Genomic DNA, 57318 nt, shown 5'->3' with positions numbered 1-57318 from the left:
CAGGCTGCACCGCCACGGGTTGCCTGGAGCACGCGGGACACGTCACGAAAGGAGTGGCATCCTTCGAGCCGGCTGCTGGCGGGGAGGCGCATCTCCTCGATGACGATGTCGGCCTGGAGGATGGCGCGTTTGCCCACCTTGCCGGTGATGACGGTGGGGGAGTACCCGGCGGGGTACCGGCCGTCGTCGTCCTTTTCAACAACGAAGGCGTTAACGTTTCCGTCCTCCGCGTTGCGGGCAAACAGGACGATGACGTCCGCCACATGCCCGTTGCCGATCCAGCGCTTGTGGCCGTTCAGGACCCAGTGGTCCCCGTCGCGCCGGGCCTGGGTCTCCAGGGCAACGGAGTCCGAGCCATGGTCGGGTTCTGTCAGCGCGAAGGCTCCCGTCTTGTTAATGCGTGCCAGGGCCGGAAGCCAGCGTTCTTTTTGCTCGTCGCTGCCGAGAATGTTCAGGGCGCCCATGCACAGATTGGAGTGGACGCCGAGGAAAGTGTTGAGGCTGCCGTCCGCCCGGGCCATCTCCCGGGCCACCATGCCGGCGGCCTTGCGGCTCATTCCCGGGCAGCCGTGGCCCTGGATCGTCGTTCCGATGATGCCCAGTTCCGCCAGCGGCGGCAGGAGTTCGGTGGGAAACTCGGCCTTCTCCCAGTAGTCGTTAATGACGGGCAAGACGCGCTGCTCGGCGAAGTAGCGCACCTTGTCCCGGATTGCGGCTTCTTCCAGGGTGAGGTCGTCGTCCAGCCGGAAGTAGTCGGAGGTTGATGTCTGACGGTCCACTGCGGTGGTCATGATTGAACTTTCCGTTCTTGAACTTGATTGAACTGCCGTGATGCTGTGGTGAGGGCTACTCCCGCGGTCGACCTATCTCGTCCACTTGGTCACGAGCTTTTGCAGGCCCGAAATGGAAACGTCAAGAACCATCGACAGCAAGCCCATTGCCAGCAGGATGGCAAAGGTCTCCGCGACCTGGAAGTTGTTGGTCACAACGACCAGTCGCTGTCCCAGGCCGGTGTAGGCACCGACCATTTCCGACACAACCGCACCGAGCACCGAGTAGACGGCGCCAAGCCGCAAACCACCAACAATGGACGGCAGTGCCGAGGGCAACTCAATCTTGAAAAAGCGCTGCTTCCGTGTCATGCCCAGCGACTTGGTCAACTGTTTTATGTCGTGGTCGATGCTCTGCAGGGCACCCATGGTGCTGGTCATCAGGACGAAGAACACGACGCTGAAGGCAACCAGGGCTTTCGGGCCGAACCCCAGGCCGAACCAGAGGATGAAGATCGGTGCCAACGCCGGACGCGGAAGGCTGTTCATCAGGGTCAGGAAAGGCCTGGCCGCGACGTGCAGAACCTCGACGCGGGCGAAGACGACGCCGGCCAGGATGCCCAGGACCGTACCGGCGATCAGACCGGCCATCGCGCCGCTGAACGTCGCGGTCACATCAACCCAGAACGTGTCATCCGCCAACTGCTTGATGAACGATGTCCCGACATCAAGGGGGGTGGATACCAGCGTCGGATCCATGATCCCCTGGCCGGTCACAAAGGCCCAGCTGAAGACGAAGGCGGCGAGCGCACCGATCCTCAGGGCCCAGACGCCCAGTTGCCGGTTGATCCGTGATCGGCGCCGTTCCGCGAGGATCGTGTTGTCGTTGTAGGCCGGCGCTGATGCGGAGGCAACCAGAGTGTCCGCCTTAGCGATCGTTTCCATGTCAAGCCTTTCCCTTGCGGTCTTCGGTGGTGCTGGACGAATCACGCATTGCGCGGTTCGCGGACGAGCTTTGCATCGAGCGGCGACGAGGTGTGCGGTCCGCCGGTGACCTGCAGGACCGTTCCGGTGATGAAGCTCGACGCGTCGGAGCACAGGTACAGGCACGCGTCGGCCACTTCCTCCGGCAAGCCCACACGCCCGAGGGCCAGGAACTCGCCGAACGTCTTCTCGGTCTCCGGTGAGGCAAAGCGGGAAGCCGGCGTCAGGGTGGCGCCGGGTTCGACGCAGTTCACGCGGACGCCGCGGTCGGCCCATTCCCACGACATTGTCTTGGTCAGGGAGGCGAGTCCCGCCTTGGCGGCTGCATACGCGCCGCGCATCGGGTGGGCGTGGTTCGCCGAACCGGACCCGACGTTGATGATGCTTCCGCCGCCCTGCATCTCGAACACCGGAAGGCAGGCGACGGCTGTGTGGAACGCGCCGCTGAGGTTGGTGCCGATTGTCGCATTCCAGGCATTGACAGAAAGGTCCTCCAAGCGCGAGGCGAAGTTGCCCCCGGCATTGTTGATCAGGATGTCGATCCGGCCGAACTGCTCGACGGCGGCCCGGACAAGGGCATCGGCGGTCTCGGGTTCCCGGATGTTTCCGGTGACCACGATCGCCTTGCGTCCGAGTTCCTGGATTTGCTCGGCCTTGGCCTGGAGGGTTTCGGCCTTGCGTCCGTGCAGGATCAAATCCGCGCCAGCTGCGGCGAACTTGTCGGCAAGCGCCGAACCAATGCCGCCGGAAGCGCCCGTTACGATGACCACCTGGCCAGTGAAATCGAAGCTGGTCTGACCCGACTTTTTGCTGCTGGTGGTGACTGTGTTCGTCATCTGACGTCCTCCTGATTGATGCGCCCGGTGGGTGCCGCTGATGCACGCACGGCGGGCTCTCATGGCGTTGGTGCGTTTGAGAAAGCCTCGTTCCAATCGGGGCCCGGGGCAATGATCGAATCGCTATCGAGGCGATAGCCATGGATCAGGCCTGTTTTTCTTGACTCTGTTGCCAAGGTGTTCAACGATTCATTGACCAGTGGGTGACGTGCACCACAGGATCTGCCTTCCGGTTTCCTTGTGTTCATTGCTGTCCAGCGTGATCATCCTTGGTGCCGGCTCAGCGATCGTCAGCCAAAGAAGACTGCCAAACGGGTCGGCCCCGCAAACAAACGACTGGAGCGACAATGCCCAATTCAACCCTCCGCTCAACCAGTGATAGAGAGATTCCTATGAATGGACTGGCTGAAACGACGGCGCAGCCCACCGCAGCCAAGGGGGTTTCTGTCGAGTTCGAGAACGTGAACCACAGCTTCCTCCACGGCAACCGGCCGGTGCGGGTGTTGGACAACTTCAACCTGCGCATCGAGCCTTCGGAGTTTGTCAGCATCGTGGGCCCGTCGGGCTGCGGCAAGACGACGGCCCTCGGGATGGTGGGCAACCTCTTGAAGCCACGCAGCGGCACGGTTCGCATTGACGGCGCCGAGGTGCGCCCCGGAAGCAATGATGCGGCCTTCCTCTTCGCCCGCGACGCGCTGCTGCCCTGGCGTCGGGTCCGCAGCAACGTCGAGCTTGGTATGGAGATCCGCGGTGTTCCCAGGGAAGAACGGCGCGAACGCGCCGAGGCCTGGCTGCGCCGGGTCCGTCTGCACGACTTTGCCGACTCCGATGTCCTCCACCTCTCACAAGGCATGCGCCAACGCGTAGCGATCGCACGGACCTTGGTGCAGAATCCCAAGGTTCTACTCATGGACGAGCCGTTCGCGGCCCTTGACGCACAGACCCGCGCGATCCAGCAGGAGGAGTTCACCCAACTCTGGGAAGCTGAGCGCCCCACGGTCATATTCGTAACCCACGACCTTGAGGAAGCCATCCTGCTCAGCGACCGCGTTATCCTGATGGCCAGCCGGCCCGGCCGCATGGTGGTCGACATGAAGATCGAGCTGGAGCGGCCGCGGCGCCAGGAGATGCGTCGGGACTCCGATCTGTTCAAATCCTATTTCCACGACATGTCCGATCGGCTTCGAAGCGAAGTCGAACTCGCCGAACAGCGCATCAGGGAGGAGAGCCAGAATGGCTGAGGCCCCGCAGAAGATTGCCGGCGCCGATGGCACCACTGTCGCCTATCGCCAGTATGGCGACGGCCCGCGGCTGATCACCTGCCTGCACTCATTGGCGTTGGACGGATCGTGGTACGCACCCTTGGCCGAGGCCCTTGGTGACGAGTATCGCCTGCTCGCACCGGACTTCCGCGGACATGGAGAAAGCGTGCGCGGAGAATCCGCCCCCACGCTGGGACTTGTTGCCCGGGACATCGCCGCCATCTGGGATGCCGAAGATATCAAGAGTTCCGTGGTGCTGGGCATCTCTCTGGGCGGCATGGTCGCCCAGGCTGTCACCGGCAGCTTCCCCGACCGCGTCGACGCACAGATCCTGATGGCGACCCGGGGCGGCTACGATGAAGCAGCCACCCGCGGAACCCTGGCACGCGCGGCCGAGGTCCGGGCCCCGAACGGGCTCGAACGGGCCGAGGAAATGACAATGCGCCGCTGGTTTGGGGACGGTTCCCGAAATACCGCGGACCCCTTGGTCCGGCAGGCTCGCGCACAGTTCCTCGGCGCCGGCGGCAACACGATCGCCGAGTATTTCGAAGCCATGACCCAGGTCGGCGACTTCCATACGGACTCACCGCCGCCAACCCTCGTCATCGGCGGCGATGACGACCAGAGCACCCCTCGTGCGGTGATCGAACAGCTTGCCGCCTCACTCGCCGGTGCCCAACTGCGCTTTGCGAAGGGCGGACATCTCGTCGCCTTCGAAAATCCATACGAGGTCGCCGCAACCGTGCGGCCCTTTCTCGACAGCCTGGATTGCTGGACCCAATAACGGCCCACCAGCACCTTGATCCATATGAACTGCTTAACGGAGACGACATGAATAAAACCCTAGATCGCGTGATGACAGAGATGAGCGAAGAAGCTCTTCGCGCGCATCTGGAATCCGCCCAGGTCCCCGCGCTCGTCATGCTGACGGCCCACGTCACCGGCGACGCCACCGTGCTGCGCGACGAATGGCGACCGAACCTCAAGACGCTTCCGCTAAGCGGCCTGGATCCGGCAACCGAGGCGGAGGCCCGGGCCCATTGTTTCGAACTGCTCGCGCCGTTCCTTCCCACCCAGAACGAATGGGCGGCGGTCCCCGACGAGTCGCTGCGGCAAAAACTTGCTACGTGGCTGATGGGCGGGGAGAACGAAGATGCCCAGGCCATGGCTGCGGTCGCGTTTACCCCCAACAACGTGGACCCGCGCAAGCCGGACTGGACGTTGGATTCGGTGGCCCCGGGCAGCGCTTTGAGCGCCGTGGTGATCGGTGCCGGGTTCTCCGGCCTGCTAGCCGGACTGAGGCTGAAGCAGGCGGGTGTTCCGTTTAGGATCATCGAGAAGAGCGTGGACGTGGGCGGCACCTGGTGGGAAAACACCTACCCCGACTGCCGCACCGACGTCCGCAGCCACATCTATACGTACTCCTTTGTGCAGCACGACTGGGAAACCCACTATGGCCGCCAGGAAAAGATCCACGGCTACCTGCACCAGTTCGCCGCCGACAACGGCCTGCTTGAGCACATGGTCTTCGGCACGGAGGTCACGGCCACCCGCTGGGACGGGGAAACCGGAACCTGGACCCTTGAAACCAAGACCGCCGCAGGCGTCGGTGGAACCATCGAATCCAACATTGTGGTCAGCGCCGTGGGCCAGCTCAACCGGCCCTCCATCCCCAACCTCCAGGGCCTGGATTCCTTCAACGGCCCGGTGGTGCACTCCGCGCAGTGGGACCACGGGATCGACTTCACCGGCAAGCGGGTGGTGGTCATCGGCACGGGTGCCAGCGCCCTGCAGTTCGCACCCGCCGTCGCGAAAGTTGCCGAGCAGGTCACCATCTTCCAGCGCAGCGCCCCTTGGCTGCGTCCCACCCCGGTGCTGCGCCAGGAGATCGAATACGGCGAACGCTGGCTGCTGAGCAACCTGAACCAGTACCGCGCCTACTACCGCTTCTCCATTTTCCTGCCCCGGCTCATCGGCAACCTGCCGGCCGCTACTGTGGACCCGGACTTCCCGCCGACCGAGGTCTCAGTCTCCGCTGCCAACGAGGCGCTTCGCCAGGAGCTGACCGCATACTTGGAGGAGCAGGCCGGGGACGACGAGGAGCTGCGCAAGCAGATCGTCCCCGACTACCCGCCGGCCGCCAAGCGGGTCATCTGCGACGACGGCACCTGGGTGAAGACGCTCAAGCGGGACAACGTCCGCTTGGTCAGTCAGGGCGTGAACCGCATCGACTCCGACGGCGTGTGGCTCGGCGACGAGCACGTCCCGGCCGACATCATCCTGCTCGGCACCGGCTTCAAGGCCTCCGACTTCCTGCTGCCCATGTCCGTGGCGGGCATCGGAGGCAAGGACCTGCACGAGACCTGGGGCATCGACGCGAGCGCCTACCTGGGCGTGACATTGCCTGGCTACCCGAACTTCTTCTGCATGTACGGGCCCAACACCAACACCGTTGTCCACGGGAACCTGGTGTTCTTCCTCGAATGCCAGGCCAACTACATGATCGATGCGGTGAAGACGCTGGCCGCCGGCGGCCACCGCGCCATGTCCCTGCGCCCTGATGTGTTTGCCGAGTACGACAAGGAAATCACCGAAGCCAGCGCCAAGCGAACCTGGGGCTGGTCCAAGACCCACAGCTGGTACATGAACGCCGAGGGCCGATCCACCATCATGTGGCCGCTGCCGGCCCGCGAATACTTCGAACGCACCAGCCATGTTCGCACCGAAGACTACAACCTCGGCTGACCCGTTCCGCCTATTTCTTCCACCATCCGAACCACAACACCGGAGGCTCAATTGCTCACCGAGACAACATTGATCACCGAGGAAACGCTTCTCGTCGCCAACCTCGAAACCCGCTACTTCGCCGGAGGCCCCGACGACGGCGTTCCCGTAGTTTTCCTTCATGACGGCGCCTGGGGCGGTGCCTCCGACGTGACATGGCGTCACGTCCTTCCGCTCGCCGCGGAGAAATTCCGCGTCATCGCCCCCGACTTCCTCGGCTACGGCGGATCGGCCAAGTCGATCCGCGTCGACGTCTCACCGTTCGCCTTCCGCATCCGCCACGTCTTCTCCCTGCTCGATTCCCTGGGCATCACCGAGCCGGTGCACCTGGTCGGAAACTCCTTCGGCGGATCGATCGGCCTCCGTGCGCTGGCCGATGAGAGCTACCGCGGACGGATCGCCTCGGTCACCACGATCAACGGCACGGGCGGTCCGTGGAAGGCTCCGGACATGACCAGGATCGGCGAGTTCGACGGCACCCGGGCCCGGCTGGAGGAGATCCTCGACATCCTCTGCGACGCTTCCGACGGCAAGGAAGCCCAGCTCGATGCCCGCTTTGGCTGGGCAACGGCGCCCGGGCACTTCACGGCCATGCGGGGACCGCACATGCCGGTACCCGAGGCATTGAAGGTTGTACGCCCGGCAGATCCCTACCCCGCACCGCTTCAGGGCATCCCAACCCCCGTCCTGCTCGTGGAGTGCACCGGGGACACGCTGCTGGAAAGCGGCTGGTCTAAGAACCTCCAGGCCGTGCTGCCCAACGCACAGGCCGAATTGTTGCCATATAAGCACTGCCCGAACATCACCCACCCCCAGGAGACCTGGAACCTGATCGCCGGGTTCCTCGAATCGACCATCGAAGGCAGCAAGTAATGGCGGAAAACGGCTCCTCTCCGGCCCTTGTCCTCAGCGGCGGATCCTCCGGCATCGGCGAGGCGTTGGCCGCGGACCTGCGGAACGATTGGGCGGTTACCTCCGTCTCCCGGTCCCTGCCCAGCAACCCCCTTGACGGGGTCAACTACGTCGCCGGCGATGTAGCCGGCGATGCCCCGCAGGCAGTGCGCGAGTCCCTGGCGGCGCAGGGCCGGACCAGCATCCATTCCCTCATCCACTGTGCGGGCGTCGGTGTGTTCGGCCCGTTCATGGACATGCCCAAGGCCGAGTGGGAGCGTGTGCTGCTGCTGAACCTGCACGGCACCCTCAACTTCATCCAGGGTGTCGCTGACCTGGTGGAGGACGGCGGCAGGATCGTGCTCTTCTCCTCTGGCACCGTGTTCAAGGCTCCCGCCGGCGCGGCGGCCTACGCGGCCTCCAAGGCCGGCATCATCGGTTTCTCCCGCAGCCTCGCCGCTGAGATGGGCGCACGGAACATCACCGTCAACGTGGTCGCCCCCGGGCTGGTCATGACCCCGTTGGCGACCAAGCTCGCCGGCGGCGAGGAAGCCAACATTAACACCCGGGCCATCAAGCGGGCCGCAGTGGTGGAGGACTTCGTGGGCCCCACCCGGTTCTTCCTCTCACCCGGTGCCTCGTTCGTGACAGGGCAGACGCTGGTTGTCGACGGCGGCTCGATCCGTCGCTGACCCGCGCAGCACCGCCGACCCGCGCAGCACCGCCGACCCGCGCAGCAATCCAGGCCGCCGGCCCACACCATTCACGGGCGTGGGGCCGGCGGTTTTGGCGTGTGATGAAAGCACTTTCCCATGCCTGCACACCATGCCCCCTTGGACATGGAAGGCACCCTCCCGGGTGGCGGACCGCCCGGCCCCGGAGTGAATGCTCTGCGCTCCTGCCTCCTTGCCTGGACGCCCAGGCACCGCGAAATCCCGGCACGGGCCCCCGTGGCCGGGGCGCGTGCCGGGATGCATGATCCAGGCGTTCATTGAATTGGACCCATGGGGGGCGGCTGCCAACAAGCCGTCCCCCCGGCGGGGCATTGGCCTGACTAGGACATGGGCGGGAAAAGCAGGGTCCCGGCCACCGCCACCACGAGGATCACCAGCGTTGCCAGTGCCGCGAGCACCAGCGATCGGCTGCCCGAGCTCATCAGTCCGCGGATGTGGACCCCGAGACCGAGCCCGAACATGGCTGCAGCAAGCAGGAAGGTCTGGGCCATCTGGGCCGCTTCGAGCAGCGGGGCAGGCACCGTCCCCGTGGTGCGCAGCAGCATCGCCGCAATGAAGCCGACGACGAACAACGGCACAAGCGGGGGTGTCTTGGCACCCTCCACGGCGTGCTTCTTCCGCATGTAGATGCTTACCCCGGCCACGATGGGGGCGAGGGTGACGACGCGGGCCAGCTTCACGGTGACGGCCACGGCCAAGGCGCTGGAGCTGACGGCTCCACCGGCGGCCACCACCTGGGCCACCTCGTGGATGGAGGCCCCGACGAGCATGCCGATGGATTCCTCGTCCATGCCAAACAGCGCGCCCACCGCGGGGGCGATCGGGATCATCAGGGTACCGAAGAGGACCACCAGCCCGACGGCCGTGGCCACCTGGTCCTGCTTGGCCTTGGTGGCACCTTCCGCGGCGGCCACGGCCGCCGCACCGCAGATGGAGAAGCCTGCGGCAATCAGCAGGCGCTGCGGCAAATCGATGCCCAGCCACTTGCCGATGAGCAGCGTGGCCCCGAACGTCACTCCGACGCAGAGCACCACCACCAGCAACACCCCCGGCCCCAGTCCCAGGATGGTGGAGAGCGAAAGCTGCAGCCCCAGCAGCACGATGCCCGTGCGCAGCAGCTTCTTGGCGGACACTGCCACCCCGGGCATCAGGATCTCGGGGACGTGCAGCGTGTTGCGCCAGATCGCGCCGAGCAGGATGGCAATCAGCAGCGGACTTGCCCCGGGCAGCAGCCTGGAGGCTGCCAAAGCGATTGCCCCGCCAATGATGCAGGCGGCGAGACCCGGAAGCAATTGGCGAAACTGCCAGGTGGAGGCCGCGGCCGGGGCGGATTCCGCAGCTTTGGGCAGGGAGACATTCCGCCGGGACTCTACTGATACATCGTCGTGTCGCATACAACGAAGTTGTCATGCGGGACGTATCGCCGGTAGACACTGCCCGACCATCACGGACATATGATGTTGATATGGATGCCGCTTCGGGACAAACTCCCGGGATAGAACACTGGATACAAATGTCTTCGCTCGCGCTGCTGGTGGGCATTGCCGACCACGGCAGTCTTAGCGCCGGCGCACGCTCCGTGGGCATGGCCCAATCGAACGCGACGCGGGCCATGAAGACCTTGGAGCGACGCCTGGGATTCCCGCTGCTTGACCGGGCAACGACCGGCTCGAAGCTCACGCAGGAGGGGGTGCTGACGGTTGAATGGGCACGCGACGCGCTCCAGAGCCTTAACACCCTGTGGACCGGGGCGCAGGCGCTGGCCGCCCCGGCGGACCGGGAATTCACGTTCGCGGCCAGCATGACGGTGGCCGAGCACCTGGCGCCGACGTGGATCGGCCGCTTGCATGAGGCCGATCCCCGAATCAAGACCAGGCTGCGGGTCATGAATTCCAGTGAGGTCATTGCCGCGGTGCAGAACCGCGACGTGGCACTCGGGTTCGTCGAGACCCCGGATGTACCCCAGTACTTGTCGTCCGCGACGGTGTGGACCGACGAACTTGTGCTCATAGCCCCTCCCGGCCACCCCTGGGCCACCCGCCCGGAACCTGTCACCCTGAAGGAGTTGGCGGCAACACACTTGTTGGAACGGGAAGCCGGATCGGGGACCAGGGCCTTCCTCGACGAGCGCGTCGGCACTGCCAGGGCAACGCCGATCGTGGAGTTCAACAGCAACTCGGCGATCTGCCAATCGGTCTCGGCCGGCATGGGACCGGCGGTGCTGAGCCGGTTGGCCGTGGAAGGATCCCTCCGCATGGGCAGCTTCATTCAGGTACCCCTGCGGGAGGGCAACCTGGTGCGGGACCTGCAGGCCATCTGGCGAGGTCCGGCCCCGGCTGAAGGACCCGCAGCAATGCTGCTGGGCATCTGCGCACAGGCGCGGTCCGGCTTCTGAGGGGCCACCCGGGAGCGGCAGGCAGGTAGGGGACCGGGCCCTGCTATGGGGCGCGGCCGGGTGCCAGAATGATTTCACGCAGGGCCGTGGGGTTCGAGTGCTTTGTGACTGGCGAATGAATCCCCCTGGAATGTGATCAGGGTAACGTGGTCCTTCCTGGCAGTTTTGAGCCGCGACAACAGAGGAGGAAAATTCCATGAGATTTTCGCAACTGCGCTACCTGGAGGCAGCACTGCGGACCGGTTCGTTCCGGCAGGCTGCCAAGGAGCTTGATATCTCGCAGCCGACGATCACCAACCAGGTGCAGCGGCTCGAAGAGGACCTGGGTGTCATTCTGGTGACCCGCGGTGCCAAGGGAGTGCGTCCAACCTATGCGGCAGAAAGGATCTTGCCGCACGTGGTGGCGGCAGTCCAAGCCGAGAGAATGCTGCGCGAGGAAGCCAGCGCCATCGGGGGCCTGAAGCTGGGTACCGTCCGGCTCGGCACGGTACCAGCAGGATCCCAGACCATTCTTCCCAGGACTGTTAAACGGCTGTTGACTGAATTCCCCAATGTGCGCTTCGAAGTGGATGAGGGTCCATCGAAGCTGGTGGTTCGCGGCGTCCTCAGCGGCCACTTCGATGTTGGTTTGGTCACCCGCCTGCCCGGTATTGACCTGACCCCGGGCGAAGATGCCTTGCTGCACCACATTGATCTCACCATCGGTCGGCTGGTCCTGGCAGTGCCTGAGGACCACTGGCTTGCGGGCAAGGACGAATTCGAGCCAGCCGACCTGGAGGGGGAGGCACTGATCTTCCCCGCAGAGTCCAGCATCCTGCGTGTGGCCTTTGAGCGAATGCTGGAGGGCATTGAGTCCCGGGTCGTCTACACAACGCCCAACGCAGAGGCAGCACAAGCCATGGTGCGGGCCGGCGTCGGAATTTGTATGGCCAACACGCTTCTCGATTCGACCATTAGCGGAAACGGCGTCGCGCTCGTACCGCTTCCCTTCGAATGGGCGCATGCCCGTACTTCCGCCATCGTCAGGAAGGACGAGGCCAGGTCCTCGGCCGTGCAGGCGTTCCTTCGCCTCCTGCGGGAAGTGGCCAAGACCTTCTAGCTGCCGTGGGGGAGCGGCGCTCCGCCGGTCCCACGGCGCCTGGCGCCTTCTACGGTGCCCCCGACTCGGCGCAGGTCCACGGGGTTCCTTGCGCCTGCCCGCCTGCGGCGTGATTCCGACCGCACTGGCAGCAGGCCACCCGGGTTGACCCCGGCATTCATGCGCCACCGTGGCCCTTTCCAGCCGCTCCAACGGCCCGAAGAAGGCTGCCCTGTCGCGGTCCGAACGGACCCATCGCGACCTTCCGATAGCGCAGGGGTATCACCCTGCCAGCGCGGGCGAGCTTCCCAGGGCCGCGCTGGCTGGCGAGACTGAAGTCACACCGGGAGTGAGAGCTTGCCTCCCGGATCCGACCTTCAGTGAGGTGCCCTAGTTGTTAGTTGAAACAGCCCAGCCGAGTAGCGACGACACCATCGTCGAGTTCATCGCACAGGCCAGGAACAGAGAATCTGCCATGTTCACCGAAGCAGAAGGAAAATCCCTGCTTTCGGCATTTGGGATCGATACGCCCCAAGGCGTCGAAATTTCAGTGGGACAGGAGCTTCCGGTCCACCTTCGCGAACCGCTGGTCGTCAAAGCGGTCTCGGCGACACTCGTGCATAAGTCCGACGCCGGTGGAGTGCGGGTTGGCGTGACCCGCGCCGAACTTGATCACGTCGCGGTACGGATGCGCGGGAACCTGGCCGATTTCGGGCACGAACTCGATGGCCTGCTTGTCGAGGAGATGGTGCCGGCCGGCCACGAAATCATCGTCGGCGCGGTCCGTGCGCCCGGACTTGGGTGGACCGTCATGGTCGGCCTTGGCGGCGTCCTCGTGGAGGTCTTCGAGGACGTGGCCTTTGGCCTCGCGCCCCTGTCGAACAACCAGATCCTGGACATGCTGCAGGAGCTGCGCGGCATGAAAGTGCTCAACGGCGCACGTGGCGGCGTGAAGGCCGACATCCCGGCGCTCGTCACGCTGATCTCCCGCCTCGCCGGCCCAGAAGGCCTGCTGGCGTCGCTTCCCGATGATGTCGTGGAAATTGACCTCAACCCCGTGATCGTTTCCGACACCCGTGCCGTGGCCGTGGATGCACGCTTCGTTGTTGGCCGTCTTGAGGCCGACGAAGGCGCAACCGCCGTTCGCAAAGATGGCCGCGCCACCGACTTCTCCCCGCTGTTCCAGCCCCGCCGCATCGCGGTCCTTGGTGCAAGCGGCAAGCGCCCGAACCTCGCCAACCGGTTCATCCGCAACATCCGCGCCGGCGGCTTCGACGGCACCATCGTCCCGGTCCACCCGGCCGCCGACGAGATCGAGGGCCTGCCCACCATCGCCTCGCTGGCCGACGTGGACGAACCCATCGACTACGCCTTCGTGGCCCTGCCCGGAGCACGCGTCGCCGAGGCACTGGGCCAGGGCGCCGGCAAGGTGCGTTTCGCCCAGGTCGTCTCCAGCGGTTTCGGCGAGGTCGAAGAAGGCAAGGAACTCGAAGCCACGCTCGTCGCAACGGTGCGCGAGGCGGGCATCCGCCTGATCGGCCCGAACTGCCTGGGCACCCACGCCTCGGCCGGGAAGCTCTCCTTCGTCCCCGAGGCCCCGCTGACCCCCGGAACCACGGCTGTGGTCTCGCAGAGCGGCGGGCTGAGTGTCGACATCCTGCGCGTCGGCGCCGCCCGGGGCATCGACTTCCACTCCGTCACCAGCATCGGAAACAGCGCCGACGTCGACGCCGCCGAACTCGTCGAGTCCTTCCTGCGCAACGACGAGGTCCAGGTCATCGGCCTGTACCTCGAGTCGCTGGCCGTGGCCCGCCAGGTCCTGGACGTGCTTGCCGCGGCCGAAACCCGCAAGCCCGTGGTGCTGCTGGCCGGCGGCCGGACCGCGGAGGGCTCGCGTGCAGCCACCAGCCACACCGGCGCCCTTGCAGGCAACCACCGCCTGTGGCCGGCCATTGCGCGCCAGGCCGGCATGACCCTCGTCGACTCGCTCGCCGATTTTGCCTCCGCGCTGCACGCCCTGTCGACACTCGATTTGAGCGTTCAGCCCAACGGACGCGAGGCAGTGCTCTTCGGAAACGGCGGCGGTGCCAGCGTGCTGGGAGCCGACGCCCTTGACCGCCAGGGCGTGGCAACCTCGCCGCTTCCCGCCCGGGTCATCGATGCCCTTGAGGCCCTCGACCTGCCCCCGGGCAACGGATTCCACAACCCCATCGACGTGCCGGCCGGCACGCTGGCCGTCAAGAGCGGCGCGGTCGCCGAGGACATCCTCAAGACTGTACTCGCCGACAGCCACCCCGCCGTGCTGATCTCCCACCTGAACGTGGGCATCATCCAGCGCAACCTCGGGGCCACCCACGGTGACGTGACGGGCAACATCATCGACTCGATCGCCAAGGCACGCGACGAGTCGCGTCCGGGAACCCACCAGATCCTGGTCCTGAAGACGGACGGCAGCGCAGGAACCGAGGAAATGGTCAAGACCTACGCACATCGCGCCCGCCAGATCGGAATCCCGGTCTTCCCGGCATTCGAAGACGCGGCCCTGGCCGCGCGGGCAGTGCTCGAACAGAGCAAGCAGATCCACCAGGCGTCGCTCGGCGCAGACGGAAGGCAGTAGAGATGACAACCGAAGCAGTCAAGACCGACGTGGTCGACATCGAGGAAGCCAAGCTCACCCGCGAGCAGGAGCACGAGAAGAAGCGTGCCGCGGCGTTGGCCATGGGCGGCACCAGGAAGCTTGAGGTCCGCGCCGCCAAGGGCGAACTGAACGCCCGCGAGCGCATCGGTCTGCTGCTGGACCCGGGAACCTTCCGCGAGAGCGGGTTGTTCGTGACCTCGGCCGTTCCGGCGGACCGCGACAAGACCCCTGCCGACGGCAAGATCACCGGTACCGGCGAGGTTGACGGCCGACGCGCGAGCGTTGTCGCCTACGACTTCACCGTCAAGGGATCATCCTCTTCCCCGATCAGCAACAAGAAGATGGCCCACTTCAAGGAACTGGTCGTCAAGACCGGCCAGCCGCTGGTCTACCTCTCCGAATCCACGGGCGTTCGAATGCCCGACGCCATGGGCGGCACCGGCATGGGCAGTGCCAGCGGCAAGACCCGCTTCCTGCGCCAGCGCGAAAGCCCGTGGGCCTCCGCGGCCTTCGGCTACTGCTTCGGTTCGGCTGCCTGGCACACCATGGCCTCCGACTTCGCGGTCTTCCGCAAGGGGGCCGTGCTCGCTGTGTCCAGCCCCAACCTGGTCGCCCGCGCCACCGGCCAGCAGGTCGACGCCCAGGAACTCGGCGGCTGGAAGATGCACGCCGAGGTCACCGGCTTCGCCGATGCCGTTGCCGACACCGACGAGGAAGCGATCGAACTGGTCCGCCGCTTCCTCTCCTACCTGCCCTCACACAACGGCGAGACTCCGCCGCTCGCGCCGATCCCCCACGGATCCGGCGAGCGTGCGGAGGAGATCAAGTCGATCGTCCCCGAGTCCCGCACCCAGACCTACGATGTGCGCAAGGTCATCGACATCATCGCCGACACCGGCTCGGTGTTCCCGATCAAGGCCCGCTACGGCAAGTCACTGGTAACCTCGCTGGCCCGCATCGGCGGCCAGTCCGTCGGCATTATCGCAAACAACTCGATGTTCAAGGGCGGCGCGCTGGACGGGGCCGCCTGCGACAAGGCGACCAGTTTCCTGGTCCTCTGCGACTCCTACAACATCCCTGTGGTCATGCTCGTCGACCAGCCGGGCTTCCTGATCGGCCTCGAGGCCGAGCGGAGCAAGGTTGCCGGCAAGATCATCAACTGGATGAACGCTCTCTCGCTGGTCACCGTGCCGAAGATTGCGGTCACCATGCGCAAGAACTACGGCCAGGCCCTGATCAACATGGGCGGCGGCGGCACCGCCGACGCCACCGCCGGCTGGTGGTCTTCCGAGGTTAGCTTCATGGATCCGACCTCCGCTGTCTCCGTGGTCTACGGCATCGACAAGGAAACCGATCCGGAGATGTACGAGTTGCGCCTCGCGGAGATGAACAAGGGCACCACCGCCTATGACGTGGCCCAGGTCTTCGGCTTCGAGCAGGTCATCGATCCGTCCGAAACGCGCGAGTTCATCCTCGGCGCCTTGAAGGACCACTACCGGGCGCGGAGCAACGGCGTGGGCGAACACCTGTTGCGCACCTGGCCGACGAGCTTCTAGGGAGAGATCACCATGAATTCATTTCCGGAAAGCCTGCTGATCGCCAACCGCGGCGAAATCGCACGACGTATCATCAAGACGGCAAACCGCCTCGGTGTCCGCACCGTCGCCGTCTACCACAAGGTCGATGCCTGCCTGCCGTACGTTTCCGAGGCCTCCGTGGCCATCGAGCTCAAGGGCGACGTGCCCGTGCAGTCCTACCTTGACCGGGGGCAGATCATCGCGATCGCCAAGGAAGCGGGCGCCACCGCCATCCACCCCGGCTACGGGTTCCTGGCCGAAAACGCAGGGTTCGCCCGCGAGGTCGCCGACGCCGGACTGACCTGGGTCGGCCCCTCGGCCGACGTCATTGACGTCATGGGCGACAAGGTCGAGTCCCGGCGCGCAGTCGCGGCTGCAGGCGTCCCGATCAGCGGCGACGCGGGTGCGGCCCTGAAGACCGGCGATGAGGCCGTCGAGGAAGCAGAACGCGTCGGCTACCCGGTCATGGTCAAGGCATCCGCCGGCGGCGGCGGCATCGGCATGGCCGTGGCCCACGACGCCGACGAGCTGCGCAAGGCCTTCGAGAACACCAAGTCGATGTCCGAGCGCAGCTTCGGCTCCGACCGCGTCTTCGTCGAGCGCTTCGTCGAGTCCGCACGCCACGTCGAGATCCAGGTCCTGGGCCTGAACGACGGCACCATCGTTGCACTGGGGGAGCGCGACTGCTCTACGCAGCGCCGCCACCAGAAGCTGATCGAGGAATCCCCGGCGCCGCACCTGGCCCCGGAAACCCGCGCACGGCTCATCGAATCGGCCATCGCGGCCGCAGGCTCGGTCGGCTACCGCAACGCGGGCACCGTCGAGTTCCTGCTCGACACCCGCACCGGCGACTTCGTCTTTCTCGAGGTGAACACCCGCATCCAGGTGGAGCACCCGATCACCGAGCTCACGCACGGCGTCGACTTGATCGAGCAGCAGCTGAGCATCGCGGCTACGGGCGCAACCACCGCCGACTTCAACCCGGTGTTCCGCGGACACGCGATCGAGCTGCGCATCTGCGCCGAGGACCCGAAGAAGTTCTTCCCGCGCCCCGGCCCGATCGACGGCTGGATCGAACCAAGCGGCGAAGGAATCCGCGTGGATTCCGGCTACGCGGCCGGCACCGAGGTCACCCCGCACTTCGACTCGCTGATCGCCAAGGTCTGCGCGTACGGGGAAACCCGGGAAGAGGCACTGGCGCGGGCCTTCAAGGCCTGCGAGGACTTCGAGATCGAAGGACTGGTCACCAACCAGCCCTTCCTCGAGGAGATCCTCTCCGATGAAGAATTCACTGATGGACGCTACGACACCGGACTGGTGGAGCGCATCCAGCAACGACTCAAAGAACAGGCCAAGCTGGCCAAAAGGAGCGCATGACAATGGCAGAGACAATTCAGGCAGACATGGGTGCAAGCGTATGGAAGATCCTCGTGGCGCCGGGGGACCGCGTGGAGGAGGATGACGTCTTCATGATTCTCGAAGCCATGAAGATGGAAATCCCGGTCACGGCGGAGGACTCGGGCACTGTCCTGGCCGTCCACGTGTCCGTGGGCGACGTGGTCGCTCCCGGGCAGCCGCTGATCAATTTCGAGGCGGAATAAGGCATGTCGATCCCCAGCACGTTGAAAGCGTGGTCGGTCACGGACCTCGGTGAACCGGTCGATGCCCTCCAACTCGTTGAACGCGCAGTGCCCGAACCGGGCGAAGGCCAGGTGGTGGTGCGCGTCCTGGCCTCCGCGGCGAACTTCCCGGATGTGCTGATGTGCCGCGGCGTCTACCAGGTCAAGCCGGAACTGCCCTTCACGCCCGGACGCGAGGTCTGCGCCGAGGTCGTCGCCACCGGTCCGGGCGTCACCCGCGCCGCCCTTGGCGACCGGGTGCTGGGCCTGACCACACTTCCGCACGGCGGATTCGCCGAGTACGCGTTGATGGACCAGGACAAGGTGCACCAGGCCCCGGCGTCGCTCGATGATGCGCAGGCTTCCTGCCTGTTCATCGGCTACCAGACCGGCTGGTTCGGGCTGCACCGGCTGGCCCGGATCCAGCCCGGCGAGACGCTGCTGGTCCATGCCGCCGCAGGCGGGGTGGGCAGTGCGGCCATCCAGCTCGGCAAGGCCGCCGGCGCCCAGGTGATCGGCGTCGTCGGCGGCGAGGCCAAGGCTGAATACGCCAGGAAGCTCGGCGCCGACCTGGTCATCGACCGCCGCACCCAGGACTTCGTCGAGCAGGTCAAGGTGTTCACCGGCGGCAAGGGCGCGGATGTCATCTACGATCCCGTCGGCGGCGAGACCTACCAGCGCTCAACCAAGTGCATCGCGTTCGAAGGCCGGATCATCGTCGTCGGATTTGCCGGCGGGGAGATTCAGTCCGCCGCGCTGAACCACGCACTTGTGAAGAACTACTCGATCATCGGCATCCACTGGGGCCTTTACAACACCAAGAACCCGGCGGCAGTCGATGAATGCCACCGGCAGCTGACCAAACTGGCGGACGCGGGCGCCATAGACCCTTTCGTCAGCGAAAGGTTCACGTTGGACGGCGTACCCGTCGCACTTCAGCGGCTCGCCGACGGAAAAACCGTTGGCAGGGTCGTTATGGAACACGCCGCGAGCAACCGGTAGCCACGTTGTTTCAATGCGGGCAATGAAGACCGCAACGGCCGTCAGGCACGAATCGACCACACAGGAGTAATAATGTTTGAGTCACAGAACGGTGGATCGCCCTTCGGGGGTCCGCGGACGTTGGACAGCGCGCTATCGCGGCGTTCGCTGTTGCAGTATTTCGGCCTCGGCGCGGCGGCGATTGGCTCGGCCTCATTGCTGACGGCCTGTGGCGGCGGCGGCAGTCCGGCTTCTGCTGGCGAGGCGCAGAAATTCGCCGTTGCCGCCTTCCCTGGCGACGCGTATTTCCTTGATGCGATTAATCTCGAGAACAACGATTACGCCAAGCACCGGCTCGAGGTCCCGAAACACCTCAGCCCACAAAGCGGCGTCCAGGCATACCAGTTGCTTGTCGCGGGCGCCGTCGATGCATACGCATCGGACACGCTGCTGCTGATGGCAACCCACGCGAACAGCTCGAAGGGCAAGCGCCCGCTGCTCGTCGGGTTCCGGACGGTCGAAACAACTTACGGGATCGTCGGCAGCAAGAACTTCAGCTGGCCCGGGCCCGAGGCGAGTTTCGAAGAGAAGATCGCATCACTGAAGGGCAAGAAAGTTGGTGTCTCGTCCGTTGGCGCGGGTGCCGACCTGCAGTTGAAGCTTGCCCTTGAGCTGGCAGGCATGAACTACAGCGACGTCACGGCCCTCGCCGTGGGCCCCACCGCGCAGGCGATTCCTAACCTGAATGCCGGGCGCATCGATGCCTACGTCACCGTCCAGTGGACTGCCACGCGCTTCGTCGCCCAAGAGACCGGCGGGAAGATCCTCATTGACTTCGCCGAAGCGAATGTGCCCGAGCTGATGCGCAACCAGGCCGTGGTCGCGATGGGCGTCCGCGAGGAAATGGTGCTGCAGCATCCGGAAGTCGTCCAGAACTGGTTGGCTGCCCAGGACGATGCCAGCAAGTGGATCATGGGGAACCGGGCGGCCGCGGCCGATCTGCTCAACACCTCCGGGCTCGGCGGAAAGGCGCCCGACATCGCTGCGGCCTACGTCGAGCACTATGCGAGCGAGGTGGCGCCCAAGCTCCAGCCGACGTTCAAGGCAACGAAGGAGACCGTGGACCGCATGGCCGAACTTGCCCTGCGCTTTGGCAGCGTCAAGGAGGGCGACATCACCTATGAGGCGCTCGTCCCGGAGTTCGCCCGGGCATGAGGGACGTGATGAAGACAGCAAACGACGGCGGCGTGGCGACGCGCCACGAATCGCCCACCGGGCTCGACCTTGACCGTCTGGTGGATTGGTTGGCCCGGGAGTGCCCCGGACTCGTTTCGGGGGAGCTTTCGGCCAGCCTGATCCAGGGCGGAAAATCGAACCTGACCTATGAGCTCACTGACGGCGTCCGCCAATGGATTGTGCGCCGCCCACCGCTGGGCACAATCATGGCCACCGCCCACGACATGCGCCGCGAGTACACCATGGCCGATGCGCTTCGAAACACGAATGTCCCGGTGGCGAGGATGTTTGCCTATTGCGGCGACAAGGACGTCCTGGGTGCCGACTTCTACATTATGGAGCGGATTGAAGGTGTGCCGTACCGGTATGCCGACGAGATCAAACCGCTCGGCGAGGCACGCACCCGGGCAATCGGGACCGAGCTGGTGCGTACCTTGGCGAAGCTGCACCGCGTGGATCCCGCCGAAGTTGGCCTGCATGACTTCGGCAGGCCCGAGGGCTTCCTCGGTCGCCAGGTGAAGCGCTGGAAGCAGCAGCTCGATGCATCCTTCACCCGCGAACTTTCCGGCGCGGACAAGCTTTACGAAATGCTCGTTGCCGCAGTGCCGTCCGAGTCTGCCTCGGGCATCGTCCATGGCGATTTTCGCCTGGACAACGTGTTGATGGGGGCCGACGACCTGCCGGCCGCAGTCATCGACTGGGAGATGGCCACGCTGGGGGACCCGCTGCTGGACTTGGCGCTGATGCTGATCTACCAGCGGCGCGCACGGATCGTGGCAGCTCGGCCGTCGACGGACCCAGCCACATACGACGTGACCATGGCGCCGGGCTACCCCTCTGAGGACGAGATCATGGCGCTGTATGAGACAGAGAGCGGCCGCTCTCTTGACGGATTCGGCTTCTACATGGGATTGGCTTGCTTCAAGCTGGCTGGCATTTCCGAAGGCGTCCGCTACAGACACATCAACCGCCAAACTGTTGGCGAGGGCTTCGAAGACAGCGGCAGCACTGTGCCTTTGCTGCTGGGACTCGGGCTCGAATCACTGAAGGAGTATAAGTAGATGGATTTCTCAACGGACGAGCGGACCGAACTCCTGAAGAAGGAGCTTGTCGACTTCATGTATGGGTATGTGTACCCGAACGAAGCCGCATACCAGGAGGAACTGGACAACCTTGAGAACCAGTACGCGTTCTCGGAATCCCCGATCCTGCAGAAATTGCGTGCCGAAGCGCGCCGCCGTGGCCTGTGGAACCTGTTCCTGCCCGGCGAAGAGGGGGCCGGGCTGACCAACGTGCAGTACGCCCCGCTTGCCGAAATCACCGGACGCAGCCGCACCCTTGCCCCGGCGGCACTGAACTGCGCAGCCCCGGACACCGGCAACATGGAGTTGCTTGCCGAGTTCGGTACCGAAGAGCAGAAGGAAAAGTGGCTCAAGCCGCTGCTCAACGGCGAAATCCGTTCCGCCTTTGCCATGACGGAACCCGCCGTCGCCTCCTCGGATGCGACAAACATTGAGACCTCCATCGTGCGTGACGGCGATGAGTACGTGATCAACGGCCGCAAATGGTTCATCACCGGTGCGATGAACCCGAACGCCAAGATCCTGATCGTCATGGGCAAGACCGACCCGACGGCCGATCGCCATCGTCAGCAGAGCCAGATCCTGGTTCCGCGCGACACCCCGGGCGTGAACATCAAGCGCGGCATGAAGATCCTCGGCTTCGAGGACACCTACAACGGCGGCCACGCCGAGATCGTGTTCGAGAACGTGCGGGTCCCAGTGACAAACCTGATCGGCGGGGAAGGCGACGGATTCGCCATCGCCCAGGCCCGTCTGGGCCCCGGCCGCATCCACCACTGCATGCGTGCCATCGGCATGGCCGAGCGTGCCATCTCCATGATGTGCGAGCGTGCCGACAGCCGTGTTGCCTTTGGCAAGCCGCTGAGCGACCAGGGAGTGATCCGTGACTGGATCGCCGAGTCCCGCGTCCGTGTCGAGCAGCTGCGCCTGATGGTCCTCAAGACCGCCTGGCTCATGGACACCGTTGGCAACAAGGGAGCCCACACCGAGATCCAGGCCATCAAGATCGCCACCCCGTCCACCGTTGAATGGATCCTCGACAAGGCGATCCAGGTCCACGGTGCCGGTGGCCTGTCGCAGGACTTCTTCCTGTCCTCCGCGTTCGCCTATGCGCGCACGCTCCGCTTCGCCGACGGCCCCGACGAGGTGCACAAGAACTCGCTGGCCCGCAACGAACTCAAGCGCCAGCGCGCCCGCCGTGAGGCCCGCGCCAACGCCTAAGCAGGATCAATGTCCCCCCCGTATCGCAACCGCGGTGCGGGGGGACATTTTTATGTCCGCACTCATTTGGACCCCTGATAGGGGAGTCCTATCACCCTGCAATCGTTGTTGCGCTTCCAACACATGTATTCCTCAAAGAGACTTGGGTCACGCCGCTTGTTCGAAGGTGCGGATCCTGGGTGGCGAATTGCCACGCAAGCAACATCACCAAGCACGAATCAACCACGCAGGAGTATGAATGTTTGAGTCACAGAATGGCGGATTGCCTCTTGGGGGTCTGCGGGCATTGAACAACGGAGTCTCGCGCCGATCGCTGTTGAGGTATGCGGGACTTGGTGCGGCTGCATTTGGTTCTGCCTCGTTGCTGGCGGCCTGCGGGGGCAAGGATGCACCCGCGGCGTTGGGTGCTACGCACAAGTTCGCCGTTGCGGCGTTCCCCGGCGATGCGTACTTCCTTGACACCATCAACCTGGAAAACAAGATCTACGCGCAGCACCAACTCGAGGTTCCCAAGCACATCACCCCGCAAAGCGGTGTCCAGGCATTCCAGCTGCTGGTTGCAGGTGCCGTCGACGGGTACGCCGCCGACACGGGGCTGTTGATGGCAACCCACGCGAACAGCTCCAAGGGCAAGCGCCCGGTGCTGGTTGGTTTCCGCAACCTGGAAACCACCTACGGGATCGTTGGCGGTCCGGATAGCCAGTGGCCGGCGGCCGATGCAAGCTTCGAGGAGAAGATGCACTCCCTGAAGGGCAAGATGATCGGTGTCACGGCAGTTGGCGCCGGTGGTGACCTGCAGCTGCGGTTGGCCCTTGAATTGGCGGGCATGAAGGCTGGCGACGTCACGGTGCTGGCCGTCGGCCCCACTGCCCAGGCGATCCCGAACATCAAGGCCAAGCGCATTGATGCCTACGTTGGGGTCCAGTGGACGGCGACGCGGTTCATTGCCAAGGAAACGGCGGGGACGATCTTGCTGGACTTCGCCGAAGCCAGTGCGCCGGAGTTGCTTCGCAACCAGGCAGTTGTCGCTATCGCCGTCCGCGAAGAGACGGCGCAGCAGCAGCCGGAAGTTGTGCAGAGCTGGCTGGCGGCGCAGGAAGCGGCCAGCAAATGGGTCGGCGAGAACACGGAAGCGGCAGCCAAGCTGCTTAACGACAACGGGCTTGGCGGCAACGCACCCGAAATCGCCACGGAGTACGTCAAGCACTATGGTGCCGATGTGCAACCCAAGCTGAGCCCGCTGTTCAAGGCAACGAAAGAAACTGTTGAAAACATGGCCGAACTCGCGCTGCGTTTTGGCAGCGTCAAGAAGGGCAATATCACTTATGAGCAGCTCGTCCCGGAATTTGCACGCGCGTAAGCGGGAAAGCAATACGCGCCGAAATCACCCTCCGGCCTGAACCTGGATAAGTTGCGGGCATGGCTCGATGGGCAGTGGACGGCATGCCCGCCGACGGCTCCAGACGAGGTCCGTGGGAACATTGCTGGCCCGCAACGAGCTCGCGGGCCAGGGCTCCCGCCGTGAGGCCCGCACCAACGCCTCAGCAGGACAAACGTCCCCGTGTACCGCACCTGCGGTACACGGGGACGTTTTTGTGTCAAATACAGCTGTGGTTCGCTGTCAAGCAGTCGCCCGCTGCTACGTGGCTATCGCCTTGATAGGTTTGTGAGATTGATTACAGCTGTGCGTTGCGCGGATGATCGTTATATGCCTACTAATGCCGCTTCGCTCACGGTCGACGCTTTGTCGGCCTCCAAGCCCGCTGCCGGTCACCCTGGGATCCAGTCCCTCCGGGTCGCGCGGAAGGATGTCATCGCCGATGGTGTCGTGCGCTTGCGACTCGAGGAGCCGCACAACGGCCGCGTCCCTGACTGGACACCCGGTTCACACATCGAACTGGTGCTCCCCACCGCCGATGCCGGAGCCCTCTCGCGCCACTACTCCCTGTGTGGCGACCGCTGGGACCCGCACGGGTATGAGGTTGCGGTCCTGAACGAACCGAACTCCAAGGGCGGCTCCCGCTACATCCATGACCGGCTCGCCGTCGGGGACATGCTCACTGTGGGAACTCCCCGCAATAACTTCCACCTGTCCCAGGCGACCCGCTACGAATTCATTGCCGGCGGCATCGGGATCACCCCGATCATGACGATGATTACCGCCGCTGAACAGCTGGGCATCGACTGGCACCTGCACTACGGCGGCCGGACGCGTGTCTCGATGGCTTTCCTCGACGTGCTCGCCCAGTACGGCGACAAGGTCACCATCTGGCCGCAGGACGAACTGGGCCACCTGAACCTCACCTTCCTGAACGAACCCCTCGACGGGGGACGGGTCTACTGCTGCGGACCGGAGCCGTTGTTGAACGCGGTGGCCGGTGCCGCAGCCGCGTGGCCGTCCTGGGCGGTGCGCTTCGAACGCTTCGTGCCGGCAACGCTGCCTGCACCGGTGCGGACCGAGCCGTTCGAACTCGAACTGGCACTGTCCAAGCGGTGCATCACCGTCGGGACCGACGAAACGGTGCTTTCGGCGTTGAGCGATGCCGGCGTCCCGGTGCTCTCCTCCTGCAACGAAGGTGTGTGCGGCACTTGTGAGGTCAGCGTCCTGCAGGGTACCCCGGAGCACCGTGACTCGCTGCTCAATGACGCGGAGCGCGCCAAGAACGACCGAATGTTTGTATGTGTCTCACGCGCGATCACCGATCGCCTCGTGCTGGATCTTTAGGAGCTACCCCATGTCGACAGTGACGAAGTGCCCCGTTAACCACGGAACCATCCCGGTCCTCGACGATGACCCGTTCTCACCGGAAATCCTGGACAACCCCCTGCCGTTCCAGGAGCGCCTGCGCGAGGCCGGCCCCGTGGTGTTTTTGTCCAAGTACAACGCGTACGCGATCGGGCGCTACGAGGACCTTTCGGCCGCCGTCGCGAACTGGCAGGAACTGACCTCCGGCTCCGGCGTGGGCCTCAACGAGCCGTGGCGTGCCCGTGGCCTGCTGCAGATGGATCCGCCGCAGCATGACGCACCACGCGAGGTGCTGCAGGCGATCATGTCCTCCCGGGTGCTGCGCTCCATGAAGGACGGCTGCATGGAAATGGCCAGCGGCATCATCGATGGACTGCTGGCAGGATCCACCCCCGGCGGGACGGTCGAGGTCGACGGGCACCGCGACATCGGCTCGAAGCTTCCGGTGAACTTCTTCCCCGAGGCTTCCGGCATCTCCGAGGAGGGCCGCGAAAACCTGGTGCCCTATGCCGACCACATCTTCAATGCACTGGGCCCCGACAACGAGCTCGTGGAACAGGGCAAGTGCAAGGCCGCCGAATACACCGAGTGGGCCACCGCCAAGTGCCAGCGCGACGCGTTGAAGCCCGAGGGCTTCGGCGCCGACATCTGGGCCGCCGCCGACCGTGGCGACATCCTGCACGAGCAAGCCCCGCTACTGACCCGCTCGCTGCTCTCGGCCGGCGTGGACACCACCGTCTACGGGATCTCCGGCATGCTCTACGCCTTTGCCTCCAACCCGGAGCAGTGGGAAGCGCTGCGCAAGAAGCCCAACTTGGCGCGTGTTGCCTTCGACGAATCGCTGCGCTGGGAATCCCCGGTCCAGCAGATCTTCCGTAAGACCTCCTGCGATGTCACCATTGGCGGCAGCGTCATCCCCGAAGGAAGCAGGCTCATGCTCTGCTTTGCAGCGGCGAACCGCGATCCGCGCCGCTGGGTAAACCCCGACAAGTTCGACCTCTCCCGCGACCCGTCCGGGCACCTGTCCTTCGGCATGGGCATCCACCAGTGCGTGGGCCAGCACGCAGCCCGCCTCCAGGCGGCGTCACTGCTGGAACAACTGGTGCCCCGGATCAAGGGCATCGAACTGGCTTCGGCGATCGAACGCCATCACAACAACACCCTTCGTGGCTGGGACTCTGTGCCCCTGCGGTTGACGCTCGCCTAAGCCGCGGTCAAGCAGGACCACCCCGGTCGGATGATCGCCGGTGCCATGCAGCGCCTGAAATCCGGCAGGGGATCAAGCTATTTGATCCTGGGGGAAGGCGGCGTCGGGAAGACCTATTTCCTGACCGGGATGATCGATCTGGCGTGCCCCTTTGGTCCCAGGCGCCCGGCCGTCTGGCGGCCTCGCCGGGCGAAACAAACTGACGGCCCAGTTCTTGTAGGGACCGGACAAAATCGTGCGATCAGTCTGAAACTACTGTCGCCCGTGAGGCATATCCACACAGCCCCAGCGCAAAGGACAATCAATGACGATTCAGGCACTTCCCGCGACCACCAACTACGCAATTCTCGACACTGCCCGCCGGCAGGTCCTCGACGACGGCATCGGACTCTCCGAGGACCAGCTTGTCGAAATCCTCCAGCTTCCGGACGAAGCCCTGCCCGCCGCCCTGCAGCTGGCCCACGAGGTACGCCTGAAACACTGCGGCGAGGACGTCGAGGTGGAGGGCATCATTTCCATCAAGACCGGCGGCTGCCCCGAGGACTGCCATTTCTGCAGCCAGTCCGGCCTCTTCGATTCCCCCGTCCGCGGCGTCTGGCTCGACATCCCGGAGCTGGTCAAGGCTGCGAAGGAAACCGCCGCCACCGGTGCCACGGAGTTCTGTATCGTGGCCGCCGTCCGCGGCCCGGACATCAAGCTGATGAACCAGATCAAGTTCGCGATCGACCGCATCAACGAGGAAGTGGACATCAACATCGCCTGTTCCCTGGGCATGCTGACCCAGCGCCAGGTGGACCAGCTCGCCGGCTGGGGCGTGCACCGCTACAACCACAACCTCGAAACCGCGCGCAGCTACTTCCCCGAAGTCGTCACCACCCACAGCTACGAGGAGCGCCTCGACACCTGCAGCATGGTCAAAGACGCCGGTATGGAACTGTGCTGCGGTGCCCTGATCGGCATGGGCGAAACCCTGGAACAACGCGCGGAACTCGCAGCCCAGCTCGCAGCCCTCGAACCCCACGAGGTCCCGCTGAACTTCCTCAACCCCCGCCCGGGTACGCCGTTGGAGAACCAGGGCATCATGGACGGCAAGGACGCCCTCCGCGCCATCGCCGCGTTCCGGCTGGCCATGCCCCGCACCGTGCTGCGCTACGCCGGCGGCCGCGAACTCACGCTCGGTGACCTCGGGACCAAGGCAGGCCTCCTCGGCGGCATCAACGCCGTCATCGTCGGCAACTACCTGACCACCCTGGGCCGCCCCGCGAACGCCGACCTCAACCTCCTGGTGGAACTCAACATGCCCATCAAGGAACTCCAGAAAACGCTATGATCCCCAACCGCTCCCTAACCTCGCAGGCTCGGCCAGGGAACCCGGCGGTCGTGGCCCCAGTTTCTTCGAACTCAACCACCGCCGACCCAGCAGGCTCAACCACGGCTGGGTTCTGCGGGCACTGCGGCGTACCGTCCGACGGCGACGCCAGGCCGACGTCGGACGTTCACCACCGCTGCGCCGAGCATCTCACGATGGAGCCGCCGCGGTACTGCGCCGCCTGCCGGCGCCGGATGAAAGTCCAGGTGACGCCGCTGGGCTGGACCGCCGAATGTTCCCGCCACGGGGTGCTTGCACCATGAGCGGTGAGACACCGCCGGGCCTGCTCCAGCGGGACCGCGCACGGTTGTGGCACCCCTACGCGCCCGCATCCCCGGACCTGCCGCTCTGGGAGGTCGAGGGGGCCGACGGCGTGCGGCTGCAGCTTCGAGGCGAAGACGGCACCCGCTATGAGGTGGCGGATGCGATGTCCTCGTGGTGGTCGGTTATCCACGGCTACCGCAACCCGGTACTGGACGACGCCGCACGGCGGCAGCTGGAGAGCTTCAGCCATGTGATGTTCGGCGGCCTCACGCACGCCCCGGCGGTGGAACTGGCCGAGCGGCTGGTGGACATGGCCCCTTCCGCGCCAGGACGGCCGGGTTTGGAGCGGGTGTTCCTTGCGGATTCGGGTTCGGTGGCCGTGGAGGTTGCGCTGAAGCTGGCGGTGCAGTTCCAGACCGCATCGGGGCACCCACAACGGCAGCGGTTACTGAGCCTCCGCGGCGGATACCACGGCGACACGTTCGCGGCGATGGGGGTCTGTGATCCCGTGGACGGCATGCACTCCGCGTTCCCGGGCCTGTTGGCCGGCAATGTGTTTGCGCCGCGTCCCCCGGCTGCGGCTTTTGCCACACCGGAAAGCATACGGGCGTGGGTTTCGGAGCTTGAAGAGACCGCTGCCGTGCATTCCGGGGAGCTGGCCGCGGTCATCGTCGAGCCGGTCCTCCAGGGCGCGGGCGGCATGCACGCGTACCCGGCCGAATGCCTGACAGTGCTGCGGCAGGTGGCGGACCGGCATGGTCTGCTGCTCATCTTTGATGAGATCGCCACCGGGTTTGGGCGGACCGGCGAGCTGTTTGCGGCCGATCATGCCGGCGTCGTGCCTGACATCATGTGTGTGGGCAAGGCCCTGACCGGCGGGTACCTGACCCTCGCCGCCATGCTCTGCACTGCAGAGATCGCGGCGACTGTGTCCCGCGGCCAGGCCGGTGCGCTGCTGCACGGCCCCACGTTTATGGGCAACCCGCTGGCGTGTGCGGTTGCCAACGCGAGTCTCGGCATCATCGGCGGCGGCGGCTGGCGGGCCGACGTCGCCCGGATCGGCGCTGGCTTAGTCTCCGGGCTCGCCCCGGCGCTGGCGCTTGCGGCTGTGCGGGATGTCCGCACCATCGGAGCGGTAGGCGTCATCGAACTGCACGACGGCGTGGACGTCACCGCCGTCACTGCCGCCGCCATCCGGCACGGTGTCTGGGTGCGGCCGTTCCGCAACCTCGTCTACACCATGCCCCCGTACATCAGCACCGCGGCGGATGTTGACCAGATCACCGCGGGCATGACGGCGGCCGTCGCCGAAGTCCATGACCGCGTCCGGGCACGGTCCCGAGGCGCGGCATGAGTAACTCGATGACACAGTGGCTCGAGCGTCAGGCCGCAGTCCGGGACCGCCGGGGCCTGGTCCGCCGCCCGTTTGCTCGCGTGGCGTGTGAACAGTTCATCGACCTGGCCAGCAACGACTATCTGGGGCTCGGGGCGGACCCGCGGGTTGCCGAGGCCGCTGCGGCGGCAGTGTCGCTGTGGGGTGCGGGTGCCACGTCCTCGCGCCTGGTGGCCGGAACCACCCGTCTGCATCTGGACCTGGAGCAGGAACTGGCCATGCTGGCCGGGATGGAATCGGCGCTGGTGTTCTCTTCCGGTTACCTGGCGAACATCGGTGTGATCACGGCGTTGGGCGGACCCGGGACCCTGATCGTCGCGGATGAACACTGTCATGCTTCGATGATTGACGGGTTCCGGCTGAGCCGTTCCCGCACCGAATTCTTCACCCACAACAGCGTGGCGGACGCCGCCCGCCTGCTTGCCGACCGGCAGGAGCCGCGCGCGCTCATCGCCGTCGAGTCCCTCTACAGCGTCCTGGGTGACGAAGCCCCTATCGCCGGGCTGCTGGCGTTGGCCGAGGAACACGACGCCGTGCTGCTCATCGACGAGGCCCACAGCCTCGGAGTCGCCGGCGCCGGGAACTTCCAGGGCCGCGGCTCGGTGGCCGGGACAGCCCTTGCCGGGCATCCGAACGTGGTCGTGACCGCGACGCTGTCCAAGGCCTTGGGCAGCCAAGGCGGAGCGGTCCTGGGATCCGCGCTGCTGCGGGAGCACCTCGTCAACCGGGCGCGGAGCTTCATCTTCGACACCGGCCTGGCGCCTGCCTCCGCCGCCGCAGCCCTCGCCGCTGTGCGGATCATCCGGGATGAGCCCTGGCGGGCCGGATCCGTCCGGAGGAACGCTGCGGCGCTGGCCGCAGGGCTCGCCCCTGCCCTTACAGGCCGCGGCGCCGCCGTCGAGCCGACAACGGGGGCCGTCCAGTCCATCACCATGCCCTCCGCCGAATCAGCCCTGGCGGCCACCCAGGCCGCGCATACCGCCGGCGTCCGGATCGGCTGTTTCCGGCCGCCGTCCGTTCCGGACGGGATTGCACGGCTGCGGCTCACTGCCCGCGCCACCCTTACTCCCAAGGAAATCGAAGACAGCTGCGCAGTGTTGCGCCGCATTTTGGAGGAACTTCCATGAACCTGCCCGGCATCATCCTGGTCACCGGTACGGACACCGGCGTCGGCAAAACCATCACGACGGCGGCCCTCGCCGCCGTCCTCCACGGAACGGGGCGCAGCGTCGCGGTGTACAAACCGTGCCAGTCAGGCGCCGCCGACGGCGATTCCGACGCCGCCGAAATTGTCCGGCTCGCCGGCGCCGTGACAACCGAAACCGGGGTCGTCCTGCAGCAGCCGCTGGCGCCCGTCGCCGCCGCCGCCGTCGACGGAACGCCCCTCCCCCCGATTACTGCGCACGCCGAGCGGATCCGCGAGCTCGCCGCGTCCCACGACCACGTCCTGGTGGAGGGCGCAGGCGGCCTCCTGGTAGAACTGGATTCCCACGGCGGCACGCTGGCGGACCTCGGATCACTCCTGGCGGCAGCAATTGTGCTGGTCACCAGGCCGGCGCTCGGGACCCTAAACCACACCGCCCTGACCCTCGAAGCGCTGCAAGCGCGGGACCTGCAGGTCTTTGGGGTCGTACTCGGAAGCTGGCCACGCAACCCTGGCTTCGTACATCACAGCAACAGGCACGTGCTCGGAACACTGCGGGTACCCTTCCTTGGCGCCCTCCCGGAGCAAGCCTCGGAGCTTTCCCCTGCGGATTTCCGTGCCGGAGCAACTGCCTGGCTGAATGGCCTGCCCGCATGAACCCGCTGCTATCGGTGATTGGATCCGCCGAGTCCCTGGTGGAAGGCTCCGGCCGCGCCCGCTGCCCGTACCTCGTGGTGCGGGAGCCGGACACGGTGCGGGACGTCCTTCACCGGCCCGACGACTTCAGCCCGGGCAATGCCCTGATCGCCGTGACCCCCTTGGAAGGGCCGGCCCTGCGCGTGCTGCAGCAAGTGGGCTTTGCACTGCCGCCCGTGCTGGCCAGCAACGACACAAGCACCCACGCCGGGATCCGCAAGGTCGTTGCAGGATTCTTCACACCGGCCACCGTCGTCGCCATGGAACCGCGGATCCGGGAACTGGCCAGGGATGCGGCACGGAACGCCTCGGCGCAACTCGACACTTCCGGCCACGTGGACCTCGTGCAGGCGGTCGCGGCGTTTCCCCCGGCAGTGGTCATGCTTGAACTCCTCGGGCTGCCCGTCCGGGATCTTGCAGACCTCAAACGGTGGGGCCTGGACTCCATGGAGCTGTTCTGGGGCTGGCCTGATGAAGACCGTCAACTCGAGCTTGCCCGCAGCGCCGCCGATTTCTACGTCTGGCTGCGGAAACTCGTGGCCGAGTGCAGGTCGGCCCCCGGACGGAACCTGTTCAAATCCCTGGCCGAGCACGGCCTGTCCACACCGGAAATATGTTCCCTGGGCTACTTCCTGCTGATCGCCGGACAGGAAACTACAACACAACTGATCAGCACCGCCCTGTTTCGTCTCCTTGAAGGGTCCGCGCCTGGAGGCTGGGAGGATGCGGCGTCGGACGCAGGCTCCAAGTCCGTGGTCAGACACGTGCTGGCGACCGAATCATCCGTCCCGACTTGGCGCCGCGTGGCAGCGCACGACACGACCCTTGGGGGCGCGCGGATTAGGGCTGGGTCTGAAATCCTCCTCGAACTGAGCGGTAACCAAGTCACCTCACCGTCCGGGCCTGAACGCCAGTCCTCGGCTCCACGGACGGCTCCGCAGGTGGATCTTCGGGGGTCCTCTGCGTCCCCGGGCCTGGTGTTTGGATCAGGCATCCACCGCTGCCTCGGTGCCAGGCTTGCAGAACTCGAGGCGGCTGTCATCATCCAGGAGACCGCCGCTGCCCTTCCCGGGATACAACTGCATGGTCCCGAACCTGAATGGATCAGGTTCCTCTCGTTCCAGGCACCCCGGACGGTGGCCGTTATCCACAGTCGTTTCTGGACGTCGAAATGCTGAGTTCTTGAGAATGCGCGAAGAAATGAATTTCTTTTCGTGGTTTTCTCTGGAAAGCCTCTGGGAAGTGCTGAAAAGTGGTGAGCAGGAAAGATTTACCGCATCGGGACAACCGGCCGGGACTGCAGCGAGGCAATACCGGCAGCGTGTGGCCTGGCTGTGGTTCGACTGATGTCCCGTTCCATGGCGCCGTAGGCGGAGTCTCGGTGCTGAGAATTACTGCACTCAAGCCGGCGCCAGATATCGCAGGGCCGCGAGACAGGACCTCTGGGACCGCGGCCCCGTAACCCCGGGATGCTCGATGGCCAACGTCCGCAGGCTCCCTGGGGATTCAACATAAGTACGGTACGCCCGGGCGGCGGATTCCCCGTCCGGGCATATTCATGATGAAAGAGAGCAACAGATGACGCGTATTGGGATCGTGGCCGAATTGGGCCGTGAGACGAGGGTGGCAGCGACTCCTGTCACCGTCAAGCAATTGTTGGGATTGGGCTACGAGGTTGTGGTCGAGAAAGGTGCGGGGGAGTCCGCGTCTTTCCGCGATGAGGCCTATGAGTCTGCTGGTGCCGTGATTGCGGGTGCTGATGAGGCGTGGGGCAGTGAGGTGGTGTTGCGGATTAATCCGCCCACCGAGGAGGAGATCGGCCGGCTGGCCGAGGGCGCGACGCTGATCGGGTCGCTAAGTCCAGGGCTGCGGCCGGAGCTGGTGGAGGCGTTGGCCGCCCGGCCGATCACGGCGTTGGCGTTGGATGCTGTGCCCCGAATTTCGCGGGCGCAGTCGATGGATGTGCTGAGTTCGATGGCGAACATTGCCGGCTACCGGGCCGTGATCGAGGCGGCGCACGAGTTCGGCCGGTTCTTCACCGGCCAGGTGACCGCTGCGGGCAAGGTCCCGCCAGCGAAGGTCCTGGTCGCCGGCGCCGGGGTTGCTGGGTTGGCGGCGATTGGTGCTGCGTCCAGTCTGGGTGCGATTGTGCGCGCGACGGACCCGCGGCCTGAGGTCGCGGACCAGGTGAAGTCGATCGGCGGGACCTACCTCAAGGTCGAGGTGGAGGAGGAGATGAAGTCCTCCGACGGGTACGCCAAGGCCACGTCAGAGGCCTACAACGCCCGTGCAGCCGAGATCTACACCGAGCAGGCGGCCGATGTGGACATCATCATCACCACCGCCCTGATCCCCGGGCGTCCGGCACCGAAGCTGCTCACAGCCGAAGACGTGGCCGGCATGAAGTCGGGCAGCGTGATCGTTGACATGGCTGCCGGGCAGGGCGGAAACGTCGAAGGCTCCGTCGCCGGGGAACGCATCGTGACGGACAACGGCGTGGTCATCCTGGGCTACACGGACCTGCCGGCACGGCTCCCGGCCCAGTCCTCCCAGCTGTACGGGACGAACCTGCTGAACCTGCTCAAGCTCCTCACCAAGGACAGGGACGGGGTCCTGCGGATCGATTTCGACGACGTGGTGCAGCGCTCGGTGACGGTGGTGCGGGACGGGGTGAAGACCTGGCCGCCGCCCCCGGTGCAGGTCTCCGCCGCACCTGCGGCCAAGACCACGACCTCGGCAGCGGAAAGCACTGCGCCGAAGAAGACGACCGGACTCAGCGCTGCCGGTAAGGCGGGGCTCTTTGCCGCCGGCATCGCGGTGCTGTTCGCGATCAACGCCGTGGCCCCCGCGCCGCTGCCCCAGCACTTCACGGTGCTGATGCTTTCGATCGTGGTCGGCTTTTACGTCATCGGGAAAGTACATCACGCCCTGCACACCCCGCTGATGTCCGTCACGAACGCGATTTCCGGGATCATCGTGGTCGGGGCGCTGCTGCAGGTCACCTCCGACAACATCGTTATGCAGGTGCTCGCCGCGGTCGCGGTCCTGCTGGCCAGCATTAACATCTTCGGCGGCTTCGCCGTCACCCGGCGGATGCTCGCGATGTTCTCCCGTGGCGGGAAGGCACGTTCATGAGCACCATCACCGAAGTAACAGCAGGAATCTTAATGAGGAGCCTTACCGTGTCTGATACCGTCTCCGGTCCGTTGACCGCAGAATCGATTGCGGGGGCGGCCTACATCGTCGCGGCCCTGCTGTTCATCCTCAGCCTCGCCGGGCTGAGCAAACACGAGAAAGCCCGGGCCGGGGTCATTTACGGCATCACCGGGATGGTCATCGCCCTGGCCGCGACGATCTGGCTGACCCTGCAGGGTGCTTGGGGCACCGGCGCGGGCCTCACCGGCCTGGTCCTGCTCATCGCCGCGGTACTCGTCGGCGGCGCCATCGGTCTCTGGCGCGCCCGGGTCGTGGAAATGACCGGTATGCCGGAGTTGATCGCGCTGCTGCACAGCTTCGTGGGCTTCGCCGCCGTGCTGGTGGGCTGGAACGGCCATCTCGAAGCCCCGGACCTGTCTCCGGATCTGACGGCCATCCATCACGCCGAGGTGTTCATCGGCGTCTTCATCGGCGCGGTCACCTTCACCGGCTCCATCGTGGCCTTCCTGAAGCTCTCGGCACGGATGAAGTCCTCACCGCTGATGCTGCCCGGCAAGAATGTCATTAACCTCGGCGCCCTCGCCGCGTTCGTCGCGCTCACGGTCTGGTACGTCAACGACTCCCAGCTGTGGCTCCTCGTCGTGGTCACTGCCCTGGCCCTCGGGCTGGGCTGGCACCTGGTCGCTTCCATCGGGGGCGGCGACATGCCCGTGGTCGTGTCCATGCTCAACAGCTACTCCGGTTGGGCCGCGGCCGCGGCGGGTTTCCTGCTGAACAATGACCTGCTGATCATCACCGGCGCCCTGGTCGGCTCCTCGGGTGCGTACCTGTCCTACATCATGTGCAAGGCCATGAACCGGTCCTTTATCTCCGTGATCGCCGGCGGCTTCGGGATCGCCGCCCCGGCGGCTGCGGATGCGGAGTATGGCGAGCACCGCGAAATCACCGCGCAGGCCACGGCGGAGATGCTGACCAACGCCTCGTCCGTTGTCATCACCCCCGGCTATGGCATGGCCGTTGCCCAGGCCCAGTACCCCGTCGCCGAGCTCGCGCACCAGCTCCGCGAACGCGGCGTGAACGTCAGGTTCGGCATCCACCCCGTCGCCGGGCGGCTGCCCGGGCACATGAACGTTCTCCTCGCCGAAGCGAAGGTCCCGTACGACATCGTCCTGGAAATGGACGAAATCAACGACGACCTCGGCGATACCTCCGTGGTCCTCGTCATCGGGGCGAACGACACCGTCAACCCCTCAGCCGCCGAAGACCCCTCCAGCCCCATCGCAGGCATGCCCGTCCTAAGGGTCTGGGAAGCCGAAAACGTCATCGTCTTCAAACGCTCCATGGCCGCCGGCTACGCCGGCGTCCAAAACCCGCTCTTCTACCGCGACAACTCCCAAATGCTCTTCGGCGACGCCAAACAACGCGTCGAAGACATCCTCAAAGCCTTCTAAGAGAAAACCTCTCCTGACGTGTCCCGTTAGCCAGGCCGCAATACTCCGCCCGGCTATCAGTGGTTTCGACACATACACCCGCCCCTGACCACCTAATGAGAGGAAGACACGATGCGCAGCCGGCGAGTTCCCTTCAACATCCCCGCACGGAAGGGTTTCAGATCCAGCTTCCTGGATCGGATCTCCTGCCCAGAAGAAGCGCCCCCACCCCGGCACGTTTTCGACATCGACGAACTGGCTGCATCACCGTGGATCGGTCTTCACCATAGGTATGAGTTCTTGCTCCACCATAGGCACGAATTGCTTGAAGAATCCGTGGAGTAGAAACCGGAGGACGCCGTAAACAAATGATTGTCATCTGAAAACGGACCGCGAACCAGGGTGATCCGCCCGTTCGGTGCGCTGCAGGCTGAAACTGGTCAATAACGAGGAGCCGACCCCCAGCCTGCAGCGCCGGGGATTCATCGTCGTGCCTCAGGCTCGTGTTGACATCAGCGTGCCGCACCGGCTGCCTGCTCTTGGAAAGGCCGGCACGACGTGCTCGATTAGGGTGGAGGGGCCCTAGCCGACTTCCCGAATGGCGCCGCGATCCCCGGTCAGGATATCTTCGTGCCCATAGCCCCGGTCACCACCATTAGAAACAAGCCAGCGACCTCAACGGGCGAATTAGAGGGCAGCTGGTAGACATGCCACGCGCTTTCCGCCAACGGGGCGACTGGCACATTCCACGCAAATGCAGCTTCTGTCCCCAATGATTAACGTCGTCGTCAAAGCGAAACCGTCGTTTAGGAGGTAACGCTAAACGCGGATTTCGACCCGCCGCCAGGGGCACGCACGACATAACCGAGGCAATCGGTCGGGGACCGAAACTGCTCATGCGTTCCACCTGGCCGCGTCTTCTGCAAATCGCTTTTGCGGCGGTCCGCTTGCTCCACGAGTTCGGTCATCCATGGTCGGTGCCCGTGGTGGAAGACCATTCCGTCGGGAAGCCCATGCACGGTGGGGACGGAATTGGTGATGTCGATGGTGATCCGGCCACCGCCATGGGTGCGTTGGTGATGTGCAGGTCGCCGAAGGACTCCGGGAGTTTGGGATCCATCCACAGGCCGCCGCGGGACACATGCGCGTCGTACCGCATCAGGCTGGTCACCAGCCGGATCGGTGCAGTCGCCGCCCAGGCCTGGGGTGAGCAGGCCGTTGGATTGGGGGACAGGCGCGGTGAGCTGCTCTCGGCTGAATCCGCAAAATAATTCCAGTAGCCTGCCTTCGGAGTAATTGGCCGCCTCCAGCAGGGCAGTGGCGATCCGTTGTGCCTCCAGTACGAAGCCGTAGCGCAGCAGACCAGCCGCAATGATCGCATTGTCGTGGGGCCAGACTGAGCCGTTGTGGTAGCTGGCGGGGTTGTAGGCGCCCATATTGCTTCCTCGTAAATGGCAGTTGCGTGCCGACACGCGCGGACGGCTCCGGCCGGACATTGTCGCCGCCGGCGACGTGGCCTTCTTCCGACCGCCCGCGGGCTTCAGCGCGTGCCGCTGTGGACGAGCGCCATCGACCGGGCGAAGGCCGCAGCCCTCGGCCTGCTCCACGGGGACGCGGCCCGAGCTGACCTTTCAGCCGTACTTCTGGACGGAAGGCTTCGGCCTGTCGCTCAAGTCGGCCGGGTTCACGCCAGTGTCCGGCCCACCCGACTACTGCGAGCCCGGCGAAGGCCTGGATTCGATGCTCCTGCGCTGGGAGGACAAGAACGGCTCCGGGACCTCGGCTGCGATCAACTACCGGATCCCCGTCCCGAAACTGCGCAAACTGGCCGACTCCGGCCCGGGTGCACTCATGCGGCCGGCGCCTGTGGGACTCTAAGACTGGACCAGCTTTACAGCGTGTCAGGCCGCTTTGCGGCGCGCATCCTTTGCTCCTTCCGCGGACGGTTGCCTCACACCACCGATAGGATTGCCGTATGTCCTCACTGCGCGAAGCCCAGAAGCAGCTGACCCGAGACATGATCGTCGAGCGGGCTCTTGAACTCTTCACAGAGTAGGGATATGCGGGCACCACCATCGACGAGATCGCAGCGGCGGCCGGCACCACGCGGGTGACTTTCTACGCGTGCTACCCCTCGCGCAGCGATCTGATGCGGGACTTCATGGCGCGCGTCAACGCCGTGCTGGAGCGCGCGGACGGCCCCGACCTGGCGTCCACCGCCGCCGACCTCGTCGACGTGGTGCGCGAGGGTGAGCGGCCGGGGATCCTGGCCTGGCTGGAGTCGCGCGCCGCCCTCTGGCCGGTCTTCCGCCCGTACCTCGACGTGCTCGACGATGCCGCCGCCGTCGACCGCGAGGTGCGGGCACTCGTCGAGGGCTACCTGCTCTGCGACGAAGGCTAGCCAAGCTCAGCCGACTTTGTGTAAGCGGCCTCGGCTCAAATCCACTTCGGGGCGGCCGGAACGGTGCGGTGTGCGCCAGCCCGGCCGGGGCCGGTGGCGGTGACGCAGGAGGTGCCGCGTCCGGCGGCCCATTGGACGACGGCGGGCAGTGGCCCGGTGATGAGCGTTGGGTTTTCCGCGCTGGTGTCGCCGAACGTCAGGTCCGTGCCGGTGGTTGTGCCGGTGGCGTTGATCCGGAGTCCGTTGTCGGTGCCGCGGGTGTGCCAGGCGCCGGTGATGTCCGTGAGCAACCGCTCCAGTACTGAGCCGGGGATGTCGGCGAACGTGGCGCCGTTGTCCAGGTCGACGGCGTGGATCCAGACTTCGCGGATGCGCATCCAGACCGTTTCGGTGGCCGGGACCACGCGGCCCTGGGCGGTGCGGACCTCGTGCTGCCAGGCAGGGGCGGGCAGGTCGCGCCATTCGACGTTCAGGTGTACTGCGGAGTGGTCAAAGAGGTGGCGCAGCGCGATCGGGGACAGCATCGCCCCGAAGTTGATTTCCTCGTTCCGGGCCTCGGGGGACGAATACATGGGTGTTTCCACGCCGGTTGCTGCCCATTCGATGAGCCGGGCAAGCGCGCGGGCGTTGTACCCCACGTGGGCCACGACGTGCCGGCGGGTCCAGCCTGCAAGGCGCGTGCCGCCGTCGAGCTCTGCATCGGTGAGCTCGTTCAGTTTCCGGGCGAAGAACGCGGTGCCGCGCCGCGCCTGCAGGAGGTCTTCCTGCAGGCGCGGGTCCGTGGTTTGGTCCGTGCGGGCGGCCATCAGGCGTCCTTGACCACGCGGTTTTTCAGCTGGCCGAGTCCTTCGATGGTGGTGAGAAGGATCTGGCCTTCCTGCAGGTAGCGTTTCGGGTCCTGGGCGTGGCCCACCCCGCCGGGGGTGCCGGTGGCGATCACATCGCCCGGGTTCAGGGTGATGATGGTGGAGATGTAGGAGACCAGGAACTCGGGGGTGAAGACCACGTCGTTGGTGGGGGTGCTCTGCTGGATGTCGCCGTCGACGGCGGAGGTCATCAGGCCGCCGGTAAACTCGTCCTTGGTGACCAGGGCGGGCCCGAACGGGGTGGATTTCTCCCAGGTTTTGCCCTGCAGCCACTGCACGGTGCGGAACTGGTAGTCCCGCATCGAGACGTCGTTGAGGACGGCGTACCCGGCGATGTGGTCCGCGGCGTCGGCCTCGGTGATGCGCCGGCCGGTTTTGCCGATGACCACGGCGAGTTCGGCTTCCCAGTCCACCGTGTCGGATTCCTGCGGCAGGGCCAGGTCATCGTTGGGGCCGATGAGGGATTCGGCGTACTTAGCGAACAGGGTGGGGTGCTCGGGAACCTCGCGGCCCATTTCCTTGATGTGGTTGCGGTAGTTGTGGCCCACGCAGATGATCTTGCCGGGGGACGGGACGACGGCGGCGAGGTCGGCGCCGTCGAGCGCGTGGGTTGCGCCGTTGGCCGCCTTCGCCGTGGCTTCCCAGGCGGGATCCTGCAGAAGGGCCCCGACGTCGGCGAAGCCGGGGATCTCGGTGAGGGTGCCGCCGTCCTGGCGGACGGCTTTGGTGACTGTTGTTCCCTCATTAGAGAGGCGGAGTGTCAGGAGTCTCATGCGTTTTTGCGTCCTTCGGTGTAGGTGCGGTTGAAGCTCAGGCGTTCAAAAATGGGGGCGTCACTGAAACGGAACAGATCAAACTGGGTGTCGGCGGTCAGGGACCATTCCTGCCAGGAGGGGACAACAAACAGGTCGCCCTTCACCAGGACCTTGTCTTCGCCGTTGAGGGTCACGGTGCCGGTGCCTTCGAAAACCTGCCAGACGCTGGAGCCGACCTCTCGGACAGCTTGTGTTGCGGCGCCGGCGCGGAGGCGGTGGAACTCGGCGCGGATGGTGGGCATCACGTCCCCGCCGGTGGTGGGGTTTGTGTAGCGGACAGCGGCGTGGCCCTGGGAGAGGGTGGCCGGGTGGCCCTCGTCCTCCAGCAGCAGCTGCTCAGCCAGGGCGGCGTCGGTGTGTTCCCACCGGTAGGCGGCGATGGGGGAGTTGGTGGTGTCCTCCAGGCCCGACAGCGGGCGCAGTCCGGGGTGGGCCCAGAGCCGTTCGGACCGGGAAATATCCGGGGTGGCTTCGTCGGTGACGCGTTCGGTGCCGAATTCGAAGAAGCCGGCGTCGGCGTAGTGCACAAACGGGATGTCGAGCCCGTCGATCCAGGCCATGGGGGCGTCGGTGTCGTTGTGGTGGCCGTGGAAGTTCCAGCCCGGGGTGAGCAGGAAGTCCCCGCGGCGCATCGCCACCGGATCCCCGTTCACCACCGTCCAGACCCCCTCGCCTTCGACCACGAAGCGGAACGCGTTCTGCGAGTGCCGGTGCTCCGGGGCCGTTTCGTGCGCGCCCAGGTACTGGATCGCGGCCCACAGCGTCGGGGTCGCGTACGGTGTCCCGGCCAGGCCGGGGTTGGCGAGGGCGATGGCCCGCCGCTCGCCGCCCCGGCCCACCGGGACCAGGTCCCCGGCACGGGCAGCCAGCGGGTACAGGTCGTTCCAGCGCCACACATGCGGCACCGCCTTCGGGGACGGGACCATCGGCATCAGGTCCCCGATCTCCGTCCACAACGGAACCAGGTTCTCCGCCTCGAAGTCCCGGTACAACTGGGCAAGCTGGGCGGCCTCCTCCGGCGTTGGCTCCGGCAACGCATGGCTGGCAGCCACGGATTCATGGGTCGTGTTCTCGGCGCTGATGGACACGTAGGCCTCCTCGATAGGTCCGAACAGTTTTTTGGCGTAGTTCGACCCTACGGATGGAGCGGTGTGATCCCCAGCATATTCTGCTGGCCAGAATCATCTGTTCGGCCTGATGTGGCCGGACTGCTGGAGGCTCAGTCCGGCTCTGCCGGGTTAGCCGCGATATCGATCTCCAGCTGCCGGCAGGTCTCCCGCAGGGCGGGGACGAGCCCGGCGTCGAACACCCTGCGGAACCGGGTCGCGGGAGTGGCGACGCTGAGCGCGCCGACTACGTGCCCGTGGCGGTTGTGCAGCGCGATGCCGAGGGCACTCACGCCATCCTCTGTGCCTTCAAAGTTGGCCGCGAAGCCGTTGCTGCGGATGGACTCAAGCTCGCGCAGGAACGCCGGGTACTCCGCGGAAGGAATCGTGTCCCCGCCAATTTCGGCATTGTTGCTGCGGAAGAGCTGTTCGATCATTGGCGGTTCCAGTTCGCCAAGCATGGCCTTGCCTCCGGAGGTTTTGTTCGCCGGCATTACCTGTCCCTGCCGGTCCCCGACGCGCAGCACGTTGTTGCCTTCCACGGTGGCGAGGAAACGCACTTTTGTGCCCACCCGGACCATGAGGTTGACCGTCTCGTTGAGTTGGGCGGAGAGTAGCTCCATGTGCGGCTGGGCGAGGGAGCGGAGCAGCCGGGTCCAGCCCAGTCCGGCAGGGCCCACGCCCATCGCCGGCCCCGGAACGTAACGCCGGTTTTCGTCCTGCACCGCGAACCCCCGGTAAACCAGCATCGCCAGGAGGCGGTGGGCCGTGGACGGGGCCACGCCCAGCTCCGCGGCAGCATCCTTGAGCCGCAGCGTCCCGCCGTCGCGCAGCAGCTGAAGGAGCTGCAGGGCGTTGTCCACTGCCTCGATGGAGTAGGTGGGCCGCTTTTGCACGGGCCTTTTCTGGGCCGAGGTCCGGGCCGGGGCCGACACCGCGGGGGAGCTGCGTTTCTTCTGCACATCAGAATTGTATTGTGGTTCACCTGCGCCGCACCCGACCCTAGTGGGATGAATCACACACTTCCTGCTGCAGCGCCGCGGCGATCTTCCTCCGGGGCCCCTGCCCCCACGTCCGCCGGCGGGCAGGCATCCCGTTTCTCCAAAGGCTCGGCCGCCGCAGTGCTCGTCTGCTGGCTGCTCGTCGTCTTCGACGGCTATGACCTGATCGTTTACGGCACCGTCCAGTCCGCCCTGATCTCGGACACCGGCTGGGGACTGAGCAAGGCCACCGCCGGAACCATCGGATCCATGGCTTTCGTCGGCATGATGATCGGCGCCATCTTCGCCGGCCGGATGGCCGACTCCTGGGGACGCCGCCGGACCGTCCTCGGCTGCGCGGTGGTCTTCTCCGCCTTCACGGTCCTTTGCGCCTTCGCTCCGAACGCGGCCATCTTCGGCATCCTGCGGCTCCTCGCCGGCATCGGGCTCGGCGGTCTGGTGCCCTCGGCAAATGCGCTCGTGGCCGAACTGGTCCCCGCCAAATGGCGGTCGCTCATCGCCACCCTAATGATGTCCGGTGTCCCGATCGGCGGGTCCATCGCCGCCCTCGTTGGCATCGGTCTGATCCCTGCTTTCGGCTGGGAAGCCATGTTCCTTGTGGCCGTGCTGGCCCTGGTGATTGTGGTGCCGCTGGGACTGAAATACCTGCCGGAGACACTGGCCCCGTCCGGCGCCGGAGATAGGCCCAGCCCTGGGAAAACCGACGGCGCCACGGGCAAGGAGCCCTCAGGCTTCAAGTCCCTGCTCCGCGCCCCCTACCTGGGCGTCAGCATTCTGTTCGCCGTCTCCACCATTGCCACGCTGTTCGCCTGGTACGGGCTGGGCACCTGGCTGCCCAACCTGATGCAGCTGGCCGGCTACAACCTGGGCTCCGCCCTGACCTTCGCCCTTGCCCTGAACCTGGGCGCTGTGGCCGGCTCGGTGCTGACAGCGTGGGCCGGGACGCGGTTCGGTCCCATGCCCACCGCCATCGCCGCAGCCGCCGTCGCGGCAGGTGCACTGGTGGTCCTGGTGACCGGACCGCCCGTCGGAGCTGTCTACTTCATGCTGGTCCTTGCCGGCGTCGGAACCCACGGCACACAGTGCCTCATCATCGCCGCGGTGGCGAGCCACTATCCCGGGCACCTGCGCGGCACCGCGCTGGGCTGGGCGCTGGGCATGGGCCGCATCGGCGCCGTCGCCGCACCGCAGGTGGGCGGCCTCCTGCTGGCCGCCGGGCTGGGCGTCAACTCCAACTTCCTCGCCTTCGCCGGAGCCGCCGCCATCGCCGCGATCCTGCTGGCCGCCGTCGGCCTCAAACTCAAGTCAAAATCCCTTCAACCATCCACAGGAGCAAGCAATGTCTGAGCACGCCACGTCCACCGATGTCCTCGTTATCGGCGGGGGGATGGCCGGGTTGGCCGGAGCCCTCGCGCTGCGTGAAAACGGCGCGAACGTCACTCTCGTGGAGCGTGCGCCCGAGTTCGGCGAGGTCGGCGCCGGGCTGCAGATGGCACCCAACGCCTCCCGCGTCCTGAAGCGCTGGGGCCTGCTGGAAAAGGCGCTGGAGATCGGTGTCCAGCCTAGGCACCTGGTCTTCCGCGATGCCGTCACCGGCGAGGAGCTCACCCGGCAGACGCTCGGCGGCGAATTCGCGGAACGTTATGGCGCCCCCTACGTGGTGATCCACCGCAGCGACTTGCACCGGGTCCTGCTCGAAGGCTGCCAGGCGGCGGGCGTCACGCTGGTCAACGACGTGATGGTCGAAAGCGTTGAAACCGTCGACGGCCGGGGCGTGGCCCACACCGCCACCGGCGTGGATTTCCACGCCGATGTTGTGATCGGGGCCGACGGGCTCAAGTCCACCCTGCGTCCGCTCGTTGCCACCGACGAGCCGGTCTCCTCGGCCTATGTGGCCTACCGCGGCACCGTGCCGATCACCGAAAATACGCCCGCGGCCGATCTGGAGGACGTCATCGTCTACCTCGGGCCGGACTGCCACCTGGTGCAGTACCCGCTGCGCAAGGGCGAACTGCTGAACACGGTGGCCGTATTCAAGTCCGCCTCCTTTGAGCGCGGCGAGGAGCAGTACGGCGGCGTGGACGAGCTCGAGGCTGCCTACAAGGATTGTGTCCCGGCCGTCCGGGACGCACTGAAGAATCTGGGCACCGGCATGCGCTGGCCCATGTACGACCGCGACCCGATCGAAAACTGGGTCGCGGGCCGGATGGTGCTGATGGGCGACGCCGCGCACCCCATGCTCCAGTACCTCGCCCAGGGCGCGTGCCAGGCGCTGGAAGACGCCGCCGCGCTTCAGGACGCCAGCAAGGGCACCGTTTTCACCGCCGACGGCGTGAACCTGGGGGCCTGGGACGACGCCATCAGGGAGTTCAATAGCGTCCGCGCCGGCCGGGCCGCGCGGGTCCAGCGCACCGCCCGTGTGTGGGGTGAATCCTGGCACGTCTCGGGGCTGGCCCGGATCCTCCGCAACCTGCTGTTCAAGAGCCGGAAGGACAACGACTTCCAGTACAGCGACTGGCTGTATGGCCAGGACGGCGACGGCGTTCCGGCCGTGAAGGCTGCTCCCGCCAGGCTGGGGGTTCAGGTTCCTTCCTGACCTGAGTCCCCGCGTCCACAGAGACCGGGAGCACAACGCCTGGTCTGTTTGTCCTCAGCCCGTGAGATGGGTGAGGAGGTGTCGCCGACGTGAAGTACTGCGGCGTCACCCGCGACGTAGGACGGGTCGCACCCGTCCGGAGTCCCGGCGCAAAGTAAGACCGCGTTCCCTCACCAGGGAGTGCGGTCCTTCTTTGGAATCCGAGAAAAGCTGAATTTGGGGGCGTGAACAATGTGCACACTTAGGCGTCCGGCTGGCTAAGCGATTGCACGAACCTTGGTCATTCTGGACTCCTGGGCGTTCGGAAAGGCAACGGAGCGTACTGCCGCGAGGACTGCGTTCTCGATCGGTGGAGGGAGTCAGTGGCTGGGCCTGGCGTTCACGGCGGCGGCCACGATGACCGTGGCCGCCGTATCCAGCCGGCTCACGATTAGTGAGGTTCGCTCGCCGCAACGACGATCTTGCCCAGCGTGTGGCCGGACTCCACGATGGCATGGGCTTTGCGAAGATTTTCGGCGTTGATCGGGTGGAACGTGTGAGTGACCGTGCTGCGAATGATCCCCGCGTCGACCATCGAGGCGACCTTGTTGAGCAGGTGGTGCTGCTCAATCATGTCCGGTGTTTGGAACAAGGAGCGCGTAAACATGAACTCCCAGTGCCACGTGAGGCTCTTGCTCTTCAGGTGTGCCACGTCGACATGACCCGGATCGTCAATGGCCACGATCTGGCCAAACGGTTTCAGGATCGCCACAAAAGCGTCCAGTTGGCCGGCAGAGTTCGTGGTGAAGATATAGTCCACGCCGTCGGGCGCAACGCGCTGAACATCCTCCCGCAGGGCGTCCCCATGCCTTACGGTCTCATGGGCTCCAAGGGAGCGGACCCACTCCTGGCTTTCTTTTCGGCTGGCGGAGGCGATGACATGCAAACCTGGAATGAGGGCTCTTACCAGCTGGATCACCATGGACCCGACGCCACCTGCACCACCAATCATGAGCAATGTCCCGGTACTTTCCGGGGACAGCCCCAGTTTGATGAACAGACCCTCCCACGCAGTGATGGACGTGAGCGGCAGTGCGGCGGCCCGTGCGAAGTCAAGGGTTTTCGGCTTACCTCCAACGAGTCGCTCATCCACCGCCTGGAATTGTGAGTTGCTTCCCCCACGATTGATGGCTCCCGCGTAATAGACATCATCACCTGCCTTGAACAATGTCACCTCGGGGCCAACGGCGCGGACAGTCCCGGCAGCGTCGTAGCCAAGCACCGTGGGAATCCCTGCAGGGTCCTTGCCTGAACGTACTTTCACATCAACAGGATTGACGGAAACGGCATTGACTTCCACGAGAAGATCCTTCGGACATACTTCAGGCAAGGGGAGCAGGACATCCTCAAGGCTGGCATCATCAGAAATCGGAAGGTTCTTCGTGTAGGCAACTGCGTTCATCGTATTGGTCATGAAACCATAGTGATCCAAGGGGAATAGTTACCGTCAAGGGCCCCGAGTTCCTTTTGGTTAGCGTGGAAGCACGTGACCACTTTTGCTGACGGGTACTCAAGTTTTCGTTCACCCAGGGGTCCGGGTACGGCCGTCGGATGGCGGCCAGGACCTTTGGCAGGTGGTTGTGCTCCGGGTAGGCAGGAAAACAGGGCACCTAGGGATGGCGAGTGCTGGTCACCACCGTGCCCGTCGTCCGATCCACCGCATAAGCGACGGCAGCACCGCCGGCGTAGGCCAACAAATCCGCGGTGCCGAACGTGGTTCCAAGGACCAGCCGAAAGGGCGGCCAGAAGTCGCCTAGTTCGGCAGGAAGACCTGTGAGCTGGAACAGTTCGATCATCACACAGGCTGTGACGGCCGCGGCTGCTATCAGTGCCTTGGACGTCGATGGAATCAGGATGGCCACGAGAATATAGATCAGGACCGCGTACAGGCCATCACCGGCAGGACCGGTCCATGCCGCATCGCTGAGCGTGCGAATGCTCAACCCGAGCACAACGCTGATCAGCCCGGCGATGCACAGCAAGACCCGTCTGACTCTTGAACGCCCCGGCTCGAGAGAAGAGCTCACTGCACCAGCCTCCATTGTCGAAGTTGCCCATTTCCCTCCCGGATGCCAGCCCACGAGAATCGTCGCGTTCAGCCTAGCTCAGGGCTCTGGTGCGGAGACGATTGCTGTATAGCCGACGGCGGCGGGCCTTCCTCCCGCATTGCTACAGTGAGCCCATGAGCATGGTCGGAGGGGAAGAAAGCCCGCCGGACGCCAAGGCAGGGGCCCTACCGAACGGCCCAGTGGGAGACGGTCCTGCTGCTGTTGCGCCCGCAACAAGGAAGGTACGGAATCCTGCTTCCCGGCCCTCTATCGCGCCGACTGTCCCGCTGCCTCAGCGGCTGCCCGCCTGGCTAGTCCGGAATCCGCTAATTGCAGGCTGGGCGTGGACGGGTTTCTGGGCGTTGCTGATCATCGCTGACGAATTCGTGGACCTCGCCGGCTGGACCTGGTACGTGTTTGTGGGGATGGCAGCGCTGCCCACACTGGCCTGCACTGTGGCCGTGCTCCATGCGACCCCGCGCAGGTACCTCAAGCCCCAGAAAGAATCGGTGCTCGCGCACTTCTTTGTCCGGTTCCTCGCGCTGACGGCTGCGTTTATGGTGTGGGGCCTCTCCGTGGTGGCCAGCGCCTCGATATCCACAACGGTGCAGGCGCTGGCCGGAAACTCCGAGCGTGCCGTGACGTCGTTGGGGTTCAACTTGCTCCTGGCGGCGGTCCCCCTGGTTGTCTCGGTGTTGTGGATGGCGCTTATTGTGCGCTGTGCGTGGTTCCTGCGCCGTCTCCGCGGCTGGCGCCAGAACCCGCAAGATTCGCGGCTGCCCAAGCGATTCCTGCGGCATTCGCCCCAACTCCGGCGCGTTGTGGTGGGGCTCGCCCACCCCGGCCTGCTTCTGGTGGCCGGGCTTGGCACGTCGGTTCTGGCACTCTTCCTGGGCGCCATGGAACTCACGCTCAACGTGATTGCCTGAGGACCGGCGGCTTCCGGCAGGAAAGAAACCTCCACGTTCACGACGACCCAGACTTCACTACCGGTCAAATCGAAGCTCTAGCGACTTTCGCCGACGCTCAGGACGGCGACTGCTGCCCGAAGGTAGGGCGCCGGGTCGGATTCCTCGCCAGCCGCCCACTGCAGCCACGCTTCGAACGTGGCGCCGATGAGTGCGGCGCACAGGTAACGCGCTGTTGCCTCGGGAACGCCGCGTTCTGTCAGGTAATGGCGGGTCGTTTCGCGTTGGGATCCCAGGGAGTCGTAGCTGCGGCTCATCAGTTCGGGGTGTTCGGCGATCAGTCGCAGGCGGCCGCGCGTTAGTGCCAGGTCGGGGAGGGCGGCCATGCCGGCGATGATTGCCTCGCGCAGCCCTGCCAGCACGTCGTCGTCGGCCGTTTCCTGGGAGCGTGGCGCCGCCAGCGCATGGTGCGATGCCTCGATCACGGGTCCGGTGCCGCCCCACACGAGGTCCGCCTTGTTGGCGAAGTGGCGATACAGGCTCTTGCGGCCGATCCCTGCCTCGCGGGCGATGTCCTCCATGGAGGTCTGTTCATAGCCGTTCTCGGCGAAGAGGCGGAGCGCCAGCGCCGCCACGGCGTCCGGGTCGATGCTTACCGGCCGGCCGGTGGGGCGGGCGGCAGTTTTCAGGGCTTCCGTTGGCATTCCACCAGTATTCACCCTTACATAATGACACAGAGTGTCATAAGGTTGGTGGCATCATCCTCAACGTCTGGAAGGACACCATGGGCAACGACACCACGTGGCAAGAGACCATCACCACGGAACGCTTTGCAGGAAAGACGGTTATCGTCACCGGCGCCGGATCGGGCATCGGCCAGGCCACGGCCCTGCGCATCGCCAGGGAAGGCGGGCGAGTCATCGCCGCAGACATCAGCAAGGAACGCCTGGACGACCTGGTGACGGAAAACGCCGGCCTGGACCTGGTCCCGGTGGCCGGCGACATCTCCACCGAGGAGACCGTGGCTGCCGTTCTCACTGCGGCCGGTGGCCAGGTCGATGCGCTGGCCAACATCGCCGGCATCATGGACAACTTCGCGCCCATCCACGAGGTGGACGACGACCTCTGGGATCGTGTCTTCCGGATCAACGTCACCGCCCTGATGCGCCTCACCCGCGCCGTGGTGCCCCTTATGCTCGACGCCGGCAGGGGTTCCGTGGTCAATATCGCCTCCGAAGCCGCCCTGCGCGGGTCCGCCGCCGGCGCCGCCTATACGGCGTCCAAACATGCCGTCGTCGGCCTGACTAAAAACTCCGCCGTCATCTACGGGCCCAAAGGCCTGCGCTTCAACGCCGTGGCGCCGGGCCCCACGAATACCGGCATCGTGGCGAACTTCGGATCACAGATGGCAGCCGAGCGGTTGGGGCCCCTGATGCAGGCCAACATCCCGGCGCCCGCTTCTGCGGCGCAGCTCGCTGCCTCGATCACGTTCCTGCTGAGCGACGACGGCACGAACCTGAACGGCGCCATTCTGGCGTCCGACGGCGGCTGGTCGGCCCTGTAGAAGACACGGCCCGGCGGCAGATCCGTAAGGATCTAGGCTCGAAGCCAGGGTGTGGTGCCGGGAGGATCCCGACACCACACCGGCCCCTTACAGTGAGTAGGGTGAGCAGCAGAATCAGCACCTACGAGGCGTGGCATCGCCTGCTTGACGGCAACGAGCGATTCGTGGCCGGAGATTCGCTGCACCCGAACCAGAACGCCTCCCGGCGCAGCGAGCTGGTGAACACCCAGAGTCCGTTCGCAGTCATCTTTGGTTGCGCGGACTCCCGTCTCGCCGCGGAGATCATCTTCGACGTCGGACTGGGCGACGTCTTCGTGGTGCGCACAGCCGGGCACGTGATCGACGACGCCGTTCTGGGTTCGCTCGAGTATGCGGTCTCGGTACTCCATGTCCCGTTGATCGTTGTTCTCGGACACGACAATTGCGGCGCCGTCACGGCCGCGAAGGACGCCGTGGAAAGCGGGGAGTTGCCCCAGGGCCACATCCGCGATCTGGTTGAACGGATCACGCCGTCGGTGCTGAAATCGCTGCGTGAGGGAAACACGGACGTCAACGACATGGTTGTGGAACACGTCAAGCAGACAGTGCACCGGCTGCTGGACAGTTCACGGGTGATTTTCGACGCGGTGGACGGTTATACAGCCGCGGTGGTCGGCGTTGGCTACCGGCTCGAAGAGGGCCGGGCCCAGCTCGTCTCCACGGCCGGCGTCCTGTAGGGGGCGGCTCCAGCTGGGCTCCAGCTGGCGTTTGTACTCGTGTCTTCAGGAACCTTCGGCAAGTTTGGTCAGTTCGCTCCGCGCGGCCGCGACGAGTTCGGCGTTCGTGTGGGCATGGCCCCAGAGCCCCCAGCCACCCTCGGGTGCCTCGGTGAGGAGGACCCACGTCCGTTCGGTGAGGCCAGGGTCGCTTGCCGCCGCGGAGACGAGTTCCGTGAGCTTGCGTACGAGGGCTAGCTGCTTGTCCCGGTCCAGCGCGCCTGCGTTCGTGAGGACCTGGACGCGGACGTAGTTACCTTCGCCATCGACGTTCGAGATGGAGGAGGCGGGCAGTTCGTGGACAAAAGCGGCGGTGTTCTTCCTGAACATGGGGATGTCGGGAACCTGCTCGACGGCCATGACTGCCTGGGCCAGGTCTCGGGCCAGGCCTTGGGTGTCGGGGAAGGTGCCTGCAGCGGCGTAAACATCGATCATGGGCATGGCGGACTCCGACGGTGAGGAGGGTGACGGCCGGACGAACTAGAACCGTCATAACCACCATGGTAGGTGCCATCCCCGGGGGCCGATCAAGGGCGAGTACTTGCCTGCCTGAGCGACTCTGTTCCAGAGCGCACGGTCGGGTTTCCTAACCGACGGCTTAGGCCTGGATTTTGCGGGTCATTCCTCGGGAAGAGCGGCGAAAGCCTTCTTGGTGTCCCGGTACCATCCCATGCCCTTGATCGGATTCTTCCAGCGACCCTTCATGGCGTCACGGGCCTCCTGATGAGCTGAGTCACCGGCGCGGACGGCTTCCTTGAGGTGCTGGTCCTGTGCGTTGATGATCTCGTCCGCTGTATTGCCCCGGAACGTGAGGTCGCAGGGGCCACCAAGTTGCTTGCAGGTCATGCTTTTCATGGCTGTTTCCTCTTTGGTTACGCATCGGATTGTGGAGACTCCATGCGGCGAACCTTCTTGACGTGCAAGTTTAACCCTTTCGGGGTGGCTTGGTGCCTGGTTCGAATGGCGCACCGAGCGTCGCGGAAAACTCCATGGCGACTTTGGCCGCGAGGACCCCTGCCTGCTCGAGGTGCCGGCCGAAGCGCTGCTTTGGTGCGCTGACGTTGAAGGCGGCGACGATCCGTTGCTTGAAGTCGTATACGGGCGCGGATACGCCGACGACGCCCAGTTCAAACTCCTCGTCCACGACGGCGTATCCGCGCCGCCGGATAAGTGCGATTTCCTCGCAGAGGTCGTCGAATGACTTGATCTTGGACGGGATGTGTCCGGCCGCCGCAGGGGTTTGACCGGATTCCAGGGCCAGTGGAGACAACTCCTGCCTTCCCGGCGGCTGGTTCACCGATGCCTCCACGGCATGGCCGTCGTACCAATCCCGCAGGGCCGGCTTGTCCCAGTCGCTGACGAGAACCCTGCCGGCGGACGTGCCCCAGGCGTCCACGCTGACACCCTCCCATCCCAGGGCGCGGTACGTGTGGTTGGACATTTCGCTCTTCAGGGTCAGAACTGTGCCGCCGCGCAGCACGCATAGGTGGGTCGTCTCGTGCGTGGCGGCGGAAACCCGCTTGAGGTAGGGCGCCGACGCGCTGACCATCCGCGCCTCCGCGGTCCTGGCCGCCAGGGCATAGAGTCCGTAACCCAGCGAGTAGAGCAGGCTTTCCGAATCCCTGTTGACCAGCCCGGCTTCAGCAAGCGTGGCCAACGTGCGGGAAACCTGGGCCTTGTCTCGGCCGGCAATTTCGGCGACCTTGCTTACGCCCAGGCCCGAAGCGGCAACAGCCTCGGGCGAACCAAGGATTTCCAGCAGTTCCAGGTCCCGCCTGAGTCCGGAGGAGTTGCGGCGCGCGGGCCGGGAGGTCGTTCCAGGAGCGCCGTTCGCGCCATTCAAAGAGTCAGTCACAGCATGACCATAACAAACACCGCGTTGACATATCAACAACCCGCATTGCGCAAAAGGGAACTGCGCATCTACGGTTGTGGCACGGCTCACGCAGATGTGGGCCATGATCCTTGACCCGACGAAGTGAAAAGGAGGATCACGTTGAACGACTCGTTCATCTCGGACTTCGGTACGTTCCTCACGAAGAGGTCGGCAGACATCGCCGAATCCGCCACCGAGCACCTTGTGGTCGTTTTGGTTTCCCTGTTGATCGCCACGGTAGTCGGTGTCGGCATCGGAGTTCTTGTCTGGGACAAGCCGATTTTCCGCTCGGTCGCCATTGCCGGAGCGGGCGTGGGCCTGACCATCCCGTCCATGGCCTTGCTGGCAATCCTTATCCCTGTCCTTGGACTCGGCTGGACGCCCACGGTGGTGGGTCTCGCGTTCTACGCACTGCTCCCCATCATCCGCAACACGGTGGTGGGGCTGCGTGAAGTACCGCCCGCCGTCTCTGAATCCGCCCTCGGCATGGGCATGGGCAGGGTCAAAACCCTCTTCCGCGTCCAGCTGCCCATGGCCTGGCCCGTTGTCCTCACCGGCGTGCGCGTCTCGGCCCAACTCTCGATGGGCATCGCCGCCATCGCGGCCTACGTGGGCGGCCCCGGCCTGGGCGAAATGATCTTCAAGGGCCTGTCCAGCCTCGGCTCCAAGAACGCCCTCAATTTCGCGATCGTCGGCACAGTCGGCGTGATCGTCCTTGCACTCCTGCTGGATGGAGCGTTTGTGCTCATCCGCCGCCTCACTACCTCAAGGGGACTTCGTGTCTGAACCAATCTCCCGTCCGGCCGCCGGCGCCCGGATCGTCCTGAACGACATCACCAAGACCTACCCGGGCCAGTCAGGCCCCGCCGTCGACTCCTTCTCCATGGACATCGCGCCCGGCGAACTCATCATGTTCGTGGGACCGTCCGGCTGCGGCAAGACCACCACCATGAAGATGATCAACCGCATCATCGAGCCCACGTCGGGGTCCATTACCATCGACGGCGAAGACATCCTGTCCCTGAACCCGAACGAACTCCGGCGCCGGATCGGCTACGTGATCCAGCAGATCGGGCTGTTCCCGCACATGACCATCGCCGAGAACATCTCCGTGGTCCCCAGGCTGCTCGGCTGGGACAGGAACAAGACCCAGGCCCGCGTCGAGGAGCTCCTCTCCGTCGTCGAACTCGACCCCAAGACGTACGCCTCCCGCTACCCCAGGCAGCTCTCGGGCGGCCAGCAGCAGCGCGTCGGCGTGGCGCGTGCCCTCGCCGCCGATCCTCCCGTCATGCTCATGGACGAGCCCTTCGGCGCCACGGACCCCATCACGCGGGAAAAACTGCAGACCGAATTCCTGCGGCTGCAGGAAAAACTGAGCAAAACCATCGTTTTTGTCACCCACGACTTCGATGAGGCGGTCCGGCTCGGAGACCGGATCGCCGTGCTGTCCGAGCGCTCCCAGATAGAGCAGTTCGACACTCCGGCGAACATCCTGGCCAACCCCGCCAACGACTACGTCTCCCAGTTCGTGGGCCACGGCGCCGCCCTCAAACGGCTCAGCCTCATCCCGGTGCACCAGGCAACTTTGGGCCCCAATGTCCCCGTCCGGGGTGCCATTGAAGTCAGCATCAACGACTCCCTCCGCGACGCCCTGGACTCCCTCGTCCTCTCCGGCGGAACTCCGGTGGCCGTGGTCAACGGGCAGGGCCGGGTGGTGGGCTCCATCGACATCGAAAAGATCTCCGCCGTCCTGGGCGCAGAGATCCTTCCGCCCGCCCTGAGCGGCGCGGGCGCCCTTGCCGGGGGAGCACGGCCATGACGGCCCAGGCCACCCGCGACCTCTCCACAGCATTCGGAACAGCGTCCAACCGCCGCGGGAAATACTTCTCCTTCAAGCGCTTCGGTACCCCGATCGTCATTGCCCTGGCCCTGCTCGGCCTGTTCCTGTGGATCTCCTCGCTCTCCCTGGACTCCATCGAACTGCGGACCCTGAACTGGCAGTACCTGCAGGACCGGACCTTCGAGCACCTGCGGCTGACGGTGGTGGCTTCGGCGATCGTGGCGGCCATCGCCATCCCTGCCGGCATCGCGCTCAGCCGGATCCACTCCAAGGCCGTTCACGCCGTCGTCTTCGGCATCGCGAATGTGGGCCAGTCCACGCCGGCCATCGGCCTGGTGATCCTGTTGGCGATCGTCTGGAAACTCGGCTTCGAGGTGGCGCTGGTGGGCCTGGTGGCCTACTCCGTCCTGCCTGTCCTGCGGAACACCCTCGTGGGCCTGGAACAGGTCGATTCAAGCCTCACCGAAGCCGCCCGGGGAATGGGCATGCGCCCGCTGCAGGTCCTTACCCGGATCGAGCTGCCGCTGGCCATCCCCGTAATAGTGGCCGGGCTGCGCACCGCCCTGGTCTTCTGCGTGGGCGTGGCCACCGTTGCCACCTTCATCAACGCCGGCGGCCTGGGCGACATGATCGTCAACGGCCTCAAGCTCCAGCGCTGGCCGGTCCTGATCACCGGCGCCGTGGTGGTCTCCTGCATCGCCCTCACCATCGACTGGCTTGCCGGCCTCGCCGAGGACCTCCTCAAGCCCAAAGGCACCTGACCCTTGCTTCCCATCACACCAAAGGACCCCATCATGAAGAAACCCGTTCTCGCCCTCCTGGCCACCGGCGTGGTCGCCGCTCTGGGCCTCACCGGCTGCGGCTCCGCCACCTCATCCACCAGCGACGGCAAAGGCAAGGAACTCGCGGGCCTCACCGGCGTCTTCGGAGCCAAGGACTTCTCCGAGCAGTTCATCCTGTCCCACATCACCAGCCAGGTGCTCAACGCCCACGGCGCCGAAACCACCACCAACACCAGCGTGGTGGGCTCCGCCAACGTCCGCACCGCCTTCGAAACCGGGCAGTTCGCCGGCTACTGGGAGTACACCGGTACGTCCTGGATCACCTACAACAAGCAGACCACCCCGCTGAAGGACAAGAAGGAGATGTTCGACGCCGTCAAGGCCGCCGACGCCAAAAAGGGCATCGCCTGGCTGGACCCCGCGCCGCTCAACAACACCTATGCCTTCGCCGTCCGGGAAGACAAAGCCAAGGAACTGAACATCAAATCCCTCTCCGACGTCGCCAAACTCCCGGCAAAGGAGCAGACATTCTGCCTGGAAAGCGAATTCTCCACCCGCGACGACGGCTGGCCGGGACTGCAGAAGGAGTACGGGCTTAGCCCGGAGGCGAAGGTCTCCATGCTGGACACCGGCGTCATCTACACCGCCACCCAGAAGGGCCAGGACTGCAACTTCGGCGAAGTCTTCGAAACGGATGGCCGTCTCGCGGCTCTCAAGCTTCAGGTGATGGAGGATGACAAGCACTTCTTCCCTATCTACCAGGGCGCCCTGACCATCAAGGCCGACATGCTGGCTAAGTACCCGGCCATCGCCGACATCATGGCCAAGGTCTCCCCGAAGCTGACCACCGAGGTCATGCAGCAGCTCAATGCCAAGGCCGACGTCGAGGGCGTCGATCCGGACGAAATCGCCAAGGAATGGCTCGAATCCGAAGGACTGATCTAACCGTGACCACCCAAACACAGACCGTTGACCAGGCCCAGGTGCTCCATCGGGACCAGACGGATGTCCAGATCGGCGAATCGTTCATCGGCGACGGCGTCAACGCGGCCCACGTCAACACCGTCCTGGGCCACCGCAACGGTCCCGCCGGCACCGCATGGGCAACAGCACTCGCCACACCCAGCGCGGGCCACGTCCCGTTCGTCGCCGTCCTCCGTCCCTCCCTCCCGGTCAAGCCGCTGACCCTCTTCGTCACCAAGGCGGCCCCGGCCAGCGACCGGCACGGCAATCTCATCTGGGGGGCCGCCCAGGCAGGCATCGCCGCCGGCGTCGCGGATGCCCTGGCCGACGGAACCGTCACCGAAGAGCAGGCCGACTCGCACGTGGTCATTGCCGCCGTCTGGGTCAACCCCGACGCCGATGACGAAGACGCCGTCTACAGCAACAACCGCGAATCCGCCCGCACCGCCCTGGCCAACGGCGCGCAGCAGTTGCCGTCCACGGCGGCCGTGATCGAAGCACGCACCTCCCCGTCCAATCCCTTCTTCACCCCGCGAGGCTGACAACAATGAAGATCACCGCCATCCGGCTGACCCGCATGGTCCTGCCCCTTGACCCGCCCTTCAACGCAGCCTGGGATCCGGTACCGCGCACCTCCTTCCCCGCCACCCTGGTGGAGGTGGAGACCGACGAAGGCATCACCGGCGTCGGCTCCGGCGACACCATGGACGGCTTCGAAGCCTACGAGCACCTGTTCATCGGCACCGACCCGCTGGCCATCCTCAACCAGGTCCGCCGGATCGAGACCATCAACTTCCACGGCGGCCGCTACTGGCCACTCGAGGCCGCACTCTGGGACATCATCGGCAAGGTAGCCGGACTGCCCGTCGCCACCCTCTTCGGCGGGGCCCGCGACCGGCTGGTGGCCTACGCCTCCTCCGGTGAACTGAAGGCCCCGGCGGCCCGCGCCGAATCGGCGCTCGCCGCCAAAGACCGCGGATTCAAGGCCATGAAGATCCGCATCTCCCGCGACCGGCTCGACGAAGGCGTGGAATCCGTCCGGGCCGCACGCGAGGCCGTCGGCAACGACTTCGACCTCATGGTGGACCTCAACCAGATGTGGCGCATGAGCGGCGACATCGAGCCCGCCCTGGAACTGGCCAAGGTCCACCGGCTCGCCGCCCAGCTGGCCGAACTCGACGTCCGCTGGCTCGAGGAACCGCTGCCGCAGGCCGACATCAAGGGTGCGCAGCGGGTCCGCGAGCAGACCGGCATCCAGGTCTCCGGCGGCGAGATGGTCCGCAGCATGGCCGAGATGATGGCCCTGATCGAAGCCGACGCCTACGACATCTACCAGCCGGACGTCGCCCTGGCCGTCGGCATGTACCGGGCCCGGCAGGTGGCCGAAACCGCCAACCTCAAGCACCGCTTCTTCACACCGCACACCTGGAGCAACGGGCTGGGCCTGCTGGCCAACCTGCACGTGGCCGCCGGCGTGGACGCGGGCCCGTACCTGGAGTTCCCGTACGATCCACCGGGATGGACCCCGGAGCGTCGCGACTTCTTCATGGAGCCGCTGGACATCGACGACGACGGTGCGCTCCGGGTGCCCGACCTCCCGGGCCTGGGCGCCGTCATCGATTACGACGCCGTCAAGAAATACTCGGTCTAGAGAGGCCTAAGGAACCTGCCATGACAGCAACAAAGAACGACTGGATCCAGCGGGCCGCCGCCCAGCGCCCGGCCACGGGACTGTACATCGACGGCGGCTTCCGGGACGCCCGCAGCGGCTGCACCTTCCCCACGGTGTCGCCGCGGGACGGTTCCGTCACCGCCCAAGTGGCGGCTGCGGGGGAGCAGGACGTGGACGACGCCGTGCAGGCTGCCCACCGCACCTTCGAATCGGGCGTGTGGTCGCGGACGGACCGCCGCCACCGGCAAGCCGTCCTCACGCGGCTCGCCGACCTCATCCTGGAAAACCTCGAGGAACTCGCGCTCCTCGAGTCCACGGACGCAGGCCACCCGATCAGCGACGCGCTCGGCGTCGACGTGCCCAGCTGCGCCCGCACGTTCCGCTGGTACGCCGAGGCCCTGGACAAGGTCTACGACGACGTCGCACCCACCCCGCGCAGTGCCTTGGCAGTCATCTCGCGGGAGCCGCTCGGCGTGATCGGCGCCGTGGTCCCGTGGAACTACCCGCTGATCATCACGGCCTGGAAGGTGGCCCCGGCCCTCGCGGCCGGCAACTCGGTGGTCCTCAAACCCTCCGAGCAGACAAGCCTCAGC

General features: G+C 65.4%; 53 protein-coding genes and 2 pseudogenes (2 of these 55 only partly in view). 40 read left to right on the top strand and 15 right to left on the bottom strand.

The window, feature by feature from the left end:
• The 3 genes from MUN23_RS20940 to MUN23_RS20930 form a co-directional block, all read right to left on the bottom strand.
• On the bottom strand, positions 1-791 hold the 5' portion of the coding sequence (locus MUN23_RS20940) for an acyl-CoA dehydrogenase family protein (RefSeq protein ID WP_248760894.1). It extends 412 nt beyond the left edge of the window; the window shows 791 of its 1203 coding nt (coding positions 1-791); it begins with the start codon at positions 789-791; its stop codon lies beyond the left edge, outside the window.
• Positions 792-863: 72 nt separating this feature from the next.
• A complete protein-coding gene (locus tag MUN23_RS20935) occupies positions 864-1715 on the bottom strand; it encodes an ABC transporter permease (protein WP_248760893.1) in 852 nt (283 codons plus the stop codon).
• A gap of 41 nt (positions 1716-1756) precedes the next feature.
• Positions 1757-2653 carry an SDR family NAD(P)-dependent oxidoreductase gene (locus MUN23_RS20930; RefSeq protein WP_256468661.1) on the bottom strand — a complete coding sequence of 299 codons (897 nt, stop codon included), beginning with the start codon at positions 2651-2653 and terminating at the stop codon, positions 1757-1759.
• A 329-nt stretch (positions 2654-2982) separates the two neighbouring features.
• On the opposite strand from MUN23_RS20930, the gene MUN23_RS20925 reads away from it, so the two are divergent.
• The 5 genes from MUN23_RS20925 to MUN23_RS20905 are packed head-to-tail and all read left to right on the top strand — an operon-like array spanning position 2983 to position 8219.
• On the top strand, positions 2983-3831 hold the full coding sequence (locus MUN23_RS20925; RefSeq protein ID WP_248760889.1) for an ABC transporter ATP-binding protein: 849 nt from the start codon (positions 2983-2985) through the stop codon (positions 3829-3831).
• A complete protein-coding gene (locus tag MUN23_RS20920; protein WP_248760887.1) occupies positions 3824-4636 on the top strand; it encodes an alpha/beta fold hydrolase in 813 nt (270 codons plus the stop codon). Before MUN23_RS20925 ends, MUN23_RS20920 begins: the two co-directional genes overlap by 8 nt.
• A gap of 47 nt (positions 4637-4683) precedes the next feature.
• Entirely contained in the window at positions 4684-6597 is a 1914-nt protein-coding gene (locus MUN23_RS20915; protein ID WP_248760885.1) for an NAD(P)/FAD-dependent oxidoreductase, read from the top strand.
• A 51-nt stretch (positions 6598-6648) separates the two neighbouring features.
• Positions 6649-7509 (top strand): alpha/beta fold hydrolase, encoded by an 861-nt coding sequence (locus MUN23_RS20910; RefSeq protein ID WP_248760883.1) that lies wholly within the window; start codon positions 6649-6651, stop codon positions 7507-7509.
• Entirely contained in the window at positions 7509-8219 is a 711-nt protein-coding gene (locus MUN23_RS20905) for an SDR family NAD(P)-dependent oxidoreductase (protein WP_248760881.1), read from the top strand. Before MUN23_RS20910 ends, MUN23_RS20905 begins: the two co-directional genes overlap by 1 nt.
• A gap of 362 nt (positions 8220-8581) precedes the next feature.
• Here the strand turns inward: MUN23_RS20905 and MUN23_RS20900 are convergent, their stop codons facing one another.
• Complete coding sequence (locus MUN23_RS20900) at positions 8582-9655, bottom strand: YeiH family protein (RefSeq protein ID WP_248760880.1); 1074 nt, start codon at positions 9653-9655, stop codon at positions 8582-8584.
• Positions 9656-9774: 119 nt separating this feature from the next.
• Between MUN23_RS20900 and MUN23_RS20895 the strand changes: the two genes are divergently transcribed.
• From MUN23_RS20895 to pntB, 21 genes are all read left to right on the top strand, one after another.
• Positions 9775-10656: a LysR family transcriptional regulator gene (locus MUN23_RS20895; RefSeq protein ID WP_248760878.1), complete on the top strand. Its 882-nt coding sequence runs from the start codon at positions 9775-9777 to the stop codon at positions 10654-10656.
• 196 nt (positions 10657-10852) lie between these two features.
• Entirely contained in the window at positions 10853-11755 is a 903-nt protein-coding gene (locus MUN23_RS20890; RefSeq protein ID WP_248760876.1) for a LysR family transcriptional regulator, read from the top strand.
• A 373-nt stretch (positions 11756-12128) separates the two neighbouring features.
• The gene (locus tag MUN23_RS20885; RefSeq protein ID WP_256468660.1) at positions 12129-14351 is read left to right on the top strand and encodes an acetate--CoA ligase family protein; all 2223 of its coding nucleotides are present in this window, start codon (positions 12129-12131) and stop codon (positions 14349-14351) included.
• A 2-nt stretch (positions 14352-14353) separates the two neighbouring features.
• Positions 14354-15928 carry an acyl-CoA carboxylase subunit beta gene (locus MUN23_RS20880; RefSeq protein WP_248760872.1) on the top strand — a complete coding sequence of 525 codons (1575 nt, stop codon included), beginning with the start codon at positions 14354-14356 and terminating at the stop codon, positions 15926-15928.
• 12 nt (positions 15929-15940) lie between these two features.
• Positions 15941-17326 (top strand): acetyl/propionyl/methylcrotonyl-CoA carboxylase subunit alpha, encoded by a 1386-nt coding sequence (locus tag MUN23_RS20875; RefSeq protein WP_248760871.1) that lies wholly within the window; start codon positions 15941-15943, stop codon positions 17324-17326.
• Positions 17327-17328: 2 nt separating this feature from the next.
• The gene (locus tag MUN23_RS20870; protein ID WP_248760868.1) at positions 17329-17550 is read left to right on the top strand and encodes a biotin/lipoyl-binding carrier protein; all 222 of its coding nucleotides are present in this window, start codon (positions 17329-17331) and stop codon (positions 17548-17550) included.
• 3 nt (positions 17551-17553) lie between these two features.
• Positions 17554-18570, top strand: coding sequence for an NADPH:quinone oxidoreductase family protein (locus MUN23_RS20865; protein ID WP_248760866.1), 1017 nt, complete (start codon positions 17554-17556; stop codon positions 18568-18570).
• Positions 18571-18720: 150 nt separating this feature from the next.
• Positions 18721-19764 (top strand): ABC transporter substrate-binding protein, encoded by a 1044-nt coding sequence (locus MUN23_RS20860; RefSeq protein ID WP_248760864.1) that lies wholly within the window; start codon positions 18721-18723, stop codon positions 19762-19764.
• 8 nt (positions 19765-19772) lie between these two features.
• Positions 19773-20846, top strand: a complete 1074-nt coding sequence (locus tag MUN23_RS20855) for a phosphotransferase family protein (RefSeq protein ID WP_248760862.1) — start codon at positions 19773-19775, stop codon at positions 20844-20846.
• Positions 20847-22088 (top strand): acyl-CoA dehydrogenase family protein, encoded by a 1242-nt coding sequence (locus MUN23_RS20850; protein ID WP_248760860.1) that lies wholly within the window; start codon positions 20847-20849, stop codon positions 22086-22088. It abuts the gene before it with no gap.
• Between the two features lie 238 nt (positions 22089-22326).
• A complete protein-coding gene (locus MUN23_RS20845) occupies positions 22327-23448 on the top strand; it encodes an ABC transporter substrate-binding protein (protein WP_248760858.1) in 1122 nt (373 codons plus the stop codon).
• A 348-nt stretch (positions 23449-23796) separates the two neighbouring features.
• Positions 23797-24813, top strand: coding sequence for a PDR/VanB family oxidoreductase (locus tag MUN23_RS20840; protein ID WP_248760857.1), 1017 nt, complete (start codon positions 23797-23799; stop codon positions 24811-24813).
• Positions 24814-24823: 10 nt separating this feature from the next.
• A complete protein-coding gene (locus tag MUN23_RS20835) occupies positions 24824-26041 on the top strand; it encodes a cytochrome P450 (RefSeq protein WP_248760856.1) in 1218 nt (405 codons plus the stop codon).
• A 304-nt stretch (positions 26042-26345) separates the two neighbouring features.
• Positions 26346-27371 carry a biotin synthase BioB gene (gene bioB / locus MUN23_RS20830; RefSeq protein WP_248760855.1) on the top strand — a complete coding sequence of 342 codons (1026 nt, stop codon included), beginning with the start codon at positions 26346-26348 and terminating at the stop codon, positions 27369-27371.
• A 298-nt stretch (positions 27372-27669) separates the two neighbouring features.
• Entirely contained in the window at positions 27670-29028 is a 1359-nt protein-coding gene (locus MUN23_RS20825) for an adenosylmethionine--8-amino-7-oxononanoate transaminase (protein ID WP_248760854.1), read from the top strand.
• A gap of 8 nt (positions 29029-29036) precedes the next feature.
• Positions 29037-30194: an 8-amino-7-oxononanoate synthase gene (locus MUN23_RS20820; protein ID WP_371876048.1), complete on the top strand. Its 1158-nt coding sequence runs from the start codon at positions 29037-29039 to the stop codon at positions 30192-30194.
• Entirely contained in the window at positions 30191-30868 is a 678-nt protein-coding gene (gene bioD, locus MUN23_RS20815; RefSeq protein WP_248760852.1) for a dethiobiotin synthase, read from the top strand. The genes MUN23_RS20820 and bioD overlap by 4 nt, the downstream gene beginning before the upstream one ends.
• Positions 30865-32085 carry a cytochrome P450 gene (locus tag MUN23_RS20810; protein ID WP_248760851.1) on the top strand — a complete coding sequence of 407 codons (1221 nt, stop codon included), beginning with the start codon at positions 30865-30867 and terminating at the stop codon, positions 32083-32085. Before bioD ends, MUN23_RS20810 begins: the two co-directional genes overlap by 4 nt.
• Positions 32086-32095: 10 nt before the next feature.
• Complete coding sequence (locus MUN23_RS20805) at positions 32096-32254, top strand: hypothetical protein (protein ID WP_248760849.1); 159 nt, start codon at positions 32096-32098, stop codon at positions 32252-32254.
• Positions 32255-32485: 231 nt separating this feature from the next.
• Positions 32486-34042 carry a Re/Si-specific NAD(P)(+) transhydrogenase subunit alpha gene (locus MUN23_RS20800; protein WP_248760848.1) on the top strand — a complete coding sequence of 519 codons (1557 nt, stop codon included), beginning with the start codon at positions 32486-32488 and terminating at the stop codon, positions 34040-34042.
• A gap of 32 nt (positions 34043-34074) precedes the next feature.
• Positions 34075-35514 (top strand): Re/Si-specific NAD(P)(+) transhydrogenase subunit beta, encoded by a 1440-nt coding sequence (pntB, locus tag MUN23_RS20795; RefSeq protein WP_248764165.1) that lies wholly within the window; start codon positions 34075-34077, stop codon positions 35512-35514.
• A gap of 911 nt (positions 35515-36425) precedes the next feature.
• Here the strand turns inward: pntB and MUN23_RS20790 are convergent.
• Positions 36426-36935, bottom strand: a pseudogene (locus MUN23_RS20790) (amylo-alpha-1,6-glucosidase); the annotation flags it as partial.
• Between the two features lie 250 nt (positions 36936-37185).
• Between MUN23_RS20790 and MUN23_RS20785 the strand changes: the two are divergent.
• Entirely contained in the window at positions 37186-37371 is a 186-nt protein-coding gene (locus MUN23_RS20785) for a hypothetical protein (RefSeq protein WP_248760847.1), read from the top strand.
• A gap of 190 nt (positions 37372-37561) precedes the next feature.
• Positions 37562-37894: pseudogene (locus tag MUN23_RS20775) on the top strand (TetR/AcrR family transcriptional regulator); the annotation flags it as partial.
• A 35-nt stretch (positions 37895-37929) separates the two neighbouring features.
• Here MUN23_RS20775 and MUN23_RS20770 read toward each other — a convergent pair.
• The 4 genes from MUN23_RS20770 to MUN23_RS20755 form a co-directional block, all read right to left on the bottom strand.
• On the bottom strand, positions 37930-38700 hold the full coding sequence (locus MUN23_RS20770; RefSeq protein WP_248760845.1) for a maleylpyruvate isomerase family mycothiol-dependent enzyme: 771 nt from the start codon (positions 38698-38700) through the stop codon (positions 37930-37932).
• Complete coding sequence (locus tag MUN23_RS20765) at positions 38700-39533, bottom strand: fumarylacetoacetate hydrolase family protein (RefSeq protein WP_248760844.1); 834 nt, start codon at positions 39531-39533, stop codon at positions 38700-38702. The genes MUN23_RS20770 and MUN23_RS20765 overlap by 1 nt, the downstream gene beginning before the upstream one ends.
• The gene (locus MUN23_RS20760) at positions 39530-40663 is read right to left on the bottom strand and encodes a cupin domain-containing protein (RefSeq protein WP_248760843.1); all 1134 of its coding nucleotides are present in this window, start codon (positions 40661-40663) and stop codon (positions 39530-39532) included. Before MUN23_RS20760 ends, MUN23_RS20765 begins: the two co-directional genes overlap by 4 nt.
• Positions 40664-40794: 131 nt before the next feature.
• Positions 40795-41616 carry an IclR family transcriptional regulator gene (locus tag MUN23_RS20755; protein ID WP_371876047.1) on the bottom strand — a complete coding sequence of 274 codons (822 nt, stop codon included), beginning with the start codon at positions 41614-41616 and terminating at the stop codon, positions 40795-40797.
• A gap of 75 nt (positions 41617-41691) precedes the next feature.
• On the opposite strand from MUN23_RS20755, the gene MUN23_RS20750 reads away from it, so the two are divergent.
• Positions 41692-43029, top strand: a complete 1338-nt coding sequence (locus MUN23_RS20750; RefSeq protein WP_248760841.1) for an aromatic acid/H+ symport family MFS transporter — start codon at positions 41692-41694, stop codon at positions 43027-43029.
• Positions 43022-44278 (top strand): FAD-dependent oxidoreductase, encoded by a 1257-nt coding sequence (locus tag MUN23_RS20745; RefSeq protein ID WP_248760839.1) that lies wholly within the window; start codon positions 43022-43024, stop codon positions 44276-44278. The genes MUN23_RS20750 and MUN23_RS20745 overlap by 8 nt, the downstream gene beginning before the upstream one ends.
• A gap of 430 nt (positions 44279-44708) precedes the next feature.
• Here MUN23_RS20745 and MUN23_RS20740 read toward each other — a convergent pair whose 3' ends face one another.
• Together MUN23_RS20740 and MUN23_RS20735 are read right to left on the bottom strand one after the other, a co-directional pair.
• On the bottom strand, positions 44709-45731 hold the full coding sequence (locus MUN23_RS20740) for a zinc-binding alcohol dehydrogenase family protein (protein ID WP_248760838.1): 1023 nt from the start codon (positions 45729-45731) through the stop codon (positions 44709-44711).
• 196 nt (positions 45732-45927) lie between these two features.
• Positions 45928-46344: a DUF2809 domain-containing protein gene (locus tag MUN23_RS20735; protein WP_248760837.1), complete on the bottom strand. Its 417-nt coding sequence runs from the start codon at positions 46342-46344 to the stop codon at positions 45928-45930.
• Positions 46345-46499: 155 nt separating this feature from the next.
• Between MUN23_RS20735 and MUN23_RS20730 the strand changes: the two genes are divergently transcribed.
• Positions 46500-47294, top strand: coding sequence for a hypothetical protein (locus tag MUN23_RS20730; protein WP_248760836.1), 795 nt, complete (start codon positions 46500-46502; stop codon positions 47292-47294).
• A gap of 77 nt (positions 47295-47371) precedes the next feature.
• Here the strand turns inward: MUN23_RS20730 and MUN23_RS20725 are convergent, their stop codons facing one another.
• On the bottom strand, positions 47372-47977 hold the full coding sequence (locus tag MUN23_RS20725; protein WP_248760835.1) for a TetR/AcrR family transcriptional regulator: 606 nt from the start codon (positions 47975-47977) through the stop codon (positions 47372-47374).
• An 80-nt stretch (positions 47978-48057) separates the two neighbouring features.
• Between MUN23_RS20725 and MUN23_RS20720 the strand changes: the two genes are divergently transcribed.
• Both MUN23_RS20720 and MUN23_RS20715 read left to right on the top strand, forming a co-directional pair.
• A complete protein-coding gene (locus tag MUN23_RS20720; protein WP_248760834.1) occupies positions 48058-48837 on the top strand; it encodes an SDR family NAD(P)-dependent oxidoreductase in 780 nt (259 codons plus the stop codon).
• Between the two features lie 101 nt (positions 48838-48938).
• A complete protein-coding gene (locus MUN23_RS20715; RefSeq protein ID WP_248760833.1) occupies positions 48939-49553 on the top strand; it encodes a carbonic anhydrase in 615 nt (204 codons plus the stop codon).
• 45 nt (positions 49554-49598) lie between these two features.
• Here the strand turns inward: MUN23_RS20715 and MUN23_RS20710 are convergent, their stop codons facing one another.
• From MUN23_RS20710 to MUN23_RS20700, 3 genes are all read right to left on the bottom strand, one after another.
• Positions 49599-50033 (bottom strand): hypothetical protein, encoded by a 435-nt coding sequence (locus MUN23_RS20710; RefSeq protein WP_248760832.1) that lies wholly within the window; start codon positions 50031-50033, stop codon positions 49599-49601.
• A gap of 177 nt (positions 50034-50210) precedes the next feature.
• Positions 50211-50447 carry a DUF1059 domain-containing protein gene (locus tag MUN23_RS20705; RefSeq protein ID WP_248760830.1) on the bottom strand — a complete coding sequence of 79 codons (237 nt, stop codon included), beginning with the start codon at positions 50445-50447 and terminating at the stop codon, positions 50211-50213.
• Between the two features lie 70 nt (positions 50448-50517).
• Positions 50518-51447, bottom strand: a complete 930-nt coding sequence (locus MUN23_RS20700) for an IclR family transcriptional regulator (protein ID WP_248760828.1) — start codon at positions 51445-51447, stop codon at positions 50518-50520.
• Between the two features lie 141 nt (positions 51448-51588).
• Here MUN23_RS20700 and MUN23_RS20695 point away from each other — a divergent pair, with 141 nt between their 5' ends.
• The 7 genes in view from MUN23_RS20695 to MUN23_RS20665 are tightly spaced (at most 33 nt apart) and all read left to right on the top strand, a layout consistent with a single transcriptional unit that may run on beyond the window.
• Positions 51589-52254 carry an ABC transporter permease gene (locus MUN23_RS20695; protein WP_219816392.1) on the top strand — a complete coding sequence of 222 codons (666 nt, stop codon included), beginning with the start codon at positions 51589-51591 and terminating at the stop codon, positions 52252-52254.
• The gene (locus MUN23_RS20690) at positions 52247-53287 is read left to right on the top strand and encodes an ABC transporter ATP-binding protein (protein ID WP_248760827.1); all 1041 of its coding nucleotides are present in this window, start codon (positions 52247-52249) and stop codon (positions 53285-53287) included. The genes MUN23_RS20695 and MUN23_RS20690 overlap by 8 nt, the downstream gene beginning before the upstream one ends.
• On the top strand, positions 53284-54069 hold the full coding sequence (locus MUN23_RS20685) for an ABC transporter permease (RefSeq protein WP_248760826.1): 786 nt from the start codon (positions 53284-53286) through the stop codon (positions 54067-54069). The genes MUN23_RS20690 and MUN23_RS20685 overlap by 4 nt, the downstream gene beginning before the upstream one ends.
• 33 nt (positions 54070-54102) lie before the next feature.
• Complete coding sequence (locus MUN23_RS20680; RefSeq protein WP_248760825.1) at positions 54103-55035, top strand: glycine betaine ABC transporter substrate-binding protein; 933 nt, start codon at positions 54103-54105, stop codon at positions 55033-55035.
• Positions 55036-55037: 2 nt separating this feature from the next.
• Positions 55038-55595, top strand: coding sequence for a formaldehyde-activating enzyme (gene fae / locus MUN23_RS20675; RefSeq protein ID WP_248760824.1), 558 nt, complete (start codon positions 55038-55040; stop codon positions 55593-55595).
• A gap of 5 nt (positions 55596-55600) precedes the next feature.
• On the top strand, positions 55601-56704 hold the full coding sequence (locus MUN23_RS20670) for a mandelate racemase/muconate lactonizing enzyme family protein (protein ID WP_248760823.1): 1104 nt from the start codon (positions 55601-55603) through the stop codon (positions 56702-56704).
• A 20-nt stretch (positions 56705-56724) separates the two neighbouring features.
• Positions 56725-57318, top strand: partial view of an aldehyde dehydrogenase gene (locus MUN23_RS20665; RefSeq protein WP_248760822.1) — the 5' portion only. Its footprint extends 927 nt past the window's final position; 594 of the gene's 1521 nt are visible here — the first part of the coding sequence; it begins with the start codon at positions 56725-56727; the stop codon falls past the right edge of the window.

Origin of the sequence: Pseudarthrobacter sp. SSS035, assembly GCF_023273875.1 — a bacterium.
Lineage (GTDB): Bacteria > Actinomycetota > Actinomycetes > Actinomycetales > Micrococcaceae > Arthrobacter.
This window is presented reverse-complemented; position numbering and strand designations above follow the sequence as displayed.

Excerpts from the sequence above, each read along its gene's own strand:
- MUN23_RS20935 (WP_248760893.1), bottom strand. The coding sequence starts at position 1,715 with ATGGAAACGATCGCTAAGGCGGACACTCTGGTTGCCTCCGCATCAGCG.
- MUN23_RS20930 (WP_256468661.1), bottom strand. The coding sequence starts at position 2,653 with ATGAGAGCCCGCCGTGCGTGCATCAGCGGCACCCACCGGGCGCATCAA.
- MUN23_RS20925 (WP_248760889.1), top strand. The coding sequence starts at position 2,983 with ATGAATGGACTGGCTGAAACGACGGCGCAGCCCACCGCAGCCAAGGGG.
- MUN23_RS20920 (WP_248760887.1), top strand. The coding sequence starts at position 3,824 with ATGGCTGAGGCCCCGCAGAAGATTGCCGGCGCCGATGGCACCACTGTC.
- MUN23_RS20915 (WP_248760885.1), top strand. The coding sequence starts at position 4,684 with ATGAATAAAACCCTAGATCGCGTGATGACAGAGATGAGCGAAGAAGCT.
- MUN23_RS20905 (WP_248760881.1), top strand. The coding sequence starts at position 7,509 with ATGGCGGAAAACGGCTCCTCTCCGGCCCTTGTCCTCAGCGGCGGATCC.
- MUN23_RS20900 (WP_248760880.1), bottom strand. The coding sequence starts at position 9,655 with ATGCGACACGACGATGTATCAGTAGAGTCCCGGCGGAATGTCTCCCTG.
- MUN23_RS20895 (WP_248760878.1), top strand. The coding sequence starts at position 9,775 with ATGTCTTCGCTCGCGCTGCTGGTGGGCATTGCCGACCACGGCAGTCTT.
- MUN23_RS20890 (WP_248760876.1), top strand. The coding sequence starts at position 10,853 with ATGAGATTTTCGCAACTGCGCTACCTGGAGGCAGCACTGCGGACCGGT.
- MUN23_RS20880 (WP_248760872.1), top strand. The coding sequence starts at position 14,354 with ATGACAACCGAAGCAGTCAAGACCGACGTGGTCGACATCGAGGAAGCC.
- MUN23_RS20875 (WP_248760871.1), top strand. The coding sequence starts at position 15,941 with ATGAATTCATTTCCGGAAAGCCTGCTGATCGCCAACCGCGGCGAAATC.
- MUN23_RS20870 (WP_248760868.1), top strand. The coding sequence starts at position 17,329 with ATGGCAGAGACAATTCAGGCAGACATGGGTGCAAGCGTATGGAAGATC.
- MUN23_RS20865 (WP_248760866.1), top strand. The coding sequence starts at position 17,554 with ATGTCGATCCCCAGCACGTTGAAAGCGTGGTCGGTCACGGACCTCGGT.
- MUN23_RS20855 (WP_248760862.1), top strand. The coding sequence starts at position 19,773 with ATGAAGACAGCAAACGACGGCGGCGTGGCGACGCGCCACGAATCGCCC.
- MUN23_RS20850 (WP_248760860.1), top strand. The coding sequence starts at position 20,847 with ATGGATTTCTCAACGGACGAGCGGACCGAACTCCTGAAGAAGGAGCTT.
- MUN23_RS20845 (WP_248760858.1), top strand. The coding sequence starts at position 22,327 with ATGTTTGAGTCACAGAATGGCGGATTGCCTCTTGGGGGTCTGCGGGCA.
- MUN23_RS20840 (WP_248760857.1), top strand. The coding sequence starts at position 23,797 with ATGCCTACTAATGCCGCTTCGCTCACGGTCGACGCTTTGTCGGCCTCC.
- MUN23_RS20835 (WP_248760856.1), top strand. The coding sequence starts at position 24,824 with ATGTCGACAGTGACGAAGTGCCCCGTTAACCACGGAACCATCCCGGTC.
- bioB (WP_248760855.1), top strand. The coding sequence starts at position 26,346 with ATGACGATTCAGGCACTTCCCGCGACCACCAACTACGCAATTCTCGAC.
- MUN23_RS20825 (WP_248760854.1), top strand. The coding sequence starts at position 27,670 with ATGAGCGGTGAGACACCGCCGGGCCTGCTCCAGCGGGACCGCGCACGG.
- MUN23_RS20820 (WP_371876048.1), top strand. The coding sequence starts at position 29,037 with ATGACACAGTGGCTCGAGCGTCAGGCCGCAGTCCGGGACCGCCGGGGC.
- bioD (WP_248760852.1), top strand. The coding sequence starts at position 30,191 with ATGAACCTGCCCGGCATCATCCTGGTCACCGGTACGGACACCGGCGTC.
- MUN23_RS20810 (WP_248760851.1), top strand. The coding sequence starts at position 30,865 with ATGAACCCGCTGCTATCGGTGATTGGATCCGCCGAGTCCCTGGTGGAA.
- MUN23_RS20805 (WP_248760849.1), top strand. The coding sequence starts at position 32,096 with ATGCGCGAAGAAATGAATTTCTTTTCGTGGTTTTCTCTGGAAAGCCTC.
- MUN23_RS20800 (WP_248760848.1), top strand. The coding sequence starts at position 32,486 with ATGACGCGTATTGGGATCGTGGCCGAATTGGGCCGTGAGACGAGGGTG.
- pntB (WP_248764165.1), top strand. The coding sequence starts at position 34,075 with ATGAGGAGCCTTACCGTGTCTGATACCGTCTCCGGTCCGTTGACCGCA.
- MUN23_RS20770 (WP_248760845.1), bottom strand. The coding sequence starts at position 38,700 with ATGGCCGCCCGCACGGACCAAACCACGGACCCGCGCCTGCAGGAAGAC.
- MUN23_RS20765 (WP_248760844.1), bottom strand. The coding sequence starts at position 39,533 with ATGAGACTCCTGACACTCCGCCTCTCTAATGAGGGAACAACAGTCACC.
- MUN23_RS20750 (WP_248760841.1), top strand. The coding sequence starts at position 41,692 with ATGAATCACACACTTCCTGCTGCAGCGCCGCGGCGATCTTCCTCCGGG.
- MUN23_RS20745 (WP_248760839.1), top strand. The coding sequence starts at position 43,022 with ATGTCTGAGCACGCCACGTCCACCGATGTCCTCGTTATCGGCGGGGGG.
- MUN23_RS20740 (WP_248760838.1), bottom strand. The coding sequence starts at position 45,731 with ATGACCAATACGATGAACGCAGTTGCCTACACGAAGAACCTTCCGATT.
- MUN23_RS20730 (WP_248760836.1), top strand. The coding sequence starts at position 46,500 with ATGAGCATGGTCGGAGGGGAAGAAAGCCCGCCGGACGCCAAGGCAGGG.
- MUN23_RS20725 (WP_248760835.1), bottom strand. The coding sequence starts at position 47,977 with ATGCCAACGGAAGCCCTGAAAACTGCCGCCCGCCCCACCGGCCGGCCG.
- MUN23_RS20720 (WP_248760834.1), top strand. The coding sequence starts at position 48,058 with ATGGGCAACGACACCACGTGGCAAGAGACCATCACCACGGAACGCTTT.
- MUN23_RS20710 (WP_248760832.1), bottom strand. The coding sequence starts at position 50,033 with ATGCCCATGATCGATGTTTACGCCGCTGCAGGCACCTTCCCCGACACC.
- MUN23_RS20705 (WP_248760830.1), bottom strand. The coding sequence starts at position 50,447 with ATGAAAAGCATGACCTGCAAGCAACTTGGTGGCCCCTGCGACCTCACG.
- MUN23_RS20685 (WP_248760826.1), top strand. The coding sequence starts at position 53,284 with ATGACGGCCCAGGCCACCCGCGACCTCTCCACAGCATTCGGAACAGCG.
- MUN23_RS20680 (WP_248760825.1), top strand. The coding sequence starts at position 54,103 with ATGAAGAAACCCGTTCTCGCCCTCCTGGCCACCGGCGTGGTCGCCGCT.
- MUN23_RS20670 (WP_248760823.1), top strand. The coding sequence starts at position 55,601 with ATGAAGATCACCGCCATCCGGCTGACCCGCATGGTCCTGCCCCTTGAC.